This is a genomic window from Achromobacter insolitus (genome assembly GCF_002209555.1).
GTDB classification, from domain to species: domain Bacteria; phylum Pseudomonadota; class Gammaproteobacteria; order Burkholderiales; family Burkholderiaceae_B; genus Achromobacter; species Achromobacter insolitus.
Genome location: NZ_NJIF01000001.1, coordinates 226,655 through 282,643, shown reverse-complemented (window position 1 = coordinate 282,643; position 55,989 = coordinate 226,655). Strand labels below are relative to the sequence as shown.

Annotated in this window: 51 protein-coding genes and 3 tRNA genes (2 of these 54 only partly in view); 34 read left to right on the top strand and 20 right to left on the bottom strand. The window is 65.1% G+C overall.

Annotation, left to right across the window (positions count from 1 at the left end; genetic code table 11):
- Positions 1-216: the beginning of a M48 family metallopeptidase gene (locus CEY08_RS01340; protein WP_042792553.1), read on the bottom strand. The gene continues 1,035 nt to the left of window position 1, outside the view; 216 of the gene's 1,251 nt are visible here — the first part of the coding sequence; its start codon is at positions 214-216; its stop codon lies off the left edge, out of view.
- Positions 217-507: 291 nt separating this feature from the next.
- Here CEY08_RS01340 and orn point away from each other — a divergent pair, with 291 nt between their 5' ends.
- Positions 508-1,053, top strand: coding sequence for an oligoribonuclease (orn, locus tag CEY08_RS01335; protein ID WP_042792554.1), 546 nt, complete (start codon positions 508-510; stop codon positions 1,051-1,053).
- 13 nt (positions 1,054-1,066) lie between these two features.
- Positions 1,067-2,041 carry a sigma-54 interaction domain-containing protein gene (locus CEY08_RS01330; protein ID WP_076815656.1) on the top strand — a complete coding sequence of 325 codons (975 nt, stop codon included), beginning with the start codon at positions 1,067-1,069 and terminating at the stop codon, positions 2,039-2,041.
- A 3-nt stretch (positions 2,042-2,044) separates the two neighbouring features.
- On the opposite strand, the gene CEY08_RS01325 is transcribed toward CEY08_RS01330, so the two are convergent.
- From CEY08_RS01325 to CEY08_RS01315, 3 genes are all read right to left on the bottom strand, one after another.
- Positions 2,045-2,995 carry a tripartite tricarboxylate transporter substrate-binding protein gene (locus tag CEY08_RS01325; protein ID WP_042792557.1) on the bottom strand — a complete coding sequence of 317 codons (951 nt, stop codon included), beginning with the start codon at positions 2,993-2,995 and terminating at the stop codon, positions 2,045-2,047.
- A gap of 71 nt (positions 2,996-3,066) precedes the next feature.
- Positions 3,067-3,393: a DUF4387 domain-containing protein gene (locus CEY08_RS01320; RefSeq protein WP_076815654.1), complete on the bottom strand. Its 327-nt coding sequence runs from the start codon at positions 3,391-3,393 to the stop codon at positions 3,067-3,069.
- 12 nt (positions 3,394-3,405) lie between these two features.
- On the bottom strand, positions 3,406-4,767 hold the full coding sequence (locus CEY08_RS01315) for an acyclic terpene utilization AtuA family protein (RefSeq protein WP_076815651.1): 1,362 nt from the start codon (positions 4,765-4,767) through the stop codon (positions 3,406-3,408).
- 182 nt (positions 4,768-4,949) lie between these two features.
- On the opposite strand from CEY08_RS01315, the gene CEY08_RS01310 reads away from it, so the two are divergent.
- Positions 4,950-5,582 carry an NAD(P)H-hydrate epimerase gene (locus CEY08_RS01310; RefSeq protein WP_063641699.1) on the top strand — a complete coding sequence of 211 codons (633 nt, stop codon included), beginning with the start codon at positions 4,950-4,952 and terminating at the stop codon, positions 5,580-5,582.
- A 21-nt stretch (positions 5,583-5,603) separates the two neighbouring features.
- On the opposite strand, the gene paaX is transcribed toward CEY08_RS01310, so the two are convergent.
- Positions 5,604-6,533 (bottom strand): phenylacetic acid degradation operon negative regulatory protein PaaX, encoded by a 930-nt coding sequence (paaX, locus tag CEY08_RS01305; RefSeq protein WP_076815649.1) that lies wholly within the window; start codon positions 6,531-6,533, stop codon positions 5,604-5,606.
- 174 nt (positions 6,534-6,707) lie between these two features.
- Here paaX and paaA point away from each other — a divergent pair, with 174 nt between their 5' ends.
- The 9 genes from paaA (at position 6,708) to paaK (ending at position 15,082) form a co-directional block, all read left to right on the top strand.
- Positions 6,708-7,697: a 1,2-phenylacetyl-CoA epoxidase subunit PaaA gene (paaA, locus tag CEY08_RS01300; protein ID WP_076817938.1), complete on the top strand. Its 990-nt coding sequence runs from the start codon at positions 6,708-6,710 to the stop codon at positions 7,695-7,697.
- A gap of 175 nt (positions 7,698-7,872) precedes the next feature.
- Positions 7,873-8,157: a 1,2-phenylacetyl-CoA epoxidase subunit PaaB gene (gene paaB, locus CEY08_RS01295; protein WP_006388300.1), complete on the top strand. Its 285-nt coding sequence runs from the start codon at positions 7,873-7,875 to the stop codon at positions 8,155-8,157.
- Between the two features lie 15 nt (positions 8,158-8,172).
- Complete coding sequence (paaC, locus tag CEY08_RS01290; protein WP_063641696.1) at positions 8,173-8,937, top strand: 1,2-phenylacetyl-CoA epoxidase subunit PaaC; 765 nt, start codon at positions 8,173-8,175, stop codon at positions 8,935-8,937.
- The gene (gene paaD / locus CEY08_RS01285) at positions 8,934-9,440 is read left to right on the top strand and encodes a 1,2-phenylacetyl-CoA epoxidase subunit PaaD (RefSeq protein WP_042792564.1); all 507 of its coding nucleotides are present in this window, start codon (positions 8,934-8,936) and stop codon (positions 9,438-9,440) included. The genes paaC and paaD overlap by 4 nt, the downstream gene beginning before the upstream one ends.
- Positions 9,441-9,453: 13 nt before the next feature.
- On the top strand, positions 9,454-10,542 hold the full coding sequence (paaE, locus tag CEY08_RS01280; RefSeq protein ID WP_042792565.1) for a 1,2-phenylacetyl-CoA epoxidase subunit PaaE: 1,089 nt from the start codon (positions 9,454-9,456) through the stop codon (positions 10,540-10,542).
- 46 nt (positions 10,543-10,588) lie between these two features.
- A complete protein-coding gene (gene paaN / locus CEY08_RS01275; RefSeq protein WP_076815647.1) occupies positions 10,589-12,253 on the top strand; it encodes a phenylacetic acid degradation protein PaaN in 1,665 nt (554 codons plus the stop codon).
- A gap of 140 nt (positions 12,254-12,393) precedes the next feature.
- Positions 12,394-13,182, top strand: a complete 789-nt coding sequence (paaG, locus tag CEY08_RS01270; protein ID WP_063959869.1) for a 2-(1,2-epoxy-1,2-dihydrophenyl)acetyl-CoA isomerase PaaG — start codon at positions 12,394-12,396, stop codon at positions 13,180-13,182.
- A 2-nt stretch (positions 13,183-13,184) separates the two neighbouring features.
- Positions 13,185-13,655: a hydroxyphenylacetyl-CoA thioesterase PaaI gene (paaI, locus tag CEY08_RS01265; protein WP_042792569.1), complete on the top strand. Its 471-nt coding sequence runs from the start codon at positions 13,185-13,187 to the stop codon at positions 13,653-13,655.
- Between the two features lie 113 nt (positions 13,656-13,768).
- Positions 13,769-15,082: a phenylacetate--CoA ligase PaaK gene (gene paaK, locus CEY08_RS01260; protein WP_042792570.1), complete on the top strand. Its 1,314-nt coding sequence runs from the start codon at positions 13,769-13,771 to the stop codon at positions 15,080-15,082.
- Between the two features lie 234 nt (positions 15,083-15,316).
- Here paaK and CEY08_RS01255 read toward each other — a convergent pair whose 3' ends face one another.
- From CEY08_RS01255 to radC, 6 genes are all read right to left on the bottom strand, one after another.
- The gene (locus CEY08_RS01255) at positions 15,317-16,717 is read right to left on the bottom strand and encodes an MATE family efflux transporter (RefSeq protein ID WP_042792571.1); all 1,401 of its coding nucleotides are present in this window, start codon (positions 16,715-16,717) and stop codon (positions 15,317-15,319) included.
- Positions 16,714-18,444: an ArnT family glycosyltransferase gene (locus CEY08_RS01250; protein ID WP_042792572.1), complete on the bottom strand. Its 1,731-nt coding sequence runs from the start codon at positions 18,442-18,444 to the stop codon at positions 16,714-16,716. Before CEY08_RS01250 ends, CEY08_RS01255 begins: the two co-directional genes overlap by 4 nt.
- A 124-nt stretch (positions 18,445-18,568) precedes the next feature.
- Positions 18,569-18,835, bottom strand: coding sequence for a type B 50S ribosomal protein L31 (locus tag CEY08_RS01245; protein ID WP_042792573.1), 267 nt, complete (start codon positions 18,833-18,835; stop codon positions 18,569-18,571).
- A gap of 259 nt (positions 18,836-19,094) precedes the next feature.
- The gene (gene kynA, locus CEY08_RS01240; protein WP_063641693.1) at positions 19,095-19,943 is read right to left on the bottom strand and encodes a tryptophan 2,3-dioxygenase; all 849 of its coding nucleotides are present in this window, start codon (positions 19,941-19,943) and stop codon (positions 19,095-19,097) included.
- Positions 19,944-20,126: 183 nt separating this feature from the next.
- Complete coding sequence (gene kynB, locus CEY08_RS01235) at positions 20,127-20,753, bottom strand: arylformamidase (protein ID WP_042792574.1); 627 nt, start codon at positions 20,751-20,753, stop codon at positions 20,127-20,129.
- A gap of 85 nt (positions 20,754-20,838) precedes the next feature.
- A complete protein-coding gene (radC, locus tag CEY08_RS01230) occupies positions 20,839-21,516 on the bottom strand; it encodes a RadC family protein (protein WP_076815645.1) in 678 nt (225 codons plus the stop codon).
- Between the two features lie 50 nt (positions 21,517-21,566).
- On the opposite strand from radC, the gene CEY08_RS01225 reads away from it, so the two are divergent.
- The 3 genes from CEY08_RS01225 to maiA are packed head-to-tail and all read left to right on the top strand — an operon-like array spanning position 21,567 to position 23,715.
- Positions 21,567-22,043, top strand: coding sequence for an FKBP-type peptidyl-prolyl cis-trans isomerase (locus CEY08_RS01225; protein ID WP_084738608.1), 477 nt, complete (start codon positions 21,567-21,569; stop codon positions 22,041-22,043).
- Entirely contained in the window at positions 22,043-23,020 is a 978-nt protein-coding gene (gene ispH, locus CEY08_RS01220; RefSeq protein ID WP_076815643.1) for a 4-hydroxy-3-methylbut-2-enyl diphosphate reductase, read from the top strand. Before CEY08_RS01225 ends, ispH begins: the two co-directional genes overlap by 1 nt.
- A 50-nt stretch (positions 23,021-23,070) precedes the next feature.
- Positions 23,071-23,715, top strand: coding sequence for a maleylacetoacetate isomerase (gene maiA / locus CEY08_RS01215; RefSeq protein ID WP_042792578.1), 645 nt, complete (start codon positions 23,071-23,073; stop codon positions 23,713-23,715).
- A 22-nt stretch (positions 23,716-23,737) separates the two neighbouring features.
- On the opposite strand, the gene CEY08_RS01210 is transcribed toward maiA, so the two are convergent.
- The 4 genes from CEY08_RS01210 to CEY08_RS01195 form a co-directional block, all read right to left on the bottom strand.
- Positions 23,738-25,180 carry a DegQ family serine endoprotease gene (locus tag CEY08_RS01210; protein ID WP_076817933.1) on the bottom strand — a complete coding sequence of 481 codons (1,443 nt, stop codon included), beginning with the start codon at positions 25,178-25,180 and terminating at the stop codon, positions 23,738-23,740.
- A gap of 64 nt (positions 25,181-25,244) precedes the next feature.
- Positions 25,245-26,573, bottom strand: a complete 1,329-nt coding sequence (locus tag CEY08_RS01205) for an ATP-binding protein (RefSeq protein ID WP_063641689.1) — start codon at positions 26,571-26,573, stop codon at positions 25,245-25,247.
- The gene (locus tag CEY08_RS01200) at positions 26,570-27,229 is read right to left on the bottom strand and encodes a response regulator (RefSeq protein ID WP_042792579.1); all 660 of its coding nucleotides are present in this window, start codon (positions 27,227-27,229) and stop codon (positions 26,570-26,572) included. Before CEY08_RS01200 ends, CEY08_RS01205 begins: the two co-directional genes overlap by 4 nt.
- A 117-nt stretch (positions 27,230-27,346) precedes the next feature.
- A tRNA-Thr gene (locus CEY08_RS01195) sits at positions 27,347-27,422 on the bottom strand.
- 225 nt (positions 27,423-27,647) lie between these two features.
- Between CEY08_RS01195 and CEY08_RS01190 the strand changes: the two genes are divergently transcribed.
- The 3 genes from CEY08_RS01190 to CEY08_RS01180 all read left to right on the top strand — a co-directional run bounded on the left by CEY08_RS01190 (position 27,648) and on the right by CEY08_RS01180 (position 29,835).
- Positions 27,648-27,723: transfer RNA gene (locus CEY08_RS01190), tRNA-Asn, on the top strand.
- Positions 27,724-27,804: 81 nt separating this feature from the next.
- Complete coding sequence (locus tag CEY08_RS01185; protein WP_076815641.1) at positions 27,805-28,806, top strand: CobW family GTP-binding protein; 1,002 nt, start codon at positions 27,805-27,807, stop codon at positions 28,804-28,806.
- Between the two features lie 123 nt (positions 28,807-28,929).
- Positions 28,930-29,835, top strand: coding sequence for a LysR family transcriptional regulator (locus tag CEY08_RS01180; protein ID WP_088607564.1), 906 nt, complete (start codon positions 28,930-28,932; stop codon positions 29,833-29,835).
- A gap of 694 nt (positions 29,836-30,529) precedes the next feature.
- Here the strand turns inward: CEY08_RS01180 and CEY08_RS01175 are convergent.
- Positions 30,530-30,606, bottom strand: a tRNA-Met gene (locus CEY08_RS01175).
- A gap of 61 nt (positions 30,607-30,667) precedes the next feature.
- On the opposite strand from CEY08_RS01175, the gene scpB reads away from it, so the two are divergent.
- The 8 genes from scpB to typA all read left to right on the top strand — a co-directional run bounded on the left by scpB (position 30,668) and on the right by typA (position 42,381).
- Positions 30,668-31,966: an SMC-Scp complex subunit ScpB gene (scpB, locus tag CEY08_RS01170; RefSeq protein WP_076815639.1), complete on the top strand. Its 1,299-nt coding sequence runs from the start codon at positions 30,668-30,670 to the stop codon at positions 31,964-31,966.
- 35 nt (positions 31,967-32,001) lie between these two features.
- Entirely contained in the window at positions 32,002-33,774 is a 1,773-nt protein-coding gene (locus CEY08_RS01165) for a pseudouridine synthase (protein WP_084738607.1), read from the top strand.
- A 450-nt stretch (positions 33,775-34,224) separates the two neighbouring features.
- Positions 34,225-34,728, top strand: coding sequence for a ribosome maturation factor RimP (rimP, locus tag CEY08_RS01160; RefSeq protein ID WP_042796853.1), 504 nt, complete (start codon positions 34,225-34,227; stop codon positions 34,726-34,728).
- The gene (gene nusA / locus CEY08_RS01155) at positions 34,725-36,203 is read left to right on the top strand and encodes a transcription termination factor NusA (protein ID WP_042792584.1); all 1,479 of its coding nucleotides are present in this window, start codon (positions 34,725-34,727) and stop codon (positions 36,201-36,203) included. Before rimP ends, nusA begins: the two co-directional genes overlap by 4 nt.
- 91 nt (positions 36,204-36,294) lie before the next feature.
- A complete protein-coding gene (gene infB / locus CEY08_RS01150; RefSeq protein ID WP_063961829.1) occupies positions 36,295-39,345 on the top strand; it encodes a translation initiation factor IF-2 in 3,051 nt (1,016 codons plus the stop codon).
- A 24-nt stretch (positions 39,346-39,369) separates the two neighbouring features.
- Positions 39,370-39,771 carry a 30S ribosome-binding factor RbfA gene (rbfA, locus tag CEY08_RS01145; RefSeq protein ID WP_006388333.1) on the top strand — a complete coding sequence of 134 codons (402 nt, stop codon included), beginning with the start codon at positions 39,370-39,372 and terminating at the stop codon, positions 39,769-39,771.
- 38 nt (positions 39,772-39,809) lie between these two features.
- Positions 39,810-40,541: a tRNA pseudouridine(55) synthase TruB gene (truB, locus tag CEY08_RS01140; protein ID WP_042792585.1), complete on the top strand. Its 732-nt coding sequence runs from the start codon at positions 39,810-39,812 to the stop codon at positions 40,539-40,541.
- A gap of 16 nt (positions 40,542-40,557) precedes the next feature.
- Positions 40,558-42,381 (top strand): translational GTPase TypA, encoded by a 1,824-nt coding sequence (gene typA, locus CEY08_RS01135; RefSeq protein WP_063641684.1) that lies wholly within the window; start codon positions 40,558-40,560, stop codon positions 42,379-42,381.
- An 84-nt stretch (positions 42,382-42,465) separates the two neighbouring features.
- On the opposite strand, the gene CEY08_RS01130 is transcribed toward typA, so the two are convergent.
- Positions 42,466-42,858 (bottom strand): tautomerase family protein, encoded by a 393-nt coding sequence (locus tag CEY08_RS01130; RefSeq protein WP_042792586.1) that lies wholly within the window; start codon positions 42,856-42,858, stop codon positions 42,466-42,468.
- Positions 42,859-42,966: 108 nt separating this feature from the next.
- On the opposite strand from CEY08_RS01130, the gene CEY08_RS01125 reads away from it, so the two are divergent.
- Positions 42,967-43,830, top strand: a complete 864-nt coding sequence (locus CEY08_RS01125; protein WP_076815635.1) for a LysR family transcriptional regulator — start codon at positions 42,967-42,969, stop codon at positions 43,828-43,830.
- A gap of 45 nt (positions 43,831-43,875) precedes the next feature.
- Here the strand turns inward: CEY08_RS01125 and cynR are convergent, their stop codons facing one another.
- Complete coding sequence (gene cynR / locus CEY08_RS01120; protein ID WP_063641682.1) at positions 43,876-44,787, bottom strand: transcriptional regulator CynR; 912 nt, start codon at positions 44,785-44,787, stop codon at positions 43,876-43,878.
- A 163-nt stretch (positions 44,788-44,950) separates the two neighbouring features.
- On the opposite strand from cynR, the gene CEY08_RS01115 reads away from it, so the two are divergent.
- The 4 genes from CEY08_RS01115 to CEY08_RS01100 all read left to right on the top strand — a co-directional run bounded on the left by CEY08_RS01115 (position 44,951) and on the right by CEY08_RS01100 (position 49,423).
- Positions 44,951-46,189 carry a muconate cycloisomerase family protein gene (locus CEY08_RS01115; protein ID WP_076815633.1) on the top strand — a complete coding sequence of 413 codons (1,239 nt, stop codon included), beginning with the start codon at positions 44,951-44,953 and terminating at the stop codon, positions 46,187-46,189.
- Positions 46,190-46,231: 42 nt separating this feature from the next.
- Positions 46,232-47,146, top strand: coding sequence for a dioxygenase family protein (locus CEY08_RS01110; protein WP_063961833.1), 915 nt, complete (start codon positions 46,232-46,234; stop codon positions 47,144-47,146).
- Positions 47,147-47,264: 118 nt separating this feature from the next.
- On the top strand, positions 47,265-48,611 hold the full coding sequence (locus CEY08_RS01105) for an MFS transporter (RefSeq protein WP_088607562.1): 1,347 nt from the start codon (positions 47,265-47,267) through the stop codon (positions 48,609-48,611).
- Between the two features lie 23 nt (positions 48,612-48,634).
- Positions 48,635-49,423 carry a 1,6-dihydroxycyclohexa-2,4-diene-1-carboxylate dehydrogenase gene (locus CEY08_RS01100; protein ID WP_042792590.1) on the top strand — a complete coding sequence of 263 codons (789 nt, stop codon included), beginning with the start codon at positions 48,635-48,637 and terminating at the stop codon, positions 49,421-49,423.
- A 37-nt stretch (positions 49,424-49,460) separates the two neighbouring features.
- Here the strand turns inward: CEY08_RS01100 and CEY08_RS01095 are convergent, their stop codons facing one another.
- Positions 49,461-50,399 carry a LysR family transcriptional regulator gene (locus CEY08_RS01095; protein ID WP_088607561.1) on the bottom strand — a complete coding sequence of 313 codons (939 nt, stop codon included), beginning with the start codon at positions 50,397-50,399 and terminating at the stop codon, positions 49,461-49,463.
- A gap of 127 nt (positions 50,400-50,526) precedes the next feature.
- Here CEY08_RS01095 and CEY08_RS01090 point away from each other — a divergent pair, with 127 nt between their 5' ends.
- Together CEY08_RS01090 and CEY08_RS01085 are read left to right on the top strand one after the other, a co-directional pair.
- Positions 50,527-51,510, top strand: coding sequence for a Bug family tripartite tricarboxylate transporter substrate binding protein (locus tag CEY08_RS01090; RefSeq protein ID WP_088607560.1), 984 nt, complete (start codon positions 50,527-50,529; stop codon positions 51,508-51,510).
- Between the two features lie 43 nt (positions 51,511-51,553).
- Positions 51,554-52,978: a M20 family metallopeptidase gene (locus CEY08_RS01085; RefSeq protein WP_063961837.1), complete on the top strand. Its 1,425-nt coding sequence runs from the start codon at positions 51,554-51,556 to the stop codon at positions 52,976-52,978.
- A gap of 242 nt (positions 52,979-53,220) precedes the next feature.
- On the opposite strand, the gene CEY08_RS01080 is transcribed toward CEY08_RS01085, so the two are convergent.
- Positions 53,221-53,913: an LOG family protein gene (locus tag CEY08_RS01080; RefSeq protein ID WP_446697862.1), complete on the bottom strand. Its 693-nt coding sequence runs from the start codon at positions 53,911-53,913 to the stop codon at positions 53,221-53,223.
- On the opposite strand from CEY08_RS01080, the gene polA reads away from it, so the two are divergent.
- A protein-coding gene (polA, locus tag CEY08_RS01075; protein WP_076815629.1) for a DNA polymerase I crosses the window boundary here: on the top strand, positions 53,912-55,989 show its 5' portion. Its footprint extends 640 nt past the window's final position; the window shows 2,078 of its 2,718 coding nt (coding positions 1-2,078); it begins with the start codon at positions 53,912-53,914; its stop codon lies off the right edge, out of view. The genes CEY08_RS01080 and polA overlap by 2 nt on opposite strands.

The window sequence follows — 55,989 nt, the reverse complement described above, 5'->3', positions numbered from 1 at the left end:
CAGGATGGCGTCGTAGGTGCGTTCCAGCATGCCCAGCTTGACCCGCGCCACCGTGTAATCTGCCGCGCGCTGATGGCTTGCCAGTCCGATACGGTGAGAGAATTCGGACGGCACCTGGTCGCGGTTGCGCGCGACGTGACGAATCTGGCGCGACGCCAGCCACAGGCGCACGGCAATATCGGTCAGCAGGAAGGCAACAAACAGCAGTGTGAACATGGGCGATGCGGCTTGGTCAAGTAGTTATGTGCGAAAATCGTGTGTTTTACCGCCGGGCCGCCCCTAGGTAAAAAGCGCGCCCTTGGGGGCAGCAAGCCGAAGGCGCGGCGCGGGGGCAATCTTTACCGCCGGGCCGCCCCTAGGTAAAAAGCGCCCCCTTGGGGGCAGCAAGCCGAAGGCGCGGCGTGGGGGTAATCTTTACCGCCGGGCCGCCCCTAGGTAAAAAGCGCCCCCTTGGGGAGGCAGCAAGCCGAAGGCGCGGCGCGGGGGCATCCCTTATAGGCAAATTATATGGCTGTGAACGAAAACCGCCTGGTTTGGCTGGACATGGAAATGACCGGCCTGGATCCCGAAAAAGAACGCATCATCGAAGTCGCCGTCGTGGTGACCGAACCCGACCTGACCGTCGTGGCGGAAGGCCCGGTGCTGGTGGTGCATCAGCCCGATAGCCTGCTCGACGCCATGGACAGCTGGAACAAATCCACGCATGGCAAGAGTGGCCTGATCGACAAGGTCAAAGCATCCACGATTTCCGAGGCGCAGGCCGAGGATACGCTGTTGGCGTTTCTGGCGCAGCACGTGCCCGCGGGCAAGTCGCCCCTGTGCGGCAACACGATCAGCCAGGACCGCCGCTTCATGTTTGCTTATATGCCGCGCCTGGAGCAGTTCTTCCATTACCGCAATCTGGACGTGAGCACCCTGAAGGAACTGGCGCGCCGCTGGGCGCCTGCCGTCTACAAGGGCTTCGAGAAAAAGAGCCGCCACGAAGCGCTGGCGGACATTTACGAATCGATCGACGAACTCAAGTATTACCGCGAGCACTTCCTGAAGGTGTAGGCGGTACGCGCCCATGCCCGCCGCCTCATCCGCCTGCGAGCCGCTCATCGGGGATCACCCGTCGATGGCGGCTTTGCGCGATCTGGTCGGCCGGGTGGCGCGCAGCAAGGCCAGCATCGTTCTCATTTACGGTGAAACCGGCACCGGCAAGGGGCTGGTGGCCCGAAACCTGCATGCGCAGTCCGCGCGCGCGGCCAAGGGCTACACCGAGATCAACTGTGCAGCCATCCCCGGCAATCTGCTCGAGTCCGAGCTGTTCGGCCATGAACGCGGCGCGTTCACGGGAGCCGTTGCGCGCAAGACCGGGCTGCTGGAAGCCGCCAACGGCGGCACCGTATTCCTGGACGAGATCCGCGAACTGGATCCCGTCATGCAGGCCAAGATCCTGACCTTGCTGGACAGTCGGCGCTTCCGGCGCATCGGTTCCGTGCAGGAAGTCTCGGTCGATGCCCGCTTCATTGCCGCCACCAACAAGATCCTGCTGGGGGAAGTGCAGGCAGGACGTTTCCGGGACGACCTTTATTACCGCCTGCAGGTCGTGTCGATCAATCTGCCGCCGCTGCGCGAGCGAGGCGACGATGTCATCGTCCTGGCGCAGCGCTTCCTGGAACGTTACAACGCCACCCACGGCAGCCGCTTCACCGCCATCGACGCTGAGGTCCGGCGCATCTTCAAAACCTACGCCTGGCCGGGCAACGTGCGTGAGCTCAGCAATCTCCTGGAGCGGATCTGCATCCTGGAGGATGGCGAGACGGTCCTGGCCCGCCATTTGCCGCAGCGCATTCTGCGGGAAGCAGGCAAGCCCGCCCTAGCGGCTACAACCGCGGGCGGGGGCAGTTATGCCGACCAGTCCGCGCAGTTTCAGCGCGGACTGATTCGCGCGGCGCTCCAGGCCCAGGAGGGCAACCTGGGCCGTGCCGCCGAGTCCCTGGGCTTGACGCGGCATGCCCTGCGCCACCAGATGCTCAAGCTGGGGCTGGACGGCTGAAGCCTATTCCGCGCTGATGTTGTGCTTGCGCGCGATGCCCTGCCACAGCGCGAGCTCTTCGCGCACGCGCGTGCCGAACTCGGCGCTGTCCATGCGGGTGGGCACCGTTCCGTCCAGATCCAGCAGTGCTTTCATCTCTGGCGATGCCGCGATCTCGTTGAGGGCGGCGTTGAGCTTGTCGATATAGGGCTGCGGCGTGCCCGCGGGGGCGAATACGCCCACCCAGATCTGGACCGAATAGCCCGGCAGCGCCTGCGCGGCCGGCGGCAGGTCGGGGAACGCCGGGGAGGGCGCTTGCGCCGTGGTGGCCAGCAAGGTGACCTTCTTGCTTTGCACCACCGGAGCCAGCGTGCTGTAGTTGGACAGCATGACGTGGATCAGGCCGCCAGCCAGGTCCGAGGCGGCATTTGCCGCGCCCTTGTAGGGCACATGCGTCATTTCCGTGCCCGCGGCGTCATCCAGCATGACCGTGGCCAGGTGCGCCAGTGAGCCCACGCCCGCGCTGCCATAGTTCAGGGCTCCCGGCTTGCCGCGGGCGGCTTCCAGCAATTGCTTCAAGGATGTGTAGGGGGTCTGCGCCGAGGCCGCGATGACCAACGGACCCTGTCCTATCATCGCCACCGGCGCGAACTGCTTCAGCGGGTCGTACGGCAAGTGCGGCTGCGTGGCGGCGGTGGTGAGGAAGGTCGACGAGGTCAGGAGCAGCACCGAGCCGTCCTTGGCCGAGCGGGCGACATACTCGGAGCCGATCGCCCCGGCCGCGCCGCCACGGTTTTCCACGATGACCGTGTTGCCGAGACGCGCAGCGAGCTGTGGCGCGATCGCGCGGGCGATCGCGTCGTTGCTGGCGCCGGCCGTGAACGGCACCACGATCTTGACCTGCTTGGGCACTGCCGTCTGGGCCGCTGCCGCGCCGGCCAGCAGGGATGCCGCCAGGAACAACGTTGTATGCATTAGCGCTTTCATGATCGATTCTCTAGGAGAGCGGAGGTTGGAGCGGGCGCCGGACATGGCGCCCGCAGCGTTCAGTCCGGCATGGGGATGGCGACGTCCAGCAGAGGCGCGTACTGCTGGGCGCCGAAGATATCGCCATCGCCCGCGGACCCGCTGGGAGCCAGCCGGTAGATCGTGAATTTGATGGCCAGGCCGGGATCGTAATGCACGAAGTCCGAGATGCGGTTGTCGTCGATCCGGTAGAGAGCCGCCATGCTGGCGCGTGTCAGCGCGCCGGAGCTTTTGACCGCCTCGTAGGTCGCCGGCTCGCGGAAGATGATGTCGAAGGTAATCTTGTTGACGCCCGCGTTCTTGCTGCGGATGGTCTTGGCCAGGGTGCTGAGTTTCTGGGTGCTCATGGTCTTGCTGGCTCAGGCGCCAGCCTCGGTGAGGTGGGTCGGAAAGAGTTCGCCTGCGTCTTGCACCGGCAGCGTATGGTTCAGGGTCCAGCGATAGGCCGCGCTGGTGCGCACCACCTCGTCCAGCGGAAACGATACGGAGCCGGCCGTGCCCTTCACGTCGGGCAGGCGGGCATAGAACATCTGGCGCAAGCCCGTGAGCGTCAGCTCCTCGGCCATCTCGGCGGTCGGAGCGACGCCCTGGACCATGACGCAAAGCTCATGGCCGGGCTGGTCCCTCAGCGGTTCCAGGTCTCCCATGACGCCGTCGCGCCCATAGACCTTGTAGTGAAGCTCATAGCCTGAATCGCCGAAGCGCTCGCGCACCTTGTCGCGCGCCCAGGCGATGACGCGGTCCACGTTGGCGATGGTGTAGGGGTCGCGTATGCCGCAAAGCCCCATGTAGCGCTCGCCGACCTTGCCGGAGCCTTCCAGCTTCACGCGCACCTGGGTGGCAGGCTCGAAGCGCGAGCCCGTGATGCGGGTAGTCTTTTCGCTGAGCTGCTCGTACCGGCATTCGGCCATGTCCAGACGGCCGCCCGCGAAGAACTCTTCATAGGGATTGGAGCGTTCATACATCGCGTGGCCCGCGACCGAGGCGATGGTGCAGCGCTGGTCGGGGTGCATGGCGGTAACGCGCACGTCTTCGGCCGAAATTTCGCCCATCACGGTTTCCTTGCCGCCGTAGGGTTCCGCGCAGAAGGACGCGCATTCCAGCACCTTGCCCAGGTAGTAGGCCTTGTCCGCGTCGTAGCCCCGGTGCAGCGCGGGGGCGGCGAACACGGCGGCGTCCGAACTGCGGCCGCCGATGATTACGTCCGCGCCAGCCTCCAGCAGCTTGATGTAGGGATGCACGCCGGCCACTGCCACGATGCGGTCGCTGGCATCCAGCTCGGCCTCGGTCAGGTCGGCGTAACCGTCCAGCCCCGCCACCTGCTGGCCGTCGCGCAGGGCGCGGCGCACGCGCTCCTTGTCGACCTCTGAATAGAAATAACCAATCTTGAACGGCGCCAGCTTGTGTTCCGCCGCGATTTCCTTGATCAGGCGCACATACAGGTCGACGCGGCTGTTGGAACCGGTATCCCCCGCCGATCCGATGATCATGGGCACGCCCAGCTTGCGCGCCGCCAGCAGCATCTGCTCCAGGTCGTGGCGCTGCCACGCCTGCGGGCTGGTTGAGGTGTCGGAGCCCAGCGGCACGGGCCCCACGTCGTCGCTGCCCGAGTCGGCGGCGATGCAGTCCGGCCCGGCGGCGACGCCGAGCTGAAAGCTCTCGGTGCGCAGGGGGGCGAATCCTAAATGCCCGTTCGGGCAGATGATGCTCATGGAACGCATTGGTATAGTCTCTTCGGTTGAGTCGTCCGGTCTCGCTCGTACCGGCCTCGACTACAACGCAAAATGCATGCCAGCCTGCAGATGCCGCGCGCCCTGCGTGTTTGCTGCGTGCCCTGCTCGGCGTGTTCCGATTTGTTGGTAAATTTTCACGCAATGCGTGAATTTCACGCGTAATCCCAGCCATGTCGACTTCCTATCCCGTTGCCCGGATCCGCGAGGCCGAACGCCAGGCTTTGGCGCAGGGCCGGCGCTTGATGCCTCTGGCAGGAGCCGCCGCCGCCCGCTATGCCGCGGCGCAGGTCCGGCCGGGGACGGCGGTGCTGGCGCTGGCGGGGCCCGGCAACAACGGTGGCGATGCGCTGGAAGCGGCGGCCGGCTTGCGCGCGATGGGCCACGATGTACGCGTGCTGTTGCCATCGGGCGCGCGCGGCCTGCCCGCCGACGCCGCCCATGCCCATGCCAGGTGGCAGGCGGCGGGCGGCGAAACCTGGTCCACGCTGGAACCGGGTTTTATGCCTGGGCTAGTCATCGACGGCCTGTTCGGTATCGGACTGAATCGTCCGCTGGGCGCGGATTGGCAGGCGCTCGTGGACAGGGTCAACGCTTGGGATGTGCCGGTGCTGGCGCTGGACGTACCCAGCGGCATAGACGCCGACACCGGGCAGGCCCTGGGCCGGCCGATCCGTGCGCATTGGACGCTGTCCTTCATCGGACGGGCCAGAGGCCTGGAACTGCCGGGACCAGGACGCGACGCCTGCGGCGTATCCGAGGTGGACTCGCTGGGTGTGGTAATTCCGGACGCGGACGGCGCCTGAGCGCGGCGCCCGGCAGATTTCCTAGACGGGCTTGCCGCCGAAGCGTGTGGCGATGTCGGCCGCCAGCGGCGCGTAGCGCTCGTTGTCGCGGCCGGCGAGGGCGTCCAGGTGCGCTTCCGAGGCGTCGAACACCCGCCAGTAGATGCGCCCGCAGATTTCCCGCGCGCCATGGCCGGGCCAGTCGTCGGGCAGCATGGGGCCGGGCAGTTGCGGATCGTGCAGCACGATCCGGCGCCAGCTGTGCAGCAGCATGACTCGCACGATGAAGGCCTCGGCGGGCGAGGGCGGGGTCTCCAGCAGCTTTTCCAAGGGGCCAAAATTCTTGGCGAACTGGCGATACTGTTCAGCCAGTTCGTCCAGGTTCCAGCATTGCGTGGCCAGGCTGGCGATGGGCAGGCCACCCGCGCCGGCCAGGTCGCGCGCCGAAAGCACCAGCGCGCGGTCTGGAATGCCCAACTTTTCCAGGATGTCATGGGCGGCGCTGGCCTCCGTGTGTGGATGCGCGAACAGGCCAGGCGCGATCATGCCAAATCCTTCCCACACCAGTTCCTTGCGGAGCTCGGCGCGCTCGGCCAGCCCGTTGCCGGTGCGCGGCAGGGCGACCAGCGTCCATTCTCCATTCCATTCCTTGGGCGGACCCACGTAGATGCGCTGGGAGGCGTGCGCGGTGTGGCGCAGACCCTGATCGGAAATCAGATAGAGGCTGCGCCGGCCGTGCCGCTCGGACTGCAGCCAGTTCTGGGCGACCAGTCGGAACACGCTGGTGCGCAGCAGGCGTTCGTTGATGCCCAGCGGGGCCAGCAGTTCGATCAGATCGCCCAGCCAGATGGCGCCGCCGTGCGGCGCGAGTGCGTCCCCGAGCAGGCTGACGCAGAGCGATTTTGCGCGTGGCGGATCGTTCTTGATCAGGCGTGACAGAAAGCGGTCCAGGGGCGACTGAGGGTTTGCCATTAGAGGGGGCCGCAGGCGGCCGATATCGGGATCCTCAATATGATACATAAATCCAATGTGATACAGATTTGAGTTTGACAATGAATTTTTTGTATTAAATAATCCGCCTATGACATGACGGCACTGCGGAACGTTTGCTTTGCGTTTTCGCAAACCGTCTTCAAGGAGACAGACATGTACGCTCAACTCGTCGAAACCGGCGTCAAGCAGGTCAAGACCGCGGACCAGCTCGAAGGCCGGGAACAGACGTTCCAGCGCCGGATCGACGACGGCGTCCGCATCGAAGCCAAGGACTGGATGCCGGATGCCTACCGCAAGACGCTCGTGCGCCAGATTTCCCAGCACGCGCACTCCGAAATCGTAGGCATGCTGCCCGAAGGCAACTGGATCACCCGCGCGCCTTCGCTCAAGCGCAAGGCCATCCTGCTGGCCAAGGTCCAGGACGAAGCCGGTCACGGCCTCTATCTGTACAGCGCCGCCGAAACGCTGGGCGTGTCGCGCGACGACCTGATCGACGACCTGCATGCCGGCCGCGCCAAGTACTCCAGTATCTTCAACTACCCCACGCTCAGCTGGGCCGACATCGGCATGATCGGCTGGCTGGTCGATGGCTCCGCCATCATCAACCAGATCCCGCTGTGCCGCTGTTCCTACGGCCCCTATGCGCGGGCCATGGTGCGCGTCTGTAAGGAAGAGTCCTTCCACCAGCGCCAGGGCTACGACCTGCTGATGCAGATGTGCCTGCACGGCACGCCGGAGCAGAAGGCCATGGTGCAGGACTCCCTGAACCGCTGGTGGTGGCCGGCGCTGATGATGTTCGGTCCCTCGGATGCCGATTCGCCCAACAGCGCCCAGTCCATGGCCTGGAAGATCAAGCTCTTCTCCAACGACGAACTGCGCCAGAAGATGGTGGACCAGACCGTGCCCCAGGCTGAATTCCTGGGTCTGACCATTCCGGACCCCAAACTGAAGTGGAATGCCGAGCGCGGTCATTACGACTTCGGCGAGATCGACTGGAGCGAGTTCTATGCCGTGCTCAAGGGCAACGGCCCCTGCAACCGCGAACGCCTGGCCGCGCGTGTCAAGGCGCACGAGGACGGCGCCTGGGTGCGCGACGCCTTGGTCGCCTACGCCGACAAACAGGCCGAGCGCAAGGCTGCGTGAAAGGATAAAGCCCACCCCCGAAGCGCTGCGCGCTTCCCCCCTCAAGGGGGCGCCGCAGCGGACCGGCAAAGCCGGCTCCGCGCGGAAGCTGCGGTAGGTGAGCTTCCAGACTCACACTTCTAAACATTGCAGATCAGGGCGCGCGGCGCGCGCCCGGTATTCGAGGACATTCATCATGAGTAAAGACTGGCCCCTGTGGGAAGTGTTCATCCGCAGCCAGCACGGCCTGGCGCACAAACACGTCGGCAGCCTGCACGCGCCCGACGCTGAAATGGCGATCAACCACGCCCGCGACGTCTATACCCGCCGCAATGAAGGCCTGAGCATCTGGGTGGTGCGCGCGTCAGACATCTCGGCCAGCAGTCCTGGCGACAAGGATCCGCTGTTCGAACCCGCCAACAGCAAGGTCTACCGGCATCCCACGTTCTTCCCGATGCCCGAAGAAATCAAGCACATGTAAGACGGCGGGGGAGACATGGACAAGACTCTGTTTGAATACCTGCTGCGCTTGGGCGATTCCTCGCTCATCCTGTCGCAGCGGCTAGGCGCCTGGACTGGCCACGGCCCGATCCTGGAAGAAGACCTGGCGCTGACCAATACCGCGCTGGACCTGTTGGGCCAGGCCCGCATGTGGCTGACGCTGGCGGGCGAGGTCGAAGGAGCCGGCCGCGACGAAGACGCGCTGGCCTACCTGCGCGATGCGCACCAATTCCATAATGTGCTGCTCGTCGAACGCCCCAATGGCAACTACGCCGACACCATGGCGCGCCAGTTCTTGTTCGACGTCTGGCACTACTTTCTGCTGCAACGCCTGGAAAAGTCGAGCGACGAACGCATTGCCGGCATCGCGGCCAAGTCCATCAAGGAAGTGACTTATCACGTGCGCCGCTCCTCGGACATGGTGGTGCGTCTGGGTGACGGCACGGCGGAAAGCCACGCCAAGATGCAGGCGGCGATCGATGACGCCTGGCGCTTCACCGGCGAGCTGTTCGCCGACGATGCCGTGGATCTGGACGTTGCCTCCCGCGGCATCGGATGCGAGCTGTCGGCCTTGCGCGAACCCTGGCTGGCGCATGTATGCGAAGTGCTGGAAGAAGCCACCCTGACCGTGCCCGACGAGTCCGCCGCCAACCATGCGGCGTACCGCGGCGGCCGGCAGGGCAAGCACACCGAGGAACTAGGCTACGTGCTCGCCGAAATGCAGTTCCTGCCGCGCGCCTATCCGGGAGCCACCTGGTGAACGCCCTGGCGCCCGTTTCCGCCGACCAGGTGTACGCCTGGCTGCAAGAGGTCCCCGATCCGGAGATCCCCGTGCTGTCCGTGGTGGATCTGGGCGTGGTGCGTGACGTGTCCTGGGACGGCGACGCCTGTGTCGTGGTCATCACGCCCACGTATTCCGGCTGCCCGGCCATGCGCGAGATCACGCAGGACATCCAGCAGACGCTGGCCCGTCACGGTATCGCCGAAGTTCGTGTGCAAACCCGCCTCGCCCCGGCCTGGACCACGGACTGGATGAGCGAGAAGGGGCGCGAGGCGCTCAAGGGCTACGGCATTGCCGCGCCCGCCGAACGCGCCGTCGACATCTCGGGCATCAGCCGGCGCGCGGCCGGCCCGGCCATCGCCTGCCCGCGCTGCGGTTCGAAAGATACGCGCCTGGTCAGCAACTTCGGGTCCACGTCGTGCAAGGCGCTGTATCGCTGCGTGTCTTGCCGCGAGCCTTTCGATTATTTCAAGACTCACTGAGAGCGGTTTCGCAATGAGCCAGAACCAATTCCATTCCTTGACGGTGGCCTCGGTGGCGCGCAACACGCGCGATGCCGTCGTCGTGACCTTCGACCTGCCCGAGACGTTGGCGGAGGAATTCGCCTTCCTGCCCGGCCAGTACCTGACGCTGCGCACGCAATTGAACGGCCAGGAACAGCGCCGTTCCTACTCCATCTGTTCCGCGCCCCACGACAAGCTGTTGCGCGTGGCCATCAAGAAGGTGGACGAAGGCGTCTTTTCCAGCTGGGCCAACCATGAGCTGCAACCGGGCCAGACCCTGGAAGTCATGGCGCCGGCCGGCAACTTCACCGTCGATTTTTCCCCTGAAAACAAGCGCCACTATGTGGCGTTTGCCGTAGGCAGCGGCATCACGCCGGTGTTCTCCCTGGTCAAGACCGCGCTGTCCACCGAGCCCAACAGCAAGTTCACGCTGTTCTTCGGCAATCGCGCTTCGTCGGCGGTGTTGTTCCGCGAAGAGATCGAGGACCTGAAGAACCTCTACATGGAGCGTTTCTCCCTGGTCTACATCATGAGCCGCGAGACCCAGGACATCGAACTCTTCAACGGTCGCCTGGACGGCGACAAGGTCGATCAACTGATGTCGGCCTGGATGAGTCCCGAGGATATCGATTACGCTTTTGTCTGTGGTCCGCAGACCATGACCGAAAGCGTGGTCGAGCGGTTGCAGGCCCGGGGTATTCCGAAGTCGAACATCAAGTTCGAGCTTTTCGGCGCGCCCAAGGGGCCGCGCGCGTTGCGCACCGGTCAGGAAGCCCGCCAGGCGCCCGGCAAGGGGCAGTGCGAGGTGACCGTGGTGCAAGACGGCCACAGCCGTATGTTCGTGATTGAAAAGAATAAAGACAGCGTGCTGGATTCGGCCCTGGCGCAAGGGATCGAACTGCCGTATTCGTGCAAGGGCGGGGTGTGCTCCACCTGCCGCTGCAAGGTCATCGAAGGCGAGGTGGATATGGACGCCAACTTCGCCCTGGAAGACTACGAAGTCGCGCGCGGCTTCATCCTGAGCTGCCAGAGCTTCCCGGTCAGCGACCGGCTGGTCATCGACTTCGACCAGGAAACCTGACCCGGCCCGCGCCAGGCAGAAAACCATATTTATCTGGAGAGACGCAGTGTCCCAACAATTCTTCGAACGCCACCAGCCCCTGCTGGAGCAAGCCATGGCCGCAGCCTCCCTGCGCGGCTACTGGAGCCCCTTTGCCGAATCGCCCAGCCCCCGCAACTACGGCGAGACCGCCAACGACGAGGGCCGCGCCGCTTTTGAAGCCCTGAAGGGCAAGCCTTTTCCGCTGAACCTGCATGATGCCGACGGCACCGTGGGCGGCGAAAAATCGCCCTATGGCTTCGACCTGGGCATTAGCTATCCGCACGTGCCGGTCGATAAGCTGATTGCCGCCTCCAAGCGCGCGCTGGAAGACTGGCGCCGTGCCGGTCCGCGCGCCTGGGTGGGCGTGTCGCTGGAAATCCTGGCCCGTCTGAACAAGCTGAGCTTCGAGATCGCCTATGCGGTACAGCACACCACCGGCCAGGGCTTCATGATGGCATTCCAGGCGGGCGGCCCGCACGCGCAGGACCGCGGCTTCGAAGCCGTGACCTACGCCTGGCAGGAAATGTCGCGCATCCCCGGCGTGGCCGTCTGGGAAAAACCGCAAGGCAAGAACGACCCGATCCGCATGGAAAAGCAGTTCACCGTGGTGCCGCGTGGCGTCGCGCTGGTGATCGGCTGCTCCACGTTCCCGACCTGGAACGGCTACCCAGGCTTGTTCGCCAGCCTGGCCACCGGCAACACCGTCATTGTCAAACCGCACCCTGGCGCCATCCTGCCCTTGGCCATCACCGTGAAGGTGGCGCGCGAAGTCCTGCAGGAAGCGGGTTTCGATCCGGACGTGGTGCTGCTGGCCGCGCATGAAGCCGGCGACGACACCGCGCAGAAGCTGGCGCTGGACCCGGCCGTCAAGATCGTTGATTTCACTGGCAGCACCGCCAACGGCGACTGGCTGGAAAACAATGCCCGCCAGGCGCTGGTCTACACCGAGAAGGCCGGCGTGAACCAGGTCATCATCGATTCCACCGACGACCTGAAGGGCGTGGCCCGCAACCTGGCGTTCTCCCTGGCCCTATATTCGGGCCAGATGTGCACCGCACCGCAGAATATCTATGTTCCGCGCGATGGCATCCAGACTCCGGAAGGCCGCGTCAGCTTTGACGAAGTCGCCGCCGCCCTGGGCGCTGCCGTCGAGAAGGTGGGCGCGGATGCGGCCAAGGCCGTCGAGCTGACCGGCGCCATCCAGAATGAAGGCATTGTCGAGCGCATCGAGAAGGCCCGCGCGCTGGGCCTGCCGGTGGTTGCCGACAGCAAGGCGCTGACGCATCCGCAGTTCGAGAATGCCCGCGTCCGCACGCCGCTGCTGTTGCGCGCGGAAGCCGGCAATGCCGCCATCAGCCAGGAATGGTTCGGCCCGATCGCCTTCGTGGTGGCCACCGATTCCACCACCCACAGCATCCAGTTGGCGCGCGACAGCGTCATCAAGCATGGCGCGCTGTCGCTGTCCGCCTACACCACCAGCGACGCCGTCGCCGACCAGGTGCAGGACGCGGCGGAAGTCTCCGGGGTGTCCCTGTCGCTCAACCTGACGGGGGGCGTGTTCGTCAACCAGACCGCCGCCTTCAGCGATTTCCACGGCACCGGCGCCAACCCGGCCGCCAACGCCGCGCTGTCCGACTCGGCCTTCGTGTCCAACCGCTTCCGCGTGGTGCAAACCCGCCGCCATGTTTGAGGATGAGACCCGCCCCCGAAGCGCTGCGCGCTCCCCCTCGAGGGGGAGCAGCTGCGGACCGGCAAAGCCGGCTCCGCGCTGCCCGGCTAGGGGGCTGACGATTTTTGACGTGAGTGGCGTGCCCGCCATGGATAACTGATATGACCTATCAAGACATTCAATTCGACCTGTCGGGCGGCATCGCGCGCTTGACGCTGAACCGTCCGGACAAGCTGAACAGCTTCACGGCCAACATGCATGGTGAAGTGGCCGATGCCCTGACCCGCGTGGAAACCGAAGGTGCGCGCGTGCTGGTGTTGACCGGCGCCGGCCGCGGCTTCTGCGCCGGCCAGGACCTCAGCGAACGCAAACCCGCGCCCGACGGTACGCCGCCGGATCTGGGCGAGACCGTCGACAAGTTCTACGGACCGCTGGTGCGCCGCGTGAACGCCTTGCCGATGCCCGTCGTGGTGGGTGTGAACGGCGTTGCCGCGGGGGCGGGCGCCAACCTGGCGTTCGCCGGAGACATCGTCATCGCCAAGGCTTCGGCCTCGTTCATCCAGTCGTTCTGCCGCCTCGGGCTTATTCCCGACACCGGCGGAACGTTCGTGCTGCCGCGCCTGGTCGGCCGGGCTCGCGCCATGGGCCTGGCCATGCTGGGCGACAAGCTCAGCGCCAAGCAGGCAGAAGAATGGGGCCTGATCTGGCAATGCGTGGCGGACGACGAATTCGACGCCACGCTGGAGCGCCTGGCCCAGCACTTCGCCAAGGCGCCCACCAAGGGCCTCGCCTACACCAAGCGGGCCATGCAGGCCAGCCTGGGCAATGACCTGTCCACGCAGCTGGACCTGGAGCGCGACATGATGCGCGAACTCGGCCGCAGCGCTGACTACGCGGAAGGCGTGGCCGCCTTCCTCGGCAAACGCGAACCGCAATTCAAGGGGCAATAAGAATGAATGCACATGTTCCCGCGGTCGAAGTGCCGACCGATCCCCAGGAGCTGGCGCAGGCCGTCGGCACCGTGATGTACGCGGGTGACGCGGCGTCGCAGGGCCTGGATATGAAAGTCGAAGAAATGGCACCGGGTTATGCGCGCCTGACGATGCGCGTGCGCGCCGACATGCTGAACGGCCACAAGACCTGCCACGGCGGATTCATCTTCGCCTTGGCGGACAGCGCCTTCGCCTTTTCCTGCAATTCGCGCAACGTCAGCACCGTGGCCTCGGGCTGCACCATCGACTACCTGGCCCCAGGCTTCGAAGGAGACCTGCTGACCGCTGTTGCCCAAGAGCGTTCGCTGGCCGGCCGCACCGGCGTCTATGACGTGACCGTGACCAATCAGGACGGACGCAACGTGGCGTTGTTCCGCGGCCGCTCCTACCGCATCAAGGGCCAGATCGTCGGGGTTCCGGCGGACGCTTGAGGCAGCCATCCAACCAAAGATACGGCCGCGGGCCGGATTGATGGCTTGTGCGGGTATCCCGCCCGCCAGGCAACCGGACCCCGCGCAGAGAGAATTTCAGGAGAGAGATAACCATGTCCAACACCATGAGCAAGCCGGGGCTGGACCCCATCGAGCATGCCAGCGAGGATGAGCTGCGCGCGCTGCAGCTGGAGCGGCTGAAGTGGTCGCTCAAGCATGCCTACGAAAACGTTCCGCACTACAAGAAGGCCTTCGACGAAGCCGGGGTGCATCCCGACGACTTGAAACAGCTTTCCGATATCTCGAAGTTTCCCTTCACCACGAAGAAGGAATTGCGCGAGAACTATCCCTTCGGCATGTTCGCCGTGCCGCGCGAGCGCATCTCGCGCATTCATGCCTCCAGCGGCACCACCGGCAAGCCCACGGTCGTGGGCTACACCAAGAGCGACCTGGACAACTGGGCCAATCTGGTGGCGCGCTCGATCCGCGCGGCGGGCGGCAAGCCGGGCGACACGGTGCACGTTGCCTACGGCTACGGTCTCTTCACCGGCGGCCTGGGCGCGCATTACGGCGCGGAACGCCTGGGCTGCACGGTCATTCCGATGTCGGGCGGACAGACGGAAAAGCAGGTGCAACTGATCAATGATTTCCGTCCGGACATCATCATGGTCACGCCTTCCTATTTCTGCAATATTCTGGAGGAACAGCGCCGCCAGGGGATTGATCCGCGTCAAAGTTCGTTGCGCATCGGGATTTTCGGCGCCGAACCCTGGACCGGGCAGATGCGTGCCGACATCGAAGCCGAAGCAGGCATCGACGCCGTCGACATCTACGGCCTGTCGGAAGTCATGGGCCCGGGCGTGGCCAGTGAATGCGTCGAGACCAAGGACGGTCCGGTGGTCTGGGAAGACCACTTCTACGCGGAAATCATCAATCCCGACACGGGCGAACCCGTGGCCGACGGCGAGCCGGGTGAACTGGTGTTCACCTCGCTCACCAAGGAAGCGATGCCCATCATCCGCTACCGTACCCGCGACCTGACGCGCCTGCTGCCGCCAACCGCGCGCAGCATGCGCCGCATCGGCAAGATCACCGGCCGCAGCGACGACATGCTGATCGTGCGCGGCGTCAATATGTTCCCGACCCAGGTCGAGGAGCTGGTGCTCAAGATCGCCCAGCTGGCGCCACACTACCAATTGGTGTTGTCGCGCACCGGCAATATGGACGAACTGGAAATCCTGACGGAACTGCGCGCGGAATTTTCGACGCTGTCGGATGCGGAACGCGCCAATCTGGGCAAGCAGCTCCAGCACGCGGTCAAGACGCACATTGGCGTCAGCGCGCGCATCCAGGTATCGGATGCTGGCCACGTGGAGCGCACGCTGACCGGCAAGGCGCGCCGCGTGATCGATAAGCGGCCGAAATAATAGGGCCCCCACGCCGCGCCGCGCTACGCGGGCTAGCTGCCCCCCGAGGGGGCGCTTTCCCCTTGGGGCGGCCCGGCGGGGAAAGGAGCCCCCACGCCGCGCCCGCTGCGCGGGCTAGCTGCCCCCCGAGGGGGCGGCGCCGCCTTAGGGCGGCCTGGCGGCGGCGCGAGCCCCCAACGCCGCGCGCGTGTTCCAGGAAGCGGTAGTGAAAAAGCAGCCGCTAGGCTGCTTTTTTTACTTGATTGTCCCGCGCACGATGCGCCGGTACCAGTAGTGGAGCAGGGCGGCAGAGAGCCCCAGGCCGACCATGGCCATCAGCCACATGCTGCCCGCGCCTTGTGGCGATCCGGGGACCAGGATGGCGCGCACGCCGTCCAGGCCGCCGCGGCCCGGGCCGAAGCCGAACCACCAGCCGCCCACCAGTCCCACGCCCGCCAGCGCAACGACTTGCAGCAGCAGGGGAACCACCGCCACCTTGTAGGCGCGCAGCAGATAGGAGTTGATGCATTGCATCGAATCGAACAGATGGAACAGGGGCAGGACGGCCAGCAGCGTGGTGGCTACCGCAGCCACTTCGGGGTTGTCGGTGTAGGCGGCCAGGATGAGGGGACGGCCGGCCAGCAGTACTCCCGCCGTCAGCAGCGCTCCCAGCAGGCCCAGCGCCAGTCCGGCCATGCCCGTGCGGTGCGCATGGGCCAGGTTGCCGGCGCCGATGGCCTGCGCGGTCAGGGCCGCGGTAGCTACGCCCAGCGCCATGGGCATCATGTAGCAGAGCGCGGCCAGGTTGGACATGATTTGGTGGCCGCCGGTCACGTAGGTGCCTTCGCGCGCCACCAGCAGCGCCATGAATGTGAAGGCCGACACCTCCACCAGGTACGAGCCGCCCATGGGAATGCCCAGCCGCAGCAGTTCCTTCAGCGTTTTCCAGTCGGGCTTGCCCACGTGGAGTTTGAAGCGCCGGTAGTAGCGGTCATGCGTAATGACCCAAAGGCCCAGCCCCAGGCTCATCCATGACACGACGGCCGTGGCCAGCCCGGCGCCGGTGGCGCCCATGGCCGGCAGTCCCAGCTTGCCGTAGATGAAGAGCCAATTGAAGAAGGCCTTGAAGCCGATGGCCGTCAGGTTGATCGCCATGACCAGCTTGGGGCGCGAGACCGAGGTGCCCAGCGCGTAGATGGTGCGGAACACCAGCGCGGCGGGCAACGCCAGCACCAAGGCCTGCAGGTAGGATCCGATGCGTTCCCGCACGCCGGGGGCGACTTCGCCCGACATGGACAACCACATGTCCGGAAACAGCATCAGCACGGCGCCGACCACGGACAGCCCCAGCGCCAGCCACACGCCCTGGCCCCAACTGCGGCCGACTTCGAGATTGTTGCCGGCGCCGAAATGCTGGGCCAGGATGGGGATCAGGGCGTGCACCACGCCCATCAACCCGACGAAGATGGTGATGTAGATGGAGGCGGACAGCGCCATGGCCGCCAGGTCGGCCGCGCTGGAGTGACCCGTCATGGCGGTGTCCAGCACGCCAAAAGAGATGCCCGCCCATTGGCTGACCAGCACCGGCCAGGCCTGCCTGGCGATGCCGCGCAGGGTGGCGCCGAAACTCATCGGCGCATTGGGGGCGGGTGTCATCGGGGGGAGCCGACTCTGAGCAGGCGGAATACTTCCTGACGGTCCGCGCGGCGGCCTCCCTGCCACAGCACTTCGGCGCCGTCGCTGTAGGCGGCCGTGTTGTCGCGCAGGCTCTGGTTGCTGGTCTGTTGCAGCACCAGCGTGCAGCGGGAGTCGAAGGTGAACGTCAGGTTATTGAAGATGAGGAACGAGGCGCGCTGCCCGCTGCCCAGGCTCAGCCCGCGGACGCATTCGCCGGGGCGCACGTGCTGTTCCAGCGCCTGGGCCAGCTGGCCCGACACGGTGCGATAGCTGCGGGCGTAGTCCACTGCCGGCTGCCATAGCAGCACCAGGAGGATCCAGGTCACGGTCAGGCCGCCGGCCGACAGCACGGTGCCTCGCCACAGCGCTTGCGGCCGCACCCGCAGTCGCCACACCACCAACGCGATCCAGCCCACCGTAAAGCCTATGGCGAGCGCGAACGCGATCCAGGAGATCTCGGGCTGGTAACCGGTGGTCTGGCGGGCGATGTTGCGGGAAATCTGCGCCGGCCACTGGAAGTGCAGGGCGACCCAGCCGAGCCAGACCGTCGCTGCCGTCAGGGAAAAACACATGACGGCGAACCAGTCCAGCGTATTGACCACACCGCGGCGCAACGTGGGCAGGGAAAACGCGCCCAGTACCGCGCACGGCACGGCCAGCAGCACGTACTCGGAGTCGGACGCTTCTTCCAGCCCGAACAGCACCAGCGCCGCGCAGGCCAACATGGCCAGGGGCAGCCAGATGTGGGGCGCGTAGAGCCATGCGCGCCAGCGCCACACGGCCAGCAGGGCCAGCGGCCAGGTCGGCCACAGGTACCAAGGCAGGTCGCGCAGTGTGCGGCCCATGTCGTGCCAGTTGGGGGCGGCAAACGACGCCAGGTTCCAGATCTTCCAGTTGCGGATCCAGTACTCGCTGCTATGGCTGGCCGGAATCCACCAGGCCAGGATCAAAAGGGCGGTCAGCAGCACGGTCCAAGGTAGCCAGCGCCGGCATTTCCACAGGCGGCTGTGAGGGTAGAACGCCAGGGCCGCGCCTACCATGATGGGCAAGGCGCCCACCCAGCCGCGGGTGAGGAAACTGGCCGCCAGGGCAATACCCAGAGTGGTGCTGCCGGTGAACGGCCGGTCGATGCTGCGCGCCAGCGAATAGAACGCGAGCGCCTGCCACGCCATGATGGCGGGCACGACGGTGGTTTCGTGAGTGCGCTGCAGGATGCCGACCGTGGCCAGCAGCAACAGCAGCGCGGCGTCCGCCAACATGCGCCCATAGTCGCGGGGCTCGGGTTCGCCGCCGAATGGCAGCGCCAGCGGTTGGGCCTCGGCCCGGCGGCCCAGCAGGTAAGTGCCGTACCAGACGCTGGTGGCGGTGATGCCAAACCAGAGCAGGTTGGGCAACCGGCCGGCGGGGATGTCGCCGATGAACGGGCCGAACAGCCAGATGCATATCGCGCCCACCCAGGTGATCAGCGGGCCTTCCTCGGCATGGGCCAGGTGTCCCACTTGCGGCAGCAGCCAGGTGATGCCGCCTTCGCGGATCGCCGTGAGCATGGTTGCCAGCCCCACCGCATCGTCGGTTTTCCACGGGTCGCGCATGAACAGGCCGGCCACGATGTAGGCCAGCGACAAGCCCAGCAGGATCAGCCTGGGCAGTTTTGCGGTGGCCACGGACGTGAGCCGGGCCGGAGTGGAAATGGAAAGTGGGGACACGGGCGTTAATGTAACCGAGTGGTCTGGTTGCGCTAGTACCCAGCGTCGAAATCGGACGGCCTGGGAGAAAAAAAAGCAGCCCGGAGGCTGCCTTTTTGCTGCGGCTCCCGCGGGAGCGACAGGATCAGGAAGCGGACTTGACCGTGCCGGCAGTGCGGGCGAAGCGGGCGCGGAATTTTTCCACGCGGCCGGTTTCGACGATGCGGGTTTGAGCGCCCGTGTAGAACGGATGCGATTCGGAGGTCACGTCGCACTTGAAGAGCGGGTACGTCTTGCCATCCATTTCGATGGTTTCGCGCGTTTGCACGGTCGAACGGGTGATGAACTTGTTGCCCGTTTGCAGGTCGGCGAAGACGACTTCGCGGTATTCGGGGTGAATGCCTTCTTTCATGGTGCTTTCCTAGGGCTCGATCGAGCCTTGCAAGTTGTTAGGGTCGCCAGCCAAAATGCCCGGTATCTCGCCTGCTTGGGTAATGGGTGCCCAGCGGCAGGATAGTCGTAAGCCGTTCTAGCCACGTATCCAAAAAGTAACCCCAAATTCTAGCATGGGAATTTTGGGCAGGCCAAGGGGGTGAAAGGCCCCGAATGGGGCGCTTGCCTGCTAAAAATCAGGGTCGGATAAGAATCCGCCTGGACCTTCAGGCTAGGATCTAGAGATCCGTGCGCAGCTTCCAGATCTCGGGAAACAGCACCACTTCCAGCATGCGCCGCAGGTAATCCACCCCCGAGGTGCCGCCTGTGCCGCGCTTGAACCCGATGACCCGTTCGACGGTGGTGACGTGGCGAAAGCGCCACAGGCGGAACGCGTCTTCCAGGTCGGTCAGCTTTTCCCCCAGTTGATACAGGTCCCAGTAGCGGTCGGGCTGCCGGTATACGGTCAGCCAGGCGGCTTCCACCCCCGCCGAGGATTCATAGGGCTGCGTCCAGTCGCGCTCGAGGTGATCGGCCGGCACGTCCAGGCCATGGCGCGCCAACAGCCGCAATGCCTCGTCGTACAGCGACGGGGCTTCATAGGCGCTGCGAACCTGGGCAAGCAGGTCGTCGCGGTGCGCATGCGGCTTGAGCATGGCGGCGTTCTTGTTGCCGAGCAGGAATTCGACCTGGCGGTACTGATAACTCTGGAATCCACTGGAGCGCGCCAGATAGGGACGCAGCGCGGAATATTCGGGCGGCGTCATGGTTGCCAGCACATCCCAGGCATGGACCAGCTGTTCCATGATCTTGCTGACGCGGGCAAGCATCTTGAAAGCGGGCTGGAGGCGATCGGAGGCCACGTTTGCGATGGCGGCGCGCAACTCGTGCAGCATCAGCTTCATCCAGAGCTCGCTCGTCTGATGCTGGATGATGAAGAGCATCTCGTTGTGTTCGGGCGACAGCGGATGCTGCGCGCCCAGCAGTTCGTCCAGATGCAGGTAGTCGCCATAGGTCATGTCGCGCGTGAAATCCAACTGCGCTTTTTCCTGGCGGACGATGTCTTCGGGGCGTTCGGGGTGGGTCATGCGCGGCCTCCGTGGCAGGGCGGTGCCGCGCGACGGGCGGAGGCGGGCAGCGCGCGCCAGTTGGGCGCGTGCGGGCGGATGCGGCCGAGCGCCGCATGCGAAGCTGAATTTTTCTTCATGGTCGTGCTTCCAGAATGGGCGGCTGAATTTCCGGATCAGCCGCGCAATGGCCAGCGGACCAGCCTACAGTTCGCGCAGGACGGCGCGAACCGGGCTGGCATCGGCCTGGACCAGCGCCAACGGCAGTGCGATCAACTCGTAATCGCCTTCCGGCACGTCGTCGAGCACCAGGTTCTCCAGTACCCGCATGTCGTGCCGCAAGATCGTGTGGTGGCTGTCCAGGGTCTTGCTGGACGCGGGGTCGATGCTGGCCGTATCCAGGCCGATCAGCATGACGCCGCGTTCAGCCAGCCATTCAATGGTCTGGGGCGCGTAGGCGGAGAAATCGTCGGTCCACCAGTCCTGGGCAGCGTGCTTGGCGGTACGGACCAACACGCGGGGTGGCAGGTTCAGGGCCGCATGGGCAAGATGGTCCACCGTGATGAGGGGGCCGCAATCGATGGCGTGGATGACACGACAGGGGCCCAGGAACGGTTCCAGCGACACCGCCCCGATGGCGGCCGCGCCGTTCTCGTAGTGCAGGGGAGCGTCGGCGTGCGCGCCGATATGCGGGGACAGCGTGATTTCGCTGACATTGACCGGGCAGCCGGGCGTCAGCGACCATTTCCATTGCTGGCGGTACGGCGTATCGCCGGGGAAGACTGGCGATGCCGTGGAGACGGGCGGGGAAATGTCCCACAGGCGTTTCATATCGGGCGGAAATGGTCTGGAGATGCGTTAAGCCTAAAGCAATTGCGGGCGGTAGTCTAACGAATTCCGGGGCGGGCCGCAGCCTCTACAGGGCGCCGAGTTCGGCCATGGACACCACCGTGCCGGCCGCGACGACCAAATGGTCCACCAGCCTGATTTCCACCAGTGCGAGCGCCTGTTTCAGGTGCCGGGTGAATTCGCGGTCCGCGGCACTGGGTTCCGCCAGGCCAGAGGGGTGGTTATGGGCGATGATCAGGGCGGCTGCATGGTGGCGCAGGGCCTCACGCACGACCTCGCGGGGGTAGACCGATGCCTGGGAGAGTGTGCCGCGCGCCAGTTCGCCGGTTGCGATCAGGCGCAGCCGGTTATCCAGGTACAGCGCGATGCAGTGTTCCACCTGGCGGTGTCCCAGCGCCATCTGGCAGTACTGCTTGACCTGCAGCGGGTGGTCCAGGTTGTTGATCCGGGCCAGGTCCTCCTCGATGGCGCGGCGGGCCAGTTCCAGCAGGGCGGCCAGCATGCAGGCCTTGGCCGCGCCCAGGCCGGGAACCGCCGTGAGTTCCTCGGGTGTGGCGCCCAGTAGCCCCCGCAGGCCGCCGAATCTTTCCAGCAACCGAGTGCCCAATCCCACGACGTCCAGTCCGGGAATGCCGGTGCGAAGGGCGATGGCGAGCAGTTCCGCGTCCTGAAGCGCGGCGGCCCCCAGGCGCAGCAAGCGCTCCCTGGGGCGCTCATGTTTGGGGAGGCGGGCGGACAATTTCATAAGAGGCTCTAAAATCAAGGTTTATTCAATTGCATATACGGTGGCAGATCGTGAGCATCGCCTCTAATGAAGTGAACGTTTTTGTCCGTCCGGATTCCTACCTGACCCTGCACTACCGCATCACGCTGGCCTCCGGGCCGGGCAAGGATTCCGTGTTCGCCGACACCTTCGACGGCCGTCCCGGTACGCTGCAGATGGGCAGCGGCCAGTGGGCGCCTGGCCTGGAGGCGGCGCTGGTCGGCCGTGCCGAAGGCGAGCGCTTCAGCGTCACGGTGGCGCCGGCCGACGCCTACGGCGACCGCAATCCCGAACTCATCCAGCGCGTTACGCGCGCCATGCTTGCCGAGCATGCCGGCGCTGACGCCACCTTCGAGCCGGGCGATCTGGTGGAATTCACCGCGCCCAATGGCGGCCGCTATTCGGGCGTCCTGAAGGAAATCAATGATGAATCGGCCCTGTTCGATTTCAACCACCCGCTCGCGGGCATCAGCTTGCGGGTCGACGTGGCGCTCTTGGGAGTCCTCTGATGAGCCAGCCTGTCACCGCCGCGGGCGCGGAAGTCCTGCTGGCCCAGCCGCGCGGCTTCTGCGCGGGCGTGGATCGCGCCATCGACATCGTCGAGCGCGCGCTCGAGCTGCACGGCGCGCCTATCTACGTGCGCCATGAGATCGTCCACAACCGCTACGTGGTGGAAGACCTGCGCGCCAAGGGCGCCATCTTCATCGACGAGCTGGACGACGCGCCTGCGGGCGCCATTGTCGTGTTCTCGGCGCACGGCGTGTCCAAGGCAGTGCGGGCCGAAGCCGAATCCCGCGGACTGCGCGTGTTCGACGCCACTTGCCCGCTGGTCACCAAGGTCCATATCGAGGTGGCCCGCATGCGCGCGGCCGGCCGCGAAATCGTCATGATCGGCCACAAGGGGCATCCCGAGGTCGAGGGTACGCTGGGGCAGGCCCAGGGGGGCATGTATCTGGTCGAGACCGTTGAGGACGTCGCGGGCCTGCAAGTGGCCGATCCCGATAATCTGGCCTATGTTACGCAGACCACCTTGTCGGTGGATGATGCGGCGGCCGTGTCGCGGGCGCTGAAGCAGCGTTTCCCCAACATCGTCGAGCCCAAGAAAAGCGATATTTGCTACGCCACCCAGAACCGCCAGGACGCGGTCAAGGTCATGGCGCCGGATTGCGATCTGGTGCTGGTGGTGGGCAGTCCCAACAGTTCCAACTCCAACCGGCTGCGCGAAGTGGCCGAGCGCAAGGGGGTGGCGTCTTATCTGATCGACGGCGCGCAATCGATCGATCCGGCCTGGCTGGTGGGCCGCAAGCGCATTGGCGTGACCGCGGGCGCTTCCGCTCCGGAGATCCTGGTGCAGCAAGTGATCGACCGGGTCAAGGAACTGGGCGCGTTGTCGGTGCGCACCATGCCGGGCCTGGAAGAGAACGTGGCATTCCCGCTGCCCAAGGGACTATCCCGAAAATCGGCCCAGACGGAATCGCTGGAATAGCCGGGCGCACGATCGCCGTATCAGAACAATCAGAGTACCAAGGAGACTTCATGCAGTTGTACAGCTACTTTCGCAGCTCGGCCGCGTATCGAGTGCGCATCGCCCTCAATCTCAAGGGGCTGCCGTACGAATATCTGCCCGTGCATCTGTTGAAGGATGGCGGTCAGCAGTTGTCGGCGGACTACCGCAAGGTGAACCCGACGGCGCTGGTGCCCACCTTGGTCGATGGCGACGCCGTCATCGGCCAGTCGCTGGCCATCATCGAATACCTGGAAGAAACGCACCCCGACGTGCCGCTGTTGCCGGCGGACGCGCTAGGCCGCGCGCGAGTGCGGGACCTGGCGCTGGGTATCGCCTGCGATACGCACCCGCTGAACAATCTGCGCGTATTGAAGTACCTGAAGCACACGCTGGGCGTGGACGAGGCCGCCAAGACCGCCTGGTACAAGCACTGGGTGCACCAGGGCCTGGAAGCCCTGGAGGCTCAGCTGGCGGGTTCTCCCGCCACCGGCCGTTTCTGCCATGGCGATACGCCCACGATCGCCGACCTGTGCCTGGTGCCCCAGGTGGCGAACGCCCAGCGTTTCGATTGCGACCTGTCGGCCATGCCCAATGTCGTGCGCATCGATGCGGCCTGCCGCGCGTTGCCGGCGTTCGACGCGGCCGCGCCGGGCAAGCAGCCCGACGCGGAATGACGCAACCCGGGCGCGGGTCGGCTTAGCCGATCTGCACCGGCACGAAGATCTTGTCTTCGCCGCGTTGCACCAGCAGGGCGACCGTCTTGCCTGCCTTGGACAGCGCCTCCTTGACCTGCGCGACATTGCGTACCGGCACGCCGTTCAAGGACAGCAGCACGTCTCCCGGCTCGATCCCCGCCTTGGCGGCGGGGCCGATAGAGCGTTCGATCAGCAGGCCTTCGGCGCCGGCTGCCTGTTGCTCTTGCGGGCTTAGTGGACGCAAGGCCAGGCCGAGCTGGCCGCGCTGCACTTCCTGATCGCCCGCTGAGGCCTGTGTCCTGTCCTTGGGCACGCCGCCCAGGGTCGCTACCAGTTCCTTCTGCGAACCATTGCGCCAGACGTCCAGCTTGATCTTTTCGCCCGGCGTGGCAAGCGTGATGGTGGAGGCCAGGTCGCCCGAGGATACGATGGTCTTGCCGTCTATCTTGCGAACCACGTCGCCGGGTTGCAGGCCGGCCTTGTCGGCAGCGCTGCCTTTCTCCACGCTGGAGACCAGCGCGCCCGAAGGGGCATCCAGCTTGAAGGAGTTGGCCAGGTCCTGGTTCACTTCCTGCACGGTCACGCCGAGCCTGGCGTGCTGCACCTTGCCGTGCTCGAGGATCTGATCCTTGATCTTGTAGGCCACGTCGATGGGGATCGAGAACGACAGGCCCTGGAATCCGCCGGTGCGGCTGTAGATCTGCGAATTGATCCCCACGACTTCGCCGCGGTCGTTGAACAGCGGGCCCCCAGAGTTGCCGGGGTTGACCGCCACGTCCGTCTGGATGAAGGGTACGGACGTATCGTCGGGCAGCGAGCGACCCTTCGCGCTGACGATGCCGGCAGTGGCCGTGTTCTCCAGGCCGTAGGGCGAGCCGATGGCCAGCACCCATTCGCCGACCTGCAACTGGTTGACGTCGCCCACCTTCACGACAGGCAGGTTCTTGGCGTCGATCTTGAGGACGGCTACGTCGGTCTGCGGGTCCGAGCCCAGCACCTTGGCCTTGTATTCGCGGCGGTCGGTCAGTTTCACAGTGACTTCCTTGGCGTCCTGTACGACGTGCGCATTGGTCAGGATGATGCCGTCGGCGCTGACGATAAAGCCGGAGCCTTCGCCCCGCATCGGCACTTCGCGCGAGGGCATCTGTCCGCGTCCGCCGGGGAACTGGCCAAAGAACTGGGCGAAGGGATCGCCTTCGTCTGCGGAGACCTTGCGGGTGCCGCTGACGCTGATGTTCACCACGGCCGGGCCAAAATCGCGCGTAATCTGCGCAAAGTTGGGCGGGCTGGAAGTGCCCGGCGCCTGGATGGAGGAAGTGATGGCCGGCGCGTTGGCCGCCATCGAAACGCCGCCGGTGAAGGCGGTTGCGCCCGCGCCGCCAATGGCGCCGGCAGCCAGCAGCGCCAGCACCAGGCGCGAGGGTTTCATTTGGGTGGTCTTCATGTCGGCTCCTGCGTTCATGTTGAAGGACATGGCGCTATCTTCGGGCCTGACACTTAGGGGAGTCTTAAGTCGGGAAAACCACCTTCACGCGCAGGCCCTCGCCCGTGGGTGTGTCCAGTAGCTCGATCGAGGCGCCGTGCCGCTCGGCGATGGCACGCGCGATCGCCAGTCCCAGGCCGCTGCCGTGCTGCGCATTGCCTTCCACGCGATAAAAGCGGTCGAACACGCGCTCGCGTTCTTCCCGCGCGATGCCGGGGCCTTCGTCGTCGATCAGCAACGCGGCCTCATGGTCGGCCTGCTGCAGGTGGAGGTGGATGCGCTTGCCGGCGGGCGTGTACTTGACTGCGTTATCCAGCAGGTTGCGCACCAGCAGGGCCAGCGCGTCGCGCTGTCCTTGCACCCATGCTTGCGGCGCGCCGTCCAGGTCGATGCTGATCGACTTGGCGTTCGCCTGGGGCAGCATTTCGGACAGCGCCTGGCGCAGCACGTCGGCCAGATCGACCGCTTCGGAAGGGGCCTGTCCGGCCGCGCTCTCGTGGCGCGCCATGGACAGCAACTGCTCCACCAGGCGTGTGGCGCGGTCGATGCCGGCGGCCAGACGCTGCTCGGCCAGCCGGCGGGTGTCCGCGTCGCCCGCGCGCTGCAGTGCCTGCAATTGCAGGCGCAGCGCGGTCAGTGGCGAACGCAATTCGTGCGCCGCGTCACCCACGAATTGTTTTTGCTGTGCGAAGGCGCCGCGCATGCGTTCCAGAAGCAGGTTCAGCTCCTGCATCAGGGGGCGGATCTCATCCGGCAGGCCTTGCACGCTGATGGGGGAGAGGTCCTCGGGTTGGCGTGCGGCGACCTGTGTGCGCGCGCGCTTCACGGGCCGCAGCGACCAGCTGACCACGCACCAGACGATCAGCATGAGCAGGGGCGCGGCGGCGGCGATGGGCGCGATGGTGCGCAGCGCCAGCGCACGCGCCATGCTCGTGCGTACGTTCATGTCCTGCGCCACCTGGATGACCTGAAACGGGGTGGCCAGCGAATACACGCGGTAGGTGCTGCCTTCCATCTTGGCGTCGGAAAAGCCGAGCACGATCTGGTCCGGCAGCGGGCGGCGCGAGCGGGAATTGAAGACGCGCACGCCGTCCGGTGTCCAGATCTGGATGATCAGGTCGTCGGCCACGGGGGAGCCCGCCCCGCGGGCGTGCGACACCCCGGTGCTGAGCAGTCCGTCTCCGGTGCCCAGGGACAGGGCGGTGCGCTGCAGCAGGGAGTCGAAGATGTCGTCCGCTTGCGCCAGCGTGCTGCGGTAAGCGATGGCGCCCTGCACCAGCGCGCCGATCACAATGGCGGCCAGCAGGAAAAAAAGCAGCCTGGCTCTCAGTGAGTAGCTAAGCGGAATGCTCATGTTTTGGGGATGACATAGCCGACGCCTCTGACGTTCTGGATCAGGTTCGGACCCAGCTTCTTGCGCAGGCCATGAATATAAACCTCAACCGCATTGCTGCTGATGCTGTCTTTCCAGCTGTACAGCTTTTCTTCAAGTTGGGCACGCGAAAAGATCATGCCCGGACGCGCGATCAGCGGTTCAAGCACGGCCCATTCGCGGGCGGTAAGCGTGACGGGGCTGCCGTCCACCATGGCGGCGTGGGACTGCGGGTCTATGGTGATGCCTTCGTGCTCGAATACTGGCTCGGCGCGGCCGGCGCTGCGGCGGATCAGCGCGCGCATGCGGGCCAGCAATTCGTCCACGTCGTAGGGTTTGACCACATAATCGTCGGCGCCCGCATCCAGACCGGCGATCCGGTCGCTCACGGCGTCGCGGGCAGTGGCGATCAGCACCGGCGTGCGGTCCTTGCGCGCCCTCAGGTCGCGCAGCAGTGACAGGCCGTCGCGCTTGGGCAGGCCCAGGTCCAGCAGTATGAGGTCGTAGGTGTCGGTGCGCAGCGCAAGTTCCGCGGCGTTCCCGTCCTTGACCCAATCGACGGCGTAATGTTCCGCGCGCAGGCAGTCCAGCACGCTCTCGCCTATCATGAGGTCGTCTTCGACAAGAAGAATACGCATGGTGGTGTTCGCCAGGATGGTCCAGCAAGTTGGACGCGAGGCGACGCGCGGGAGTTCCCGCGGCGGGCAGGGCGCGGAAATGAAAAAAGCAGCCCGAGAGGGCTGCTTTTTGGAATCTGGTGCCGGCAATAGGAGTCGAACCTACGACCTTCGCATTACGAATGCGCTGCTCTACCAACTGAGCTATGCCGGCAAGACCATTTGCTTCGTTCCCGCTTGGAATCGTCCAGGGCTGGAACCGCAAGCAAAACATCTTTGTTTTTCCGGTTCGCTGCCCTGATTTATGGGGCCCGATCTGGAAAGACCGAGATCATATCAGAGTTTTTTGGCGATGGGCAAGCAGGCGTGCAAAATGCCCCGAAAAATTTGCGATTTGCACAGTTCAAATTTTTAGTTCATAATCTCGTTTCTTAGCAGTTCCCCGATAGCTCAGTCGGTAGAGCGACGGACTGTTAATCCGCAGGTCGCTGGTTCGAGCCCAGCTCGGGGAGCCAAAGAATTCAGGGTCATTCACGCAAGTGAATGGCCCTTTTGGTTTTTGTCGGCATCGGATTGGCGGACGTGGAAGATCGGACATGGAAGGCGACAGGCGCATCGGCGTGACGGTGATTTCCGGTTTCCTGGGCAGCGGCAAAACGTCGTTGCTCAACCGGCTGCTGCGAGATCCCGCTTATGCGGACGCCGTGGTCATCGTCAATGAATACGGCGAAGTGGGCGTCGATCACCACTTGGTGCGCCAGGCTCGCGACAACATTGTGCTCGTCGAAGGTGGCTGCCTTTGCTGCGTCGTCAGTGGCGCGGTGGTCGATGCGCTGCGCGAGCTGTTCATGCTGGCGCTCAGCCGCAAGATCAGGCCCTTTCGACGTGTGCTCATCGAAACCAGCGGGCTGGCCGATCCTGCTCCCATCCTGTTTACTCTCAAGCACGACCGTTTCCTGGCTGAGCGGTATGTGTACCGGGGCGCGATCGTCGTGGTGGATGCGCGCAATGGGCTGGATCAGCTAGAGCGGCAGCCCGAGGCTGCGCGGCAGTTGGCCCTGGCCGATGTCGTGGTGATCAGCAAGCCGGATCTGGCGGATGCCGCCAGCCGGGATAGGCTGGCGCAGGCTGTCGCCGCCATCAATCCGGGGGCGCTGGGCTGCGTGCAATGGCCTGATGCGCCTCTTGCCGATGCGCTTCGCGCGGATCTGGGTATGCGGGGCCGGCGCGACGGCGTGGGTCTCGCGAACTGGCTGCGGCCCTTCGCGCAGCCCCGGGCGACAGGGCATGGAAACGTGAGCAGTTTTTCCCTGATATTGGCGGTGCCGCTTGGGCGCGCGACCTTTCTCGCGGGCGTGTCCCGCATCCTGGAGGAGCACGGCCGGGACTTGCTGCGGATGAAGGGGCTGGTGTGTTTCGATGGGGAGTCGCTGCCGTGCGAAGTGCATGGCGTGCATGGCGAGCTCTATCCGGTGCGTCAGCTTGATCAATGGCCGGATGCGGATCGGCAGTCGCGCCTTGTGTGCATCCTGCGTGGTCCGGATGCGGCTGGAGTTCACGCTTCCGTGCGCGCCGCGCTGGGGCAGCCTGTTCCCTGATTTGCCTGCGCCGGATTGCCCGGCCCTGCCTGCATCCTCTGGTTGGCGGTCTCGATTTTGGTGTCGTCGTTGCACCAAAATACGTTATAACCGGAGCAGTCTGGTGCAAGAATCGAGACAATCATGGATCGTCTGAAGGCCATGCAGGTATTCGTGGAGGTCGCTGACAGGGGCAGCCTGTCGGCGGCGGCGATTCATCTGGACATGTCGCGCGCCATGGTGTCGCGCTATCTGGCGGAAATGGAGCAGTGGGTCGGGGTGCGCTTGTTGCATCGCACGACGCGGCGCCTGAGCCTGACGCCCGCCGGCGCCGAAACCCTGCCGCGCTGCCGGCAGATGCTCGACATGGTGGGTGATCTGCGCAATGCCGTATCGACTCCTGATGACAGCCCGCGGGGGCTGTTGCGCATCACTACCAGCATGTCGTTCGGGTCCCGCCATCTGGCTAGCGCCATCACCGACTATGTCAAGCTGCATCCGGGCACTTCGGTGGACCTGATGCTGGTCGATCGCGCTGTCAATCTGGTGGAAGAGCGCGTGGATCTGGCGGTGCGCATTACGAATGACCTGGATCCCAACCTGATTGCCCGCAAGCTCGCCGTCTGCCGTTCGGTGGTCTGTGCTTCGCCGGAATATCTGCAGCGCGAAGGTGTGCCCGCGCGTATCGAGGACCTGTCGTTGCGCAACTGCCTGACTCATTCCTATTTTGGCAAGAGCCTGTGGCGATTTGAGCGAGACGGCGAGCTGGTGGATGTGCCAGTCAGCGGCAACATCAGCGCGAACGAGGTGTCCGTGCTGTCGCGCGCGGCGGTGGAGGGGGCGGGGATCGCCATGCTGCCGACCTACTACGCTGCGGACTACATTGCGTCGGGCCGTTTGCGGGCCATCCTGACGCAAAGCAAGCCTCAGGAATTGGGTATCTACGGCGTTTACGTCTCGCGCCGTCAGATGCCCTTGATCTTGCGGTCCATGCTGGATTTTCTGGTGGCTCGCCTTGAATCCACGCCGTGGGACAAGCCTGCTTCGTAGTTTTCGCGCCTCGGGTGGCGCCGTCCAGGCTTGAGGGCGGGGTATATGGCGGTATAATCACATTACTGCTTGAACATGCTTGGCGCGGTGGCTTCGGGGGGTTTCCGGCTGCCGTATGCAGCGGACTGGCGTCCGTCGCGCATGTGGTCTTAGAAAATATCCAAGAATCGTGGTTGCGGCCCGAAATGGGGCGCGGCATCGCGGAATCGGTTTCCGTGTGCACCGGGGGAGCGTGTCGGGTGTGTGGTTTGCGGCGGTCTGTTTGCCGTCCACGGAGCCCGATCCTTGAAGATTCAGGTCCTTGATATCGATTGCCGCAGGAAGATAACGCCGGTTTGCCGGCGTGCTCCGCAGGCTGGTCGGCGATTTGTGCCGGCTTTTCCAGAATTTGCTTGAGTGTTTGCTGCGCGGGGCGTGGCAGGCATTCCGCCCAATCCCGATTGGCGCGGTCGTTTCGGCGCATGCCCGGGATACGTGTATCCGGGGCGCGTGGCGGTAAACACAGGAATCCAGTGAGAAATTCGCAAACCCACGCTATCTGTTGCTGGCGAGCCGCCCAGGCCGTCGGTGCGGCGGTGGGTGCCTGTGCGGGCGTGCTGGGTGGGCGGACGCTGTCGGGTTTGCCGTTTTCGCAAACTTTTACCGGCGCCGCAAATGAAAAAGGCCCGGCGCATTCGCCAGGCCTTGATCAATTTGGTTGCGGGGGCAGGATTTGAACCTACGACCTTCGGGTTATGAGCCCGACGAGCTGCCAGACTGCTCCACCCCGCGTCTGAGAAATGAATAGTAGCCTTATTTTTAACCTAGCGCAAGTTAGCCCTTTTGAATTTGAATGTCGATGAACGATAGCGAGGCAATACTCGTATTGGAAACCGCGCTGCTTTGCGCGGCGCAGCCGATGCAACTGTCCGATATGCGCAAGCTATTCGGGGACGATGAACAATTCGATAACAGTGCGTTGCGCACGCTTCTGGAGACGCTGCAGGCCAATTGGGCCGACGGTGGTCTGGAGCTGGTGCAATTGGCTACCGGGTGGCGCTTTCAGAGCCGTCCGCGCATGCAGCGCTACCTGGAGCGCCTCAATCCGGAAAAGCCACCGAAGTATTCTCGCGCGGTGATGGAAACGCTTGCCATTGTTGCGTGGCGCCAGCCGGTGACCCGAGGCGATATCGAGGATATCCGCGGCGTTACGGTGTCTTCCCAGATCGTGAAGGCGCTCGAGGATCGCGGCTGGATCGAGGTCATCGGCCACCGCGATGCGCCGGGCCGGCCTGCCTTGTTCGGCACTACCCGTCAGTTTCTTGATGACCTGGGCCTGCGTGCTCTGGACGAATTGCCTGCGCTGGAGTCTGCCCAGGCGGCTGCGGCGCTTGCCGGGTTGGACTTGGGCGAAGTGCAGCAGGTGATGGGCACGGAAGAGCCCCTGGCTGCGGGCGAGGGCGACGCGCCCGCCGGAGATGGTGCAGCGGCTGCGGAGCAGTCCGAGGCCGCCGCCGGGGATGAGGCCGTGGTCAGGGACGAGGCGGTTACGGAGGGCGAGGCTGCTGCCGAGGGCGAGCAGGCTTCCGAGGGCGAAGAGGCTTCCGAAGGCGAAGAGGCTTCCGAAGGCGAGGCATCCGCCGTGGCGCAAGAAACTGACGAGGCCGGCTTGAGTATTCCGGTTGCGGAATTGTCTGTTTCGGAACAGGATGTACCCATAGCCCCCGTCGATAGCGTAGAATCCGTGCTTTCGCGCACAGAAGAAGGCGCGGATCCCGCAGACGAACTCACCGTCCGGGAGCAAGCCGAAGGCTTGTCCAATACGTCAGCCATGTCCGGTTTTCCCGACGACGCGGCTGACAACGACATTTCCGATATAGCCGCCGATGCCCCAGAAGCCGGTGCTGCAAAGGAAAGCGTCGAGAACGCAAAACACGCGGAACCGACCGACCCGATTGACGAGACCGACACCGTGGCGCCTGACGCCGCCGGGCATGAGCCCGCTTCCGGTCTTGGCGATCCTGTTCGGCCTGGCCCGGATGCCGCCTCTCCGGAATCGGACGAGGCAGGTTTCGAGCGGCCCGAGGCCGACCGAGAGCCGGTGTCCCCAGATGATGACGAGCCTGCCGCAGGCAGGCCCACCCAAGTTTGAAATTCGGAGCTGTCCCAGTGACAACGAATACAACAATGCAGGACGACAATCCCCGTTCGGATGATCCCGTTTCCAACGGCCAACCGGAGTCCGCCGCGCGCGAGCCGGCGGCAGAAGGCGAGGCGGGTGCCCGTGGCCGCGGCCGCAAGTTGAGAACGCCGTTCCGCCGCCGTCGCGGCGATGCCGCTGCCGAGCAGGCGCCGGCGGGCGAAGCCCAGCCTGCAGCGCCGGCAGCCGTCCAGGCCGAACCCCAGGAATCCCGCGGCACCGAGCAGGAAGCCGAGCAAGCGTTGTCCTATCTGGAAACCGCTGACCGCATGGAGCAGCGCCTGGGTAAGTATCTGAACAGCGATTCGGTCATGCCCAAGCTGCACAAGGTGCTGGCCGACGCCGGCATCGGTTCGCGCCGCGAGATGGAAGAGCTGATCGTCGCCGGGCGGGTTTCCGTCAACGGCGAGCCGGCCCATATCGGCCAGCGCGTGGCGCCCAATGATCAAGTGCGCGTCAATGGCAAGCCCATCATGCGCGTGAATACGAAAAAGCCGCCGCGCGTGATCCTGTATCACAAGCCGGCCGGCGAGATCGTCAGCCACGACGATCCGGGCGGTCGCGCCAGTGTCTTTGCCCGCCTGCCCAAGCTGCGCACGGGCAAGTGGCTGTCGGTGGGGCGCCTGGACTTGAACACCGAAGGTCTGTTGATCTTCACCACTTCCGGCGACATGGCCAACCGCATCATGCATCCGCGCTACGGTACCGAGCGCGAATATGCAGTCCGCGTGTTGGGCGAAATGGACGAAGCCCAGCGCCAGTCGCTGGTCGATGGCATCGAGCTCGAAGACGGTCTGGCCGCGTTTGGCGCGCTGGACTACCTGGGTGGCGATGGCAGCAACCGCTGGTACCGCGTCACGCTGCAGGAAGGCCGTAATCGCGAAGTGCGCCGCATGTTCGAGGCGGTGGGTGTCACGGTCAGCCGGCTGATCCGCACGCGCTTTGGCGACGTGGTCCTGCCGCGCACGCTGCGCCGCGGCCGTTGGGATGAATTGGATCCCTCCCTGGTTACGGCGCTGATGGTCCAGTTGGGCCTGTTGCGCGATGACGACGAATCTGGTGGCAATCGCCGCCGTTCCAAGCAGCCTCAGTCCCATGACAGCGCCTTGCCCCCGGGCTTTGGCACCATGGATCGCAATGGCATGAATGGCGCTCGCATCGGCCGCCGCGGCAAATTGCAAGGTGGCCGCCTGGGCAGCGCGGGTCAGGCAGCCGCGTGTCCGTCGGACCCATTCGGCACGGGCTTGATGATCGCAGGCGGCTATGCCAACGGTCATCCGCTGTCGGGAGAGGGGGCGGGTGGTAATCGCAAGGGCGGCAAGTCCGGCGGCCGTTCGGCGGCGCCTGGTGGCCGTTCGGGCGGCAAGCAAGGCGGCAAGCCGGGCGGCAAATCGGGTGGCAAGCCGCGTGGTCCGCGTGCTGCGGCAGCCGGAGGGCAGCCTGGCAATGTCGCATCGGCCGAAGTGGGCGCTGGCAATGCGGCCGAAGCGCCGGCGGGCAATCGCCGGCCGGCGGGCGGCAAGCCTGCCGGACCTCGCGGCAACGCTGGCCGTGGCGGCAAGCCGGCGGGTGCTGGCGGCGGCCGGGGCGGTAACAAGTCGGCCGGCTCCGGCAATAAGGGTCCGGGTGCTGGCGGCAAGCCGCGCGCGCCCCGCAATGCCTCGTCGGCCCCCCGCGGCGATGACTGGCAACCGCGCGGCGCATCCGCGCACGAATCCCGCCTGGGCGTGATGGGCGGGCGTGGTCGCCAGGGGCGTTGAGCGCCTCCGGGCGGCGCGCTGGCCGCGCCGCCGCGTGGGATATGTCCCACATAAACGTAAGCCCGTGAGGAATCAGGCGTTTTTCCAGTTTATCTGGTAAAATCAATGGTTTTCATGGCTTCGTGTCGTTGCCGTTTGCGTGCCGCAGGGCCGCGCTGCATTGCAACTGTGATTGCAAGCGCGGGAAAAAAGCGCGGGACAAACTGCGGCAATTACGCGCAAAAGTGCGTCGGCGGCAGCCTGGCGGTTGGCATCGGACTTTGCGCCAGATGCCGCTTGGTCCGGATTGCGGATCGGGGCGGCGGGTCAGGACTGGCCTGGGGCGGCGCAAGCCAAATTTAGGTCGCAATATAGGGCACTGCCCAGCATTGCTCCTTACGTGCAGTAGGGTAGCGGCTGGGCGCTGTGCAATACGGTGGGCTGGGCGTGCAGCCCATTTTTTTTGAGTATATGGCTGATTTATTCGCATTGACCAAAGAGGCTCTGGCCGGCATGGACGTCGAACTCGTGGACGTCGAGCGTGCCGCCCTGGGCCTTTTGCGCGTCACGATCGATCGGGTCGGCGGTGTGCGCATCGAAGACTGTGAACAGGTGTCCCGCCAGTTGTCGCGGGTGTTTGAGGTCGAAAACGTCGACTACAAACGGTTGGAAGTCGGTTCGCCGGGCGTGGACCGCCCGTTGCGCAACGAGGCCGATTTCCGGCGCTTCGCAGGCGAGCGCATCGAAATCAAGCTGCGCGAGGCATTGGACGGCCGTAAGGTCTTTGCCGGCACCCTGTCGGTGCCCGAAGACGACGCCGCAGCCTCCGACGCGGCCGCTGGGGTGCAAAAGACCGTGTTCGGTCTCGAATTTGAGGCAAAAAAGAACGAAGTCCAGGTGTTGAATTTCACGGTCGATGATATCGAACGTGCAAAACTGGATCCCGTTCTGGATTTCAAGGGCAAAAAGCGATGAGTCGCGAAATTCTTCTGTTGGTCGATGCCTTGGCGCGTGAAAAGAACGTCACGCGCGACGTCGTATTCGGCGCGCTGGAAAGCGCGTTGGCCTCGGCGATGAAAAAGCGCTTCAAGGATGATGCGGACATTCGTGTCGCCATCGATAGGGACACGGGCGATCACGAAGGCTTCCGCCGCTGGCTGGTCGTGCCTGACGAAGCTGGCCTGCAAGAACCCGACAAGCAGGAAATGCTGTCGGACGCGCAGGAAATCGTCCCCGGCATCAAGGAAGGCGAATACATCGAAGAGCCGCTCGAACCCATCGAGTTCGGCCGCATCGGCGCGCAGGCCGCCAAGCAGGCCATCCTGCAGAAGATCCGCGATGCCGAGCGCGAACAGGTGCTGAACGACTTCCTGGATCGCGGCGAGACCATCGTGTCCGGCACAATCAAGCGCATGGACAAGGGCGACGCCATCGTCGAAACCGGCAAGATCGAAGCGCGCCTGCCGCGCTCCGAAATGATCCCGAAGGAAAACCTCCGGGTGGCCGATCGTGTCCGCGCTTTTGTGTTGCGCGTAGACCACGCCGCTCGTGGCCAGCAGGTGATCCTGTCGCGCACCGCGCCGGAATTCATCCGCCAGCTGTTCGAGAATGAAGTGCCCGAGATCGAGCAAGGCCTGCTGGAGATCAAGGCCGCGGCTCGCGACGCCGGCGTGCGTGCGAAGATCGCCGTGGTGGCATACGATAAGCGCATCGACCCGATCGGCACCTGCGTGGGCATGCGCGGTTCGCGCGTTACCGCCGTGCGCAACGAGCTGGGCGGCGAACAGGTCGATATCGTGCTGTGGTCGGAAGACCCCGCGCAGTTTGTCATCGGCGCCTTGGCGCCGGCCAACGTCGAGTCCATCGTCGTTGATGAAGACAAGCACGCGATGGACGTCGTGGTGGACGAAGAAAACCTGCCCAAGGCCATCGGCGCCAAGGGTCAGAACGTGCGCCTGGCTTCCGAGCTGACCGGCTGGCAGATCAACATCATGACGCCGGAAGAAAGCCTGAACCGCCAGGAAGTCGAGCGGTCCGGCCTGCGCACCACGTTCATGAGCAAGCTGGACGTCGACGAGGAAGTCGCAGACATCCTTATCGACGAAGGTTTTACCGGTATCGAGGAAATCGCCTACGTGCCCATGCAGGAACTGCTGGAAATCGAGGCTTTTGACGAAGACACCATCAATGAGTTGCGCGCCCGTGCCCGCAATGCGCTGCTGACCGAGGCGATCGCCCAGGAAGAGCGCCTTGAGACCGCGCAGGATTTGCTTGAACTCGAAGGCATGACGCCCGAGCTGGCTGCCAAGCTGGCCGAGCGCCAAGTGCATACGCGTGATGATCTGGCTGAACTGGCAACGGACGAACTGGCGGAAATCGCCGGTCTGACCGAACAGGAAGCCAGCGATCTCATTATGCGTGCCCGCGCCCATTGGTTCGACGAAGAATAACCAAAAGGACACGGGTCCGCGGCGGGCGGAATGCCATCCGCCGCGAGTTCACGTTGTTTGTAATAGCTGCATATAGGGAAGAGAGAGCCTAATGTCGAGTAATACCGTCGCGCAGTTCGCTACCGAGCTGAAAATGCCTGCCAATGTGCTGCTGGAACAGCTGCGCTCGGCCGGCGTTGACCTCAAATCGGTCGACGATTCCGTCACCGACAGCGACAAGGCGAAATTGCTCGAATCGCTGCGTCGCGCCCACGGCGCGACCGAAGGCAAGAAGATCACCCTGACGCGCCGCCAGACGTCCGAGATCCGCCAGGCCGACGCCACTGGCCGTTCGCGCACGATCCAGGTCGAGGTGCGTAAGAAGCGCGTGTTCGTCAAGCGTGATCCCTCCGAAATCGCCCTGGAACAGGCCGCGTCCGCGCGTGCCGAAGAAGAGGCCGCCGTCGAAGAGACGCCGCTGGTGTCGGCGCCCGCCGCCGCGCCCGAGGCTCCCGCCACGGCCGCTCCTCGCGAGGCCGCTCCCGTCCAGGCCGAGGCTGCGGCCCCGGCCAAGGCGGAAGAACCCGTTGCTGCAGAAGCGCCCGCGCCGGTTGAAGCGCCCGCTCCTGTTGAATCCGTCGCGGCCGAAGCGCCCGCACCCGTCGAGGCGAAAGCCGCCGAAGTCCAGGCCCAGCCTGAACCCGAACCGACGCCCGCGCCTGCTCCTGCCGAGCCCGTGGCCGAAAAGGCCAAGCCCGAAGTCAAGACTGAATCCACCGAGCCCAAGGCTGAAGAAGCCAAGCCGGAACCCGTTGTGCTAGCCAATAAGTCCGAACCATCTTCCTCCCAGGCCGCCGCGCCTGTCGCCCAGGCTCAGCCTGCCGCGAAGTCCGAACCCGTCAAGTCCGCCGCGAAGCCCGAGCCCGCCGCGCCCGCCGTCAAGGTGGGCAATCGTGCGGACAACCGCCGCGCCGGCCCGCCTCTTGCCGCCTCCGCCACGTCGGCGGCTCGCGACGAGGCTCGCCGCGCCGCCGAGGCCGAAGCCGCCGCGCTGCGCGAGATGCTGAACCGCCCGCGCAAGGTGCTGCGCGCTCCCGAGCCGGAAGCGCCCGCCGCCGCGGCGCCGATTTCGGGCACGCTGCACAAGCCCGCCGGCAAGCCGGGCGCCGCTCCTGGCGCCAAGAAGGACGCCAAGCCCGCCGCGCCCGGTGCGAAGAAGACCATCAAGACGGCCGAAGTCGCCTCGACCTGGTCCGAGGACTCCTCGCGCAAGAAGCCCGCCGACAAACCGGCAGCCCCGGCCAGCCGTGACGGCTGGCGCGCTGGCGGCAAGGGTGGCGGCAAGGGCGGTCGAGGCGGCCGCAACCAGCAGAACGATCGCCGCAGCGAACCGGCACCGCAGGAATTCATCGCGCGTGAAGTCCACGTGCCGGAAACCATCAGCGTGGCCGACCTGGCCCACAAGATGTCCGTCAAGGCCGCCGAGGTCATCAAGCAATTGATGAAGCTGGGCCAGATGGTCACCATCAACCAGGTGTTGGACCAGGAAACGGCCATGATCGTGGTCGAGGAACTCGGCCACGTGGCGATCGCCGCCAAGCTGGACGATCCGGAAGCCTTCCTGGACGAAACCTCCAACGTGTCGGAAGCCGAACAGCTGCCGCGCGCGCCGGTCGTGACCGTCATGGGCCACGTCGACCACGGTAAGACGTCGCTGCTGGACTACATCCGCCGCGCCAAGGTTGCCGCGGGCGAAGCCGGCGGCATTACGCAGCACATCGGCGCCTACCACGTTCAGACCGAACGCGGCATGGTGACCTTCCTCGACACCCCGGGCCACGAAGCGTTTACCGCCATGCGTGCCCGCGGCGCCAAGGCGACTGACATCGTCATCCTGGTTTGCGCGGCCGACGACGGCGTGATGCCTCAGACCCGCGAAGCCATCCACCACGCCAAGGCTGCAGGTGTGCCCATGGTCGTGGCGATGACCAAGATCGACAAGCCCACCGCCAACCCCGACCGCGTCAAGCAGGAACTGGTGGCCGAGGAAGTGGTGCCGGAAGAATACGGCGGCGACGTGCCGTTCGTGTCCGTGTCGGCCAAGACCGGCGAGGGCATCGACGATCTGCTCGAGAACGTGCTGCTGCAGGCCGAAGTGCTGGAACTGAAGGCGCCGGTCGACGCGCCCGCCAAGGGCCTGGTGATCGAAGCCCGTCTCGACAAGGGCCGCGGCCCGGTCGCGACCATCCTGGTGCAAAGCGGCACGCTGCACCGCGGCGACGTGGTGCTGGCCGGCGCGAGCTTCGGCCGCGTGCGCGCCATGCTGGACGAAAACGGCAAACCCATCCAGGAAGCCGGTCCGTCGATCCCGGTGGAAATCCAGGGCCTGACCGAAGTGCCTGCCGCCGGCGACGAATTGATGGTGCTGTCCGACGAGCGCAAGGCGCGCGAAATCGCACTGTTCCGCCAAGGCAAGTTCCGCGACGTCAAGCTGGCCCGCCAGCAGGCCGCCAAGCTCGAGTCCATGTTCGACAACCTGGGCGAAGGCACGCAGACCCTGGCCCTGATCGTGAAGACCGACGTCCAGGGTTCGCAGGAGGCGCTGGTGCAGTCCTTGACCAAGCTGTCGACCGACGAAGTGCGTGTGCAGGTCGTGCACGCGGCCGTGGGCGGCATCTCGGAAAGCGACATCAACCTGGCCATTGCCTCGAATGCTGTCGTGATCGGCTTCAACGTCCGCGCCGAAGCCAGCGCCAAGAAGCTGGCCGAGACCAACGGCATCGACGTGCGCTACTACAACATCATCTACGACGCCGTGGACGAAGTTAAGGCAGCCATGTCGGGCATGCTGGCGCCCGAGAAGAAGGAAGAAGTCATCGGCTTGGTCGAGATCCGCGAGGTTTACAGCATCTCCCGCATCGGCAATATTGCCGGTTGTATGGTGCTGGACGGCCTGGTGCGTCGCGATTCGCAAGTCCGCCTGCTGCGCAACAACGTGGTCCAATGGACCGGCCAGCTCGATTCGCTGCGCCGCTTCAAGGACGACGTCAAGGAAGTCAAGTCGGGCTTCGACTGCGGCCTTACGCTGCGCGGCAACAACGACATCCAGGTGGGCGACCAACTGGAAGTCTTTGAAATCAAGGAAATCGCGCGTACGCTGTAAGGCGTCCGCGAGGCATTTTTTCTAATGAGCCGTCACAAGTCCAAAGCCATCCCCGGCCGCAATCTGCGGTTGGCCGACCAGATCCAGAAGGATCTGGCCGGGATCATCCAGCGCGAGATCGACACGACCCGCGCCGGACTGATCACGCTCTCTGGTGTGGAACTGTCGACCGACTACGCGCATGCGAAGGTGTATTTCACGGTTTTGGGTGCTGAGCCCGAAGCCGCGACCGCCTTGCTGAACGAAAAAGCCGGTTGGCTGCATTCCCAGCTGTACAAGCTGCTGCACATACATACTGTCCCCACTTTGCGCTTCTTCCACGACGAGCAAATCGCCCGTGGCATCGAGATGTCGATCCTCATCGACCGCGCAAATCGGCCCGGCCCGCACTCGGGCGTGCCCGACGAACCTGAAGACCAGTCCTGATCGGGCTGTCGTCACTGCTTTAAAACCGGATTCCGACGATGGCTAAACGACGCGGGCTTACGCTCGACGGTGTGCTGTTGCTCGACAAACCCGTAGGTTTGTCGAGTAATCACGCCCTGCAACGCGCCAAGCGTGCCATGGACGCGGCGAAAGCCGGCCATACGGGCACGCTGGATCCCTTCGCCACCGGCCTGCTGGTGTGCTGCATGGGCCGCGCAACCAAGATTTCCGGCGCGATGCTCAACGCCGACAAGGCATATCGCGCTACGCTGCAATTTGGCTCCGAAACCGATTCGGGCGACCTGACCGGCAATATCGTTTCTACCGCCGAGCCCGGGTTTACGGTGGATGAACAGGCGCTGCGCGACGCGCTGTCACGATTCTCGGGCACGATCGAACAGATTCCGCCCATGTATTCGGCGCTCAAGCGCGACGGCAAACCTTTGTACGAGTATGCGCGCGCCGGCATCGAGCTGGAACGGCCGCCGCGCCAGATCACGATTTACCGCATCGAACTGCTGTCCTTGAACGGGACGCAGGCAGAGATCGATGTGGCATGCAGTAAAGGCACATACATCCGGACACTGGCCCAGGACATCGGGCGCGTGCTGGGCTGTTACGCCCACCTGACGGCGCTGCGGCGCACGCACGTCGGGCCGTTTTCCCTGGATCGCGCCGTTGCGCTGGATGCCTTGCAGGCCATGCCAGACCCCAAGCAGGCATTGCTTGCATTGAACGAATTGCCGGCGGGCTTGCTGCCCGCCACCTGAACTTAAAGGACTCGCTATGACTCGCGCCTTGCGCAACGTCGCCATCATCGCCCACGTGGACCACGGTAAAACCACCCTGGTCGACCAGTTGCTGCGCCAATCCGGTACCTTCCGCGAAAACCAGGCGGTGGCCGAACGGGTCATGGACTCGAACGACCTGGAAAAGGAACGCGGCATTACGATTCTGGCCAAGAACTGTGCCGTCGAATACGAAGGCACGCACATCAACATCATCGACACCCCGGGACACGCGGACTTCGGCGGCGAAGTCGAGCGCGTGCTGTCCATGGTCGACGGCGTGTTGCTGCTGGTGGACGCGGTTGAAGGCCCCATGCCTCAGACGATTTTCGTGACCCGCAAGGCGCTGGCCCTGGGCCTGAAGCCCATCGTCGTGGTCAACAAGGTCGACCGCCCGGGCGCTCGCACCGATTACGTCATCAACGCCACGTTCGACCTGTTCGACAAGCTGGGCGCCACCGACGAGCAGCTGGACTTCCCGGTGGTCTACGCCTCGGGCCTGTCGGGCTACGCCGGCCTGAATCCGGACGTGCGCGAAGGCAATATGCGTCCGCTGTTCGAAGCCATTCTGGAACACGTGCCGCAGCGCGACGACGATCCCAACGGTCCGCTGCAAATGCAGATCATCTCGCTGGACTACAACAGCTACGTCGGCAAGATCGGCGTGGGTCGCATCAACCGCGGCCGCATGCGTCCCGGCATGGAAGTGGCCTACAAGTTCGGCCCCGAAGGCCAGGGCGGCCGCGGCCGCATCAACCAGGTGCTGAAGTTCCATGGCCTGGAGCGCATCGTCGTGGACGAAGCCGAAGCCGGCGACATCGTGCTGATCAACGGTATCGAAGACCTGGGCATCGGTTGCACGGTGACCGATACGGCCGTCCAGGATGTGCTGCCGATGCTGCGCATCGACGAGCCCACCCTGACCATGAACTTCATGGTGAACACCTCGCCGCTGGCCGGCCGCGAAGGCAAGTTCGTGACCAGCCGCCAACTGCGCGACCGCCTGGATCGCGAACTGAAGTCCAACGTGGCGCTGCGCGTGCGCGATACCGGCGACGACACCGTGTTCGAAGTGTCGGGCCGTGGCGAACTGCACCTGACCATTCTGCTGGAAACGATGCGCCGCGAAGGCTACGAGCTGGCCGTGTCGCGTCCGCGCGTGGTGTTCAAGGACATCGACGGCGTGAAGTGCGAGCCGTTCGAGTCGCTGACCGTCGACGTCGAAGACGCCCACCAGGGCGGCGTGATGGAAGAGCTGGGCCGCCGCAAGGGCGATCTGCAAGACATGCAGCCGGATGGCCGTGGCCGCACCCGCCTGGAATACCTGATCCCGGCTCGCGGCCTGATCGGCTTCCAGAACGAATTCCTGACGCTGACGCGCGGCACGGGCCTGATGAGCCACATTTTCCACGAATACGCGCCGATCAAGGAAGGCTCCATCGGCGAGCGCCGCAATGGCGTGCTGATCAGCCAGGACAACGGCGATGCCGTGGCCTACGCGCTGTGGAAGCTGCAAGATCGCGGCCGCATGTTCGTGAATCCGGGCGATGCGCTGTATGAAGGCATGATCATCGGCATCCATAGCCGCGACAACGATCTGGTCGTGAACCCCATCAAGGGCAAGCAGCTGACCAACGTGCGCGCCTCGGGCACCGACGAAGCCGTGCGCCTGGTTCCGCCCATCCAGATGTCGCTGGAGTACGCCGTGGAATTCATCGACGACGACGAACTCGTGGAAATCACGCCCAAGTCGATCCGTCTGCGCAAGCGCTTCCTGCAGGAAAACGAGCGCAAGCGCGCCGCGCGCGAAGCCGCTGTCTAAATGGCATGAAGCGAAGCGCGGCTCCGCTCCATTGCACGAGAAACCGCAGCCTACGGGCTGCGGTTTTTTTTTCGCCAGGCGGGACTATCCGTGCTGGTGCCGGTATTCCTGTGTTCGTCCGCCATATCCATAGGCAGCCGCTCGCGCGTCGATCACGTGGACGTACGAGCAATCGTGCAGTTCACCCAGAATTTCCTGGAACGCTGCATAGATCTCCTTGATGTAACGCGCCTTCTCGGCCTTGGTATTGGTTTCATCGGTGACGCTGATGTCCAGGTGAAAGGCATTTTGTCCCAGTTCGGACAGCGGGCGGCCACCAATGAACCAGCGATCATGGGGGATGTGTTGCAAGGTGATTGCGATGACGGGCAGTTGCTTGCCCAGTACGGATTGGGTCAGGCCAGCCACGGCCTGCACCACGCGGCGGTTGATGGCGTCATCGGATTGGCCGGACAGGTGAACGACGATATGAGGCATGGCGAAACTCCTGTTGTGTGAGAGGACGAAATCAGTCTAGGGGCTGGTTTGACATCGGAAAAGCGGGAATTTACGATTTAATCCATCGATAATTCCGTTGGATAAGCCATGTCCGGATTCGACCTGGACCAGTTGCGCACGCTGGTGGCAGTGGTGGAGGCGGGGAGCCTCACGGCGGCGGCGCCCAAGGTCTTCCTGTCGCAGTCGTCCGTCAGTGAACAGATGCGCAAACTGGAAGAGCGGGCGGGGCAGCCGTTGCTGTTGCGCGGCAAGGCCGGCGTGATCGCCACCCCGGCGGGTGAACGATTGCTGAGCCACGCGCGGGCAATCCTTGCCCTGAGCGACGAGGCCTATCGGGATCTGCGCGGCGTGGCCTTGCGCGGCCAATTGCGGCTATGCATCACGGACTATTTCCGTCCCGGCGACGTGGCGCGCATGCTGCGCCGGCTCAACGAGCAGTATCCCCAGGTGCGGCTGCACGTCACCATCATGAAGAGCGGCGCGATCGAGACGGCCTACGAACGCGGCGAGATCGACGTCGGTATTTCCATGCGCATCATGGAGCGCGGCGCCGCGCGGGGCAGGGCGCATGGGGCGCTGTTGCGGCGGGAACCCTTGATGTGGATGGCGGCGCAGGATGCCGCCCCGCCGGTCGAGGATGTCCTGCCCTTGCTGGTGTTGCCGGAAACTTGCGCCTTGCGCCAGTATGTGGAGCGCCTGCTGTCACGCCGCGACGTGCCGTATTCGGTGGCGCATGTCGCGTCTGGCGTGGCCGGTTTGCAGCTGGCCGTGGCGGCGGGGCTGGGCGTGGCATGCCTGAATGAATCCGCGATGGCGCCCGGCATGGTCCGCCTGCGCGCGCCCGGCCTGCCAGCTTTGCCGATGGCGGAATTCCGCCTGTTGCCGGCACGGCCGGGCGAAAGCGAGTTCATTGGCCTGGCGCGCGCCGCTATCGTCAAGGCACTGGGCTAGGCGCGAAATCGGCACCGTGATCGCGGCCTTCCCGCGCGCGGCCTGTCAGGCGCGCGGCGCGGCCGCGGCGCCCGGCAGGCGTTGCACAGCGTTCAGCAGCCGCGCGGCAAACTCCTGCGCTGCCCGACTGCGCGATGCTTCCTTGCGCCACAGGATGGCTGCGCGGCGCACGGTGGTAGGGTCGGTGAGGGCGATGCTCTTCAATTCCGAGCCGGCGGCGCCGGCCGCATGCTCGGCGGCGATGGTAGCCAGTTCTCCTTGCCGGCACAGGTGGATCAGGGCGTCCACCGATTCCATTTCTACACGGACTTCCGGCGCCAGCCCCGCCGTGGCGCAGGCCGCGTCTATCATGCGGCGCGTCGCGAAACTGCGCGGCAACAACGCCAGCGGCACGCCAGCCAGGTCGCGCATGCGCAGGCTGCGCCGAGATGCCAGCGGGTGCTGCTTGCCAACCACTACGCGCAGGCGTTCGTCGAACAGGGGCTGTGCCTCGATTTCCTCGCGCATCGCGGGATGGAATGAAATGCCCAGGTCCAGCTGGCCGCTGACCAGCAAATCTTCGATGGGACCGGCCCGCAGATCGCGGACGTGGATCTGGACCTTCGGAAAGGCCAGGCTGAACGAGGCCACCGCGTCCGGCACGAAATGGGTCAGGAAGGTTGGGATGACGCCTATGGTGAGGGACCCGGCCTGCAGCCCAGCCAGGTCCGCGAGGGCCATTTTCCCGGCCTCGATTTCCTGCAGCGCGCGGCTGGCGTGATCCCTCAGGACGCGGCCCGCCTGCGACAGGCGCAACCCTCTGCCTATGCGGTCGAACAAGGGCATGCCCAATTCTTCTTCCAGTTGGCGCAGTCCGTGGGAGAGGGTGGATTGCGTGACGTGCAGCGCGTCGGCCGCACGGGTCAGGTGCTCGGTTTCGGCAACGCTGAGGAAGTAGCGTAGCTGACGCAATTCCATCGGAAACTCCAGGAGTAAAGCCGCGCGGCCCGGCCGGGGCGGTCGATGATTGGCGATTTATCATTCGATGATATCGAACAATTAATGCAATATAAATCATTGGATGCAAAACCGGCCGAGCCCTAATCTTGCCTGCATCATTCATGGCAGGGCTTCAGGTTTTATGACACCCGTTTCGACCCAGGCGCCGGCACGGACGCCGCTTACGCAAAGCGATGCCTCGTGGCGCATCGACCGCATCCACGCGCGGATCGTCGACATTCCGACCATCCGGCCGCACAAGTTTTCCTTCGGCGCCATTAACCGGCAAAGTCCGGTCATCGTGCAGCTCTGGCTCGCCAACGGCGCTTGCGGCTATGGCGAAGCAGCCACTATAGGCGGGCCGTCGTGGAACGAAGAATCGCCCGAGTCCATTCTGCACGCGATCCAGCAATACCTTGCTCCGGCGGTGGCCGGCGCCGACGCCCGCAGGTTCGCCGATCACATCGCCCGCTTCGAGACGGTCTGCAAAGGCAATACCTTCGCCAAGAGCGCGGTCGAGATGGCGCTGGTGGACGCGGTGGCGCGCAGCCTCGGCGTGCCGGCCTGGCAATTGCTGGGCGGCAAGCGGATCGAGCGTCTGCCGCTCGCCTGGACGCTAGCCAGCGGTGATTCGCAGCGCGACCTGGACGAGGCCGAAAAGATGATGCAGTCGCGCCGCCATCGCTTGTTCAAGCTCAAGATCGGCGCGCGCAGCCCGGCGGATGACGTGGCGCACGTGACCCGCATCGCGCGCGGCCTGGATGGCCGCGCCGATATGACAGTTGACGTCAACCAGGCCTGGGACGGCAACACCGCCCGCCGCTATCTGCCGCAACTGGTGGAGGCGGGGGTGACGTTGATCGAACAGCCGGTGGCCAAGTGGGACGTGCAGGCTTTGCGCGAGGCGACGCAGTCGCTGGGCGCTGCCGCGCTGATCATGGCGGACGAAACCGTATGTTCGGCGCAAGACGCATTCATGCTGGCGTCGCAGCGCGCTTGCCACGTGTTTTCCCTGAAAGTGGCCAAGCACGGCGGCCTGCTGCGCACGCGCGAAGTCGCAGCCGTGGCGCAAGCCGCCGGCATCGGCTGGTACGGCGGAACCATGCTGGAGACCTCGCTGGGAAGCGCGGCTTCCGCACACGTGTTTGCCACGCTTTCCGACCAGCACCACGGGTGCGAACTGTTCGGCCCGCAACTGCTGGTCGATGACATCGTCGAGCAACCCATGGCCGTGCGCGACTTCGAACTCCAATTGCCCGACGGCCCAGGCTTCGGCGTCGTCGTGGACGAAAAGCGGCTGGACCGTTTTGACCGCGCCAGGGCAGGCCTGACGCCGACGACGGTCGACTTCGGCCGCAGCGGCGAGCCCGCCGCAACCTGACCCACCATCTTCCCGATCATTCAAAAATGCAGGAGACGCATCATGGCTGAATACACCCAGCAACAACTACTGGATCTGGTCAACAGCTCCCAAGTCAATCCGGGCGACGAACGAGTGCGGCAGATCACGCAGCGCATTGTGTCGGACCTGTTCCGTGCGATCGATGACCTCGACATCAAACCCGATGAATTCTGGGCTGGCGTGGATTGGCTTGCACGCCTGGGCGCCAGCGGCCAGCTCGGCCTGATCACGGCCGGCCTGGGCTTTGACCGCCTGATCGACATCCGCGAGGAAGAGGCCGACGTGGCCGCTGGCCGCGCCGCCGGCACGCCGCGCGCGATTGAGGGGCCGCTCTACATTGCCGGCGCGCCGCTCTCGGACGGCCAGGCACGCCTGGACGAGGATCCCGCGCAGGGCACCGTGCTGGTCATGGAAGGGCAGGTACGCGACGTGGACGGCAAGCCTGTCGCCGGCGCGCTCGTCGATGTCTGGCATGCCAACGAGCTGGGGCGCTATTCGCACTTCGATCCCGACCAGGAGGACTATCACCTGCGCCGCAAGATCAGGACCGACGCGCAGGGCCGCTATCGCTTCCGCAGCTTCATTCCGCCGGGCTACGCGATTCCGCCGAACAGCCCCACGTCCGAACTGTTCGAGGCCCTGGGCCGCCATGGCAACCGGCCGGCCCATATCCACTTTCTGGTGGCGGCCGAAGGCCTGCGAACCCTGACCACGCAGGTCAACATCCCGGGCGACACCTTCCTGGACGATGACTTCGCCTTCGCCACGCGCGATGGACTGGTGGTCGAACTGCAGCCGGACACGCCGCCCGCCGGCTATGAGAGCCTGGGCGTGGACGCCCCTTTCACACGCGTCTGTTTCGACTTTGTGCTGCAGCCGGCGCTGGACGCCGACGAGGCCCGCCCGCAAGCCCGCATGGACCGCGCCACCGCCTGATTACGCTCTGATCACTGCCTGGGCGGCGCCCGTTCGCGGCGCCGCCATTTTCCCCTGACACCTCATAACAACCCGCAGGCGCGAGGCCGGGTTCGGCCGCGCCATGGAGACAACCATCATGACCGCTACTTCCAGCTGGTCGATTCCGACGCTGATCGATCAGGAGCGACTGGGCGCCTTTCAATGGCGCGTGCTGATCCTGTGCTTTCTTATCGCGCTGTTCGACGGATTCGATACGCAGGCGATCGCCTTCACCGGCCCGGCCATCCTGGCCGCTTTCGATCTGAAGGCAGGCGCGTTGGCACCCATCCTGACCGCCGGTATCGTCGGCATGACGGTGGGTGCCATGACCCTGGGCCTGATCGGCGATCGCATCGGCCGCCGGCCGGCCATCATGCTTGGCCTGGCTCTGTTCGGCCTGTCCACGCTGGCCACGGCCTGGGCCACCGATACGACCCACATCCTCGTGCTGCGCTTCATTGCCGGGCTGGGCATGGGCGGCTGCACGCCCGTGCTGCTGGCGCTGGCGGCCGAGTACGGCCCGGCCCGGCTGCGTGGCGCCATCATGACCGGCGTGTTGTTGGGCCTGCCCGCGGGCGCCATGCTGGGAGGGCTGCTCGCCGCGCGCATGTTGCCCGTCATCGGCTGGGAAGGCATCTTCGTGGTGGGCGGCCTGGCGCCCTTGGTCCTGCTGGCCGTCGCCGCCCTCATGCTGCCCGAGTCCCTGTACTTCAAGGCCACTCGGCGAGACCCGGAAAGCCAGCGCTACATCGCGCGAATACTCTCGACAATATCGCGCCGCAAGCTGGACGCCGACACGCAGTTCACCGTGCCTGAGGAATCCGTCGCCAAGGCCAGCGTCGGCGCGTTGTTCTCCGGCGGGCACGGCGGCAAGACCGTGGCGATCTGGGCGGTGTACCTGTTGAACTGGGTGGCCTGGTTCATGTTGTTGTCCTGGCTGCCCACGGTGCTCAAGGCCGCCGGCCTGCCCGCTGAACAGGCTCCCATGGGCACGGTCATCGTTAATGCCGTCTTCATCATCTGCGCGATTCCGCTGTCCTTCGTGCTGCCGCGCGTCAACACCCGGCGCTTGCTGGGCGGGATGTTCGCGTTGGGCATCGCAGTGGCCGTCGGCTTGAGCTATGCCGGCGACAACTGGACGCTGGTCTTCATCCTGGTCGGCGCCGCGGGGCTGGGCATAGGCGGACAGCAGATCGCGCTGAACTATCTGATCGTGGGCGCGTATCCCACCGCGCTGCGCGCCACGGCGACCGGCTGGGCTATCGGCATGGGACGCGCGGGTGCGATCGCGGGTTCGGCCATCGGCGGCACGTTCCTGGCCTGGGGCGGACCGTCGGGATTCTTCATGGCGCTGGCGGTGCCCCTGGCGGTCGCGGCCCTTGCGGTGCTGAGCCTCAAGCTGGCGCACGCGCGGCCAGACGGCGCGCTTTCGGCGGCGCACTGATTATCTGCAAGGACGATGCAAACATGAATACACAACAACGTTTCAAGGGCCAGGTGGCCCTGGTCACGGGCGCCGCCCAAGGCGTCGGCCGGGCAACGGCGAGACGCCTGGCGGCCGAAGGCGCACACGTCGTGATCGTGGACCGGGCAGAGGAGCAGGGCGCTGCGGTGGCCGAGGAAATCCGGGCTGCGGGCGGACAGGCCCGCTTCGTGCAGGCGGATCTGGAAACCCATGAGGGCGCGCAGTCCATGGTGCGGGCAGCGCTGGAAATCAACGGCCGGATCGACGTATCCGTGCATAACGTCGGCGGCACGATCTGGACCCGGCCCTTCTGGGAGTACACGCCCGAGCAGATGCAGCGCGAAGTCAATCGTTCGCTGTGGCCCACGCTGTGGTCCTGCCGCGAAGTCATACCGGTGATGCGGGCCCAAGGCGCGGGCGCCATCGTCAACGTGGGTTCCAATGCTACGCGGGGCATCTACCGCGTGCCATATTCGGCGTCCAAGGGCGGCGTGCATGCCGCCACTGTCTGCATGGCGTTGGAGCTTGCGAAATCCGGCGTGCGCGTCAACTGCGTGTCGCCCGGCGCGCTGGACAATGGCGTGCGCGCGATCCCGCGCAATCATGAGACGCCGTCCGAGCAGGAGACCGCATGGGTGGGCGAGATGTACGCGTCGTGCCTGCGGGACACGCCGCAGGACCGACTGGGCCAGGCCGAGGAAGTCGCCGCGGCGATCTGCTTCATGGCCGCGCCTGAGGCCTCCTACATCACCGGACAGATCATGTACGTGGCTGGAGGGGATATCGGCTGAGCAGGCGCGCGGCCGTTTCGAACCGACCGGTGCAGGCTCAGCCGGCCTGGCGGTTCGCGGCCAGCCAATCCAGGAAATCACGGCCCGGACCCTGTTCACGCGCGATTGCACCGATGGGTTGGAACGAGCCCGGCGATTCGATGGGCACTCGCTGGAAATGGCCATGCTGCACATACCAGTTGGCCAGGGTTTGCGGCACCATCGCCAGCGCTTCCTGGGCCTGCATGATGGCGATGAGCAAGGGCATGGGCGGGGCGGCGCTGCTCAGCCTGCATAGCCGGGGCAGTACGCCGGCGCGTTCGAAAAAGGCCTTGAACACCGCATGGATCGCCAGTTCCGGACGCGGCTCGATCCAGAGCTGGGAGGTGACTTGCGCCAGCGTAGGCGTGCCGCCGGGATCCAGCAGCGGGTGGCCCGCGGCGGCTACGATCACCGCCCTGTCTTCCTGCAACGCCACGAATTCCAGGCCCGCCGGGACCGCCTCCGGACGCCGGCATAGCAGCATGTCCAGGCTGCCACCGGCCGCCTGAGGCAGCAGTTGTTCCCGGCTTCCTTCCACGATCTCCACCTGCAAGCCCGGGCGCGCCTTCATGTAGGCGGGCAGGCGTTCGGCCAGCAGCCCCCCGGTGGCGGCCGGGATGGCGCCCAGGCGCAGGCTGCCGGTAGCGCCCTGGCGCAGCGCCGCAACCGTATCGGTGGACGCGCGCAGTGTCGTCAGCATGCTCCGGGCGCACTCCGCCATGAGCTGGCCGCTACGCGTGGTGCGCATGCCGCGGGCGTGGCGTTCGAACAGCCGGACCTCCAGCAGATCCTCGATATCGGCCAGCGCGTGAGTCGCCGCAGGCTGGCTCAGGCCGATATGGCTGGCCGCCTGTTGGATGCTGCCCAGGTCCGCAATGCTGGCCAGCAATTGCAAGTGGCGCAGGCGGCCCTTGGCCAGCAGGCGCGACAACAGGGTGGCGGGGGCGACGTCCATGGCACGGGAAAAATAGCTATTCAAAATGCGAATATATCCACGCATTAATATATTTGAAATAAGGATATGCCCTGGCCACAATGCAGCGATCCCGTTCATCGCTTCCGTTCCCAGGAGTGGCTGGTCCATGAAGTCCCGTTTGCTGCATGCCCTTGTTTGCGCCGTAACTTTGAGCGCTTCGTCCTTGGCCGCCGCCCAGGGCGACTATCCTTCCCAGCCCGTGCGGCTCATCGTGCCATTTGCGCCCGGCGGCTCCACGGACGCCCTGGCCCGCGCGGTGGCAGAGGGCCTGCGCAAGGAGCTGGGCCAGAGCGTGGTGGTGGAGAATCGCGCTGGCGCGGGGGGGCTGCTCGGTACCGAGGCGGTAGCTCGGGCCGAGCCGGACGGCTATACGCTGGGCATGGCCACGGTCAGCACCATGGCGGTGAATCCCCTGCTGTATGGCACCAAGCGCGTCGATCCGCAGACGCAGTTGGCGCCCGTGGCATCCGTGGCCACGGTGCCGGTCGTATGGATGGTGAATCCGGCGTTTCCCGCGCAGGACTTCGCGCAATTCCTGGCGGAACTGCGCGCCCATCCCGGAAAGTACTCCTATGGCTCGCCCGGCGTGGGGTCGCTCGGCCATTTGAACCTGGCGGCCATGAACGCCGACCTGAAGGTCGATGTGTTGCACGTGCCGTACCGCGGCATGGGGCCGGCGCTGACTGCCGCCGTGGGCGGCGAAGTGCAGGTGCAGCAGGACCAGTACGCATCGGCGCAATCGCTGGTCAAGGCCGGCAAGCTCCGTGCCATCGCGGTGTCCGCGCCAGCCCGGCTGCCCGACATGCCGGAACTTCCGACCATGACGGAACTAGGGTATCCGCAGCTCAACGCGCTGGGCCAGACCTGGTTCGGCCTGGTCGCGCCCGCGGGAACACCGGAGGCCGTGGTCCAGCGCCTGAACCAGGCCGCCGTGCGCGCACTGGCCGATCCGGCTCTGGTGCAGCGCCTGGCCGGCATGGGCGCGCAGCCGGACGCGGGCACGCCCCAGGCGTTCGCCGACCGCATCGCGCAGACGCTGGCCGCCAATCGCAAAATCATTGAAACTGCCGGCATCAAGCTCGACGAGTGACCTGACCGGTTTTTTCCCCGCCACACCAGCCACAGGAGAAACAATGGGTGCCATCGACAAACTTGCGCCGTTCATTGACGCGCGCAGCGAGCGCTACGCGGAACTGAGCGACCGCATCTGGAGCCTGGCCGAACTGCGCTACGACGAACACAAGTCCGCCGAGTTGCACATCGCGATGCTGGAGGAAGCCGGTTTTCGCGTCACGCGCGATGCCGCTGGCATTCCCACCGCTTTCGTGGCCGAGGCCGGCAACGGCGGACCCGTGATCGGCATCCTGGGCGAGTACGACGCGCTGTCCGGCCTGAGCCAGGAAAGCGGTGCGTACGCCTGCCAGCCGTCACCGGAAACGCCGAACGGCAATGGCCATGGCTGCGGCCATCATCTGCTGGGCACGGCTGCGCATTTCGCCGCGGTGGCGGTGAAGGAGTTCCTCGAGGCCAACGGCCTGCCCGGTACCATCCGCTTCTACGGCTGTCCCGCGGAAGAGGGGGGCTCGGGCAAGACTTTCATGGCGCGTGCAGGGCTGTTCGACGATCTGGACGCGGCGCTGACCTGGCACCCGGCATCGCACACGGGGATCTTCCATCAGTCCTCGCTGGCCAACATCCAGGCCTATTTCCGCTTCCGCGGCGTGGCCGCGCATGCCGCCAATTCGCCGCATCTGGGCCGCAGCGCGCTGGACGCGGTGGAACTGATGAACGTGGGGGTTAACTATCTGCGCGAACACATGGTGCCGGATGCGCGCGTGCACTATGCGGTGACCAATAGCGGCGGCATTTCACCCAACGTCGTGCAGGCGCGGGCCGAGGTGTTGTATCTGGTGCGCGCACCCATCAATTCGCAAGCCGCGGAACTGTACGAGCGCGTGCAGAACGTGGCGCGCGGCGCCGCGCTGATGACGGGCTGCGAACTGGAAATCGTATTCGACAAGGCGTGCTCGAACTACATTCCCAATGGCGTACTCAACCAGATCATGTACGACAACATGCTGGCGTTGCAGGGGCCGCAGTACACCACTGGCGAACAGCAGGCCGCGCGCCGCATGTGGGACGCGATTTCCGCGGACGATATCGACAACGCCGGGAAGAACCTCGGTGCGGTATTGCGTAATCCGACGCCGCTGTTCACCGGCGTGGCGCCTTACGAACCAGGCAAGACCGAGATCACCTACGGTTCCACCGACGTGGGCGACGTGAGCTGGGTCGCGCCCACCGCGCAATGCTGGGGCGCCTGCTATGCCTACGGCACGCCGTTCCATTCCTGGCAGATGGTGGCGCAGGGCAAGATGTCCATGGCGCACAAGGGCATGGTGCACGCGGCCAAGATCATCGCGGCGACCGCCGCGGACCTGTATACGCAGCCCGAGGCGCTGGCCCGCGCCAAGGCGGAACTGACGGAAACGCGCCGCGGGCAGCCGTATGTCTGCCCGATTCCGGCGGACGTGCTGCCTTCGTTCATGCGCAAATAGGATAAGGCCCCCACGCCGCGCGCGCGTTGCGCGCTTGCTGCCCCCCGAGGGGGCGGCGCCGCCTTAGGGCGGCCTGGCGGCGGCGCGAGCCCCCACGCCGCGCGCGTGTTGCGCGCTTGCTGCCCCCCGAGGGGGCGGCGCCGCCTTAGGGCGGCCTGGCGGCGGCGCGAGCCCCCACGCCGCGCGCGTGTTGCGCGCTTGCTGCCCCCCGAGGGGGCGGCGCAAGGCCGCCCCGGTTGACATCAAGCGGGCAGGGATGGCGCGTATTGCGCGTCCGAATGCACCTTGGCGTGGAATTCCACGACCTTGCGCACCACCTTGACGGGATCGTCTTCAATGATGAAGAGGTCCAGGTCGTGCGCGCCTATCATGCCGTTGGCCAGTACCTGGCCTCCCAGCCACTCGACCAGGCCGGACCAGTACTCGCTGCCCACCAGCACGATGGGGGCGGGCGGGACCTTGCCCGTCTGGATGAGCGTCAGCGCTTCGAAGAGCTCATCCAGGGTGCCGAAACCGCCAGGCATCGCCACATAGGCGAAGCTGTGCATGAAGAAGGTTGCCTTGCGCGAGAAAAAATACTCGAATGACAGGCTGATGGTCTGGTATTCGTTGTTGTGCGCTTCATGCGGGAGACTGATGTTCAGCCCGATGCTGGTGCCCCCTGCCTCGAATGCGCCCTTATTGGCTGCCTCCATGATGCCGGGACCGCCGCCGGCGATTACCGCGAAACCCGCATCGGCCAGGGCGGCGGAGATTGCGACGGTGGTTTCATAGTGAGGGGAATTACGGCTGACTCGCGCACTGCCGAAGACGCTGACAGCAGGCCCGATGTTCGCGAGCTTGTCTGCCGCCGTCCGTATCTCTGACATAATCAGCGGAATTTGTTTGTTGGCGGGTGTTTCCGCAGCTATTGCCATATCTGCCTTTGTAACCATGAAAAAAACCTTATTACTGGTCGACGGTTCAAGTTACTTGTACCGCGCTTTCCACGCTATGCCTGATTTGCGCAACGCGCAAGGCGAACCCACGGGGGCGCTCTACGGCGTGGTGAATATGCTGCGCAAACTTGTCTCTGATCATAAGGCAGAGTATGCCGCATGTATTTTCGATGCTCGCGGCAAGACCTTCCGGGACGATATCTACCCGGAATACAAGTCCCACCGCCCCCCCATGCCGGAAGACCTGGCGGCGCAGATCGAGCCCATCCATCGCGCCGTGCGCGCGCTTGGCTGGCCGGTGCTGGCCATAGAAGGCGTCGAGGCCGATGACGTGATCGGCACCCTGGCCAAGCGCGCGGCCGAGCATGACGTGCACACCATCGTGTCCACCGGCGACAAGGATCTGGCGCAACTGGTCAACAGCCACGTCACCCTGGTCAACACCATGACGGGCGAAGTGCTGGACGAGGCCGGCGTGGTCAACAAGTTCGGCGTTCCGCCGGACCGCATCGTGGATTACCTGATGTTGGTCGGGGACGCCGTGGACAATGTGCCCGGGGTAACCAAGGTGGGCCCGAAGACCGCCGTCAAATGGCTTACGGAATTTGGCTCGATTGACAAGCTGGTGGAAGGCGCGGAAAGCATCAAGGGCGTGGCGGGCAGCAACCTGCGCGAGGCCATTCCGAATTTCCCGATGACCCGCCAATTGCTGACCGTGAAGTACGACTGTGACCTGGCAGGCCACGTCGACGGTGTCGCCGACCTCACGCCACGTGAACGCGACGTTGCCACGCTGACCGAACTCTATGAACGTTACGGCTTTCGTACCTGGCTGCGCGATTTGACCGGTGATGCCGAGCGCGTGCCCACGGGCGACGCGCGCGTCGCGCACGAGGCTCCGGCCGCGCCCACGGAGCTGGACTACCAGATCATTTCCGATTGGGCCGCGTTTGACGCCTGGATGGAAAAACTGAAGGACGCGCCGCTCGTTGCGGTGGACACCGAGACCACCTCGCTGGATGAAATGCAAGCCAGGATGGTGGGCATGTCGCTGGCGGTATCGCCAGGCGTGGCATGCTACATCCCGGTGGCGCATCGCGGCCCCGACAACGCGCCGCAACTGCCCAAGGCCGAGGTTCTGGCGCGCCTGAAGCCCTGGCTCGAGGACGCCTCGCGGGCCAAGCTGCTGCATCATGCCAAGTACGACGCGCACGTGTTCGCCAACGAAGGGATCAAGCTGGGCGGCATCACCGAAGACACGATGCTGCAGGCCTATGTGCTGGAATCGCATCGCGGCGTGGGCCTGAATGACCTGGCCCAGCGCTATCTGGGCCGCAGCGGCGTGTCCTACGAGGACCTCTGCGGCAAGGGGGCCAAGCAGATCGGCTTTGATGAAGTCGCGGTGGACAAGGCCGGCCACTATGCCGCTGAAGACTCGGACTTCACCTTGCAGCTGCATCAGGTGCTGCGCCCGATGGTGGCGGCCGACGAAGGCCTGAACTGCATCTATCTGCTGGAAATGCAGGTATCCACCGTGCTGACCACGATCGAGCGCAATGGCGTCAAGGTGGATGCGGCCGAGCTGGGACGCCAGAGCCACAAGCTGGGCCAGGAAATGCTGCAGCTCGAACAAAAGGCCTATGAGTTGGCCGGCCAGCCGTTCAACCTGAATTCGCCCAAGCAGTTGGGCGAGATCCTGTTTGGCCGCATGCAGCTGCCGGTGGTGCGCAAGACGGCCAGCGGCGCGCCGTCCACCGACGAAGAAGTGCTGAGCAAGCTGGCGCAGGATTACCCATTGCCGCAGGTCCTCTTGGAATACCGCGGGCTGTCCAAGCTGAAGTCGACTTACACCGACAAGCTGCCGCGCATGATCAATCCGGACACGGGCCGAGTGCACACGCACTATTCGCAGGCGGCGGTGATCACCGGTCGTCTGGCATCGTCCGATCCCAATCTGCAAAACATTCCGGTGCGCACCGAAGCCGGCAGGCGGGTGCGCGAGGCCTTCATCGCCGAGCAGGGCATGCTGATGTCGGCGGACTATTCCCAGATTGAACTGCGCATCATGGCGCA

What these genes read in the sequence shown, in the direction of transcription:
- orn (WP_042792554.1), top strand. Translation starts at nt 508, where the DNA reads ATGGCTGTGAACGAAAACCGCCTGGTTTGGCTGGACATGGAAATGACC.
- CEY08_RS01330 (WP_076815656.1), top strand. Translation starts at nt 1,067, where the DNA reads ATGCCCGCCGCCTCATCCGCCTGCGAGCCGCTCATCGGGGATCACCCG.
- CEY08_RS01325 (WP_042792557.1), bottom strand. Translation starts at nt 2,995, where the DNA reads ATGCATACAACGTTGTTCCTGGCGGCATCCCTGCTGGCCGGCGCGGCA.
- CEY08_RS01320 (WP_076815654.1), bottom strand. Translation starts at nt 3,393, where the DNA reads ATGAGCACCCAGAAACTCAGCACCCTGGCCAAGACCATCCGCAGCAAG.
- CEY08_RS01315 (WP_076815651.1), bottom strand. Translation starts at nt 4,767, where the DNA reads ATGCGTTCCATGAGCATCATCTGCCCGAACGGGCATTTAGGATTCGCC.
- CEY08_RS01310 (WP_063641699.1), top strand. Translation starts at nt 4,950, where the DNA reads ATGTCGACTTCCTATCCCGTTGCCCGGATCCGCGAGGCCGAACGCCAG.
- paaX (WP_076815649.1), bottom strand. Translation starts at nt 6,533, where the DNA reads ATGGCAAACCCTCAGTCGCCCCTGGACCGCTTTCTGTCACGCCTGATC.
- paaA (WP_076817938.1), top strand. Translation starts at nt 6,708, where the DNA reads ATGTACGCTCAACTCGTCGAAACCGGCGTCAAGCAGGTCAAGACCGCG.
- paaB (WP_006388300.1), top strand. Translation starts at nt 7,873, where the DNA reads ATGAGTAAAGACTGGCCCCTGTGGGAAGTGTTCATCCGCAGCCAGCAC.
- paaC (WP_063641696.1), top strand. Translation starts at nt 8,173, where the DNA reads ATGGACAAGACTCTGTTTGAATACCTGCTGCGCTTGGGCGATTCCTCG.
- paaE (WP_042792565.1), top strand. Translation starts at nt 9,454, where the DNA reads ATGAGCCAGAACCAATTCCATTCCTTGACGGTGGCCTCGGTGGCGCGC.
- paaG (WP_063959869.1), top strand. Translation starts at nt 12,394, where the DNA reads ATGACCTATCAAGACATTCAATTCGACCTGTCGGGCGGCATCGCGCGC.
- paaI (WP_042792569.1), top strand. Translation starts at nt 13,185, where the DNA reads ATGAATGCACATGTTCCCGCGGTCGAAGTGCCGACCGATCCCCAGGAG.
- paaK (WP_042792570.1), top strand. Translation starts at nt 13,769, where the DNA reads ATGTCCAACACCATGAGCAAGCCGGGGCTGGACCCCATCGAGCATGCC.
- CEY08_RS01255 (WP_042792571.1), bottom strand. Translation starts at nt 16,717, where the DNA reads ATGACACCCGCCCCCAATGCGCCGATGAGTTTCGGCGCCACCCTGCGC.
- CEY08_RS01245 (WP_042792573.1), bottom strand. Translation starts at nt 18,835, where the DNA reads ATGAAAGAAGGCATTCACCCCGAATACCGCGAAGTCGTCTTCGCCGAC.
- kynA (WP_063641693.1), bottom strand. Translation starts at nt 19,943, where the DNA reads ATGACCCACCCCGAACGCCCCGAAGACATCGTCCGCCAGGAAAAAGCG.
- kynB (WP_042792574.1), bottom strand. Translation starts at nt 20,753, where the DNA reads ATGAAACGCCTGTGGGACATTTCCCCGCCCGTCTCCACGGCATCGCCA.
- radC (WP_076815645.1), bottom strand. Translation starts at nt 21,516, where the DNA reads ATGAAATTGTCCGCCCGCCTCCCCAAACATGAGCGCCCCAGGGAGCGC.
- ispH (WP_076815643.1), top strand. Translation starts at nt 22,043, where the DNA reads ATGAGCCAGCCTGTCACCGCCGCGGGCGCGGAAGTCCTGCTGGCCCAG.
- maiA (WP_042792578.1), top strand. Translation starts at nt 23,071, where the DNA reads ATGCAGTTGTACAGCTACTTTCGCAGCTCGGCCGCGTATCGAGTGCGC.
- CEY08_RS01210 (WP_076817933.1), bottom strand. Translation starts at nt 25,180, where the DNA reads ATGAAGACCACCCAAATGAAACCCTCGCGCCTGGTGCTGGCGCTGCTG.
- CEY08_RS01205 (WP_063641689.1), bottom strand. Translation starts at nt 26,573, where the DNA reads ATGAGCATTCCGCTTAGCTACTCACTGAGAGCCAGGCTGCTTTTTTTC.
- CEY08_RS01200 (WP_042792579.1), bottom strand. Translation starts at nt 27,229, where the DNA reads ATGCGTATTCTTCTTGTCGAAGACGACCTCATGATAGGCGAGAGCGTG.
- CEY08_RS01185 (WP_076815641.1), top strand. Translation starts at nt 27,805, where the DNA reads ATGGAAGGCGACAGGCGCATCGGCGTGACGGTGATTTCCGGTTTCCTG.
- CEY08_RS01180 (WP_088607564.1), top strand. Translation starts at nt 28,930, where the DNA reads ATGGATCGTCTGAAGGCCATGCAGGTATTCGTGGAGGTCGCTGACAGG.
- scpB (WP_076815639.1), top strand. Translation starts at nt 30,668, where the DNA reads ATGTCGATGAACGATAGCGAGGCAATACTCGTATTGGAAACCGCGCTG.
- CEY08_RS01165 (WP_084738607.1), top strand. Translation starts at nt 32,002, where the DNA reads ATGCAGGACGACAATCCCCGTTCGGATGATCCCGTTTCCAACGGCCAA.
- rimP (WP_042796853.1), top strand. Translation starts at nt 34,225, where the DNA reads ATGGCTGATTTATTCGCATTGACCAAAGAGGCTCTGGCCGGCATGGAC.
- nusA (WP_042792584.1), top strand. Translation starts at nt 34,725, where the DNA reads ATGAGTCGCGAAATTCTTCTGTTGGTCGATGCCTTGGCGCGTGAAAAG.
- infB (WP_063961829.1), top strand. Translation starts at nt 36,295, where the DNA reads ATGTCGAGTAATACCGTCGCGCAGTTCGCTACCGAGCTGAAAATGCCT.
- rbfA (WP_006388333.1), top strand. Translation starts at nt 39,370, where the DNA reads ATGAGCCGTCACAAGTCCAAAGCCATCCCCGGCCGCAATCTGCGGTTG.
- truB (WP_042792585.1), top strand. Translation starts at nt 39,810, where the DNA reads ATGGCTAAACGACGCGGGCTTACGCTCGACGGTGTGCTGTTGCTCGAC.
- typA (WP_063641684.1), top strand. Translation starts at nt 40,558, where the DNA reads ATGACTCGCGCCTTGCGCAACGTCGCCATCATCGCCCACGTGGACCAC.
- CEY08_RS01130 (WP_042792586.1), bottom strand. Translation starts at nt 42,858, where the DNA reads ATGCCTCATATCGTCGTTCACCTGTCCGGCCAATCCGATGACGCCATC.
- CEY08_RS01125 (WP_076815635.1), top strand. Translation starts at nt 42,967, where the DNA reads ATGTCCGGATTCGACCTGGACCAGTTGCGCACGCTGGTGGCAGTGGTG.
- cynR (WP_063641682.1), bottom strand. Translation starts at nt 44,787, where the DNA reads ATGGAATTGCGTCAGCTACGCTACTTCCTCAGCGTTGCCGAAACCGAG.
- CEY08_RS01115 (WP_076815633.1), top strand. Translation starts at nt 44,951, where the DNA reads ATGACACCCGTTTCGACCCAGGCGCCGGCACGGACGCCGCTTACGCAA.
- CEY08_RS01110 (WP_063961833.1), top strand. Translation starts at nt 46,232, where the DNA reads ATGGCTGAATACACCCAGCAACAACTACTGGATCTGGTCAACAGCTCC.
- CEY08_RS01105 (WP_088607562.1), top strand. Translation starts at nt 47,265, where the DNA reads ATGACCGCTACTTCCAGCTGGTCGATTCCGACGCTGATCGATCAGGAG.
- CEY08_RS01100 (WP_042792590.1), top strand. Translation starts at nt 48,635, where the DNA reads ATGAATACACAACAACGTTTCAAGGGCCAGGTGGCCCTGGTCACGGGC.
- CEY08_RS01095 (WP_088607561.1), bottom strand. Translation starts at nt 50,399, where the DNA reads ATGGACGTCGCCCCCGCCACCCTGTTGTCGCGCCTGCTGGCCAAGGGC.
- CEY08_RS01090 (WP_088607560.1), top strand. Translation starts at nt 50,527, where the DNA reads ATGAAGTCCCGTTTGCTGCATGCCCTTGTTTGCGCCGTAACTTTGAGC.
- CEY08_RS01085 (WP_063961837.1), top strand. Translation starts at nt 51,554, where the DNA reads ATGGGTGCCATCGACAAACTTGCGCCGTTCATTGACGCGCGCAGCGAG.
- CEY08_RS01080 (WP_446697862.1), bottom strand. Translation starts at nt 53,913, where the DNA reads ATGGTTACAAAGGCAGATATGGCAATAGCTGCGGAAACACCCGCCAAC.